Source organism: Alcanivorax nanhaiticus, from assembly GCF_000756665.1.
Taxonomy (GTDB): Bacteria; Pseudomonadota; Gammaproteobacteria; order Pseudomonadales; family Alcanivoracaceae; genus Alcanivorax; species Alcanivorax nanhaiticus.
In genome coordinates, this window is record NZ_ARXV01000008.1 from 1 (window position 1) to 56,320 (window position 56,320).

At 57.5% G+C, this 56,320-nt stretch carries 59 protein-coding genes (1 of these 59 cut by a window edge); 28 read left to right on the forward strand and 31 right to left on the reverse strand.

The window, feature by feature from the left end:
• From Y5S_RS10920 to Y5S_RS10935, 4 genes are all read left to right on the forward strand, one after another.
• Nucleotides 1-285 (forward strand): DUF2459 domain-containing protein (locus Y5S_RS10920; RefSeq protein ID WP_156107727.1); only part of this gene is annotated, 285 nt, incomplete at its 5' end.
• A 45-nt stretch (nt 286-330) separates the two neighbouring features.
• Nucleotides 331-660: an ArsR/SmtB family transcription factor gene (locus Y5S_RS10925; RefSeq protein WP_035232988.1), complete on the forward strand. Its 330-nt coding sequence runs from the start codon at nt 331-333 to the stop codon at nt 658-660.
• A 13-nt stretch (nt 661-673) separates the two neighbouring features.
• Complete coding sequence (locus Y5S_RS10930; protein ID WP_035232989.1) at nt 674-1,204, forward strand: SRPBCC family protein; 531 nt, start codon at nt 674-676, stop codon at nt 1,202-1,204.
• A 46-nt stretch (nt 1,205-1,250) separates the two neighbouring features.
• The gene (locus tag Y5S_RS10935; protein ID WP_035232990.1) at nt 1,251-1,625 is read left to right on the forward strand and encodes a VOC family protein; all 375 of its coding nucleotides are present in this window, start codon (nt 1,251-1,253) and stop codon (nt 1,623-1,625) included.
• 21 nt (nt 1,626-1,646) lie between these two features.
• On the opposite strand, the gene Y5S_RS10940 is transcribed toward Y5S_RS10935, so the two are convergent.
• Together Y5S_RS10940 and upp are read right to left on the reverse strand one after the other, a co-directional pair.
• The gene (locus Y5S_RS10940; protein WP_052041542.1) at nt 1,647-2,954 is read right to left on the reverse strand and encodes a uracil-xanthine permease family protein; all 1,308 of its coding nucleotides are present in this window, start codon (nt 2,952-2,954) and stop codon (nt 1,647-1,649) included.
• 69 nt (nt 2,955-3,023) lie between these two features.
• Nucleotides 3,024-3,650, reverse strand: a complete 627-nt coding sequence (upp, locus tag Y5S_RS10945) for a uracil phosphoribosyltransferase (protein WP_035232991.1) — start codon at nt 3,648-3,650, stop codon at nt 3,024-3,026.
• A gap of 128 nt (nt 3,651-3,778) precedes the next feature.
• Here upp and Y5S_RS10950 point away from each other — a divergent pair, with 128 nt between their 5' ends.
• From Y5S_RS10950 to ppa, 3 genes are all read left to right on the forward strand, one after another.
• Complete coding sequence (locus Y5S_RS10950; RefSeq protein WP_035232992.1) at nt 3,779-3,964, forward strand: hypothetical protein; 186 nt, start codon at nt 3,779-3,781, stop codon at nt 3,962-3,964.
• Nucleotides 3,961-4,326, forward strand: a complete 366-nt coding sequence (locus tag Y5S_RS10955) for a rhodanese-like domain-containing protein (protein WP_035232993.1) — start codon at nt 3,961-3,963, stop codon at nt 4,324-4,326. The genes Y5S_RS10950 and Y5S_RS10955 overlap by 4 nt, the downstream gene beginning before the upstream one ends.
• A gap of 172 nt (nt 4,327-4,498) precedes the next feature.
• Complete coding sequence (gene ppa, locus Y5S_RS10960; RefSeq protein WP_035232994.1) at nt 4,499-5,032, forward strand: inorganic diphosphatase; 534 nt, start codon at nt 4,499-4,501, stop codon at nt 5,030-5,032.
• A gap of 196 nt (nt 5,033-5,228) precedes the next feature.
• Here the strand turns inward: ppa and Y5S_RS10965 are convergent, their stop codons facing one another.
• Entirely contained in the window at nt 5,229-6,257 is a 1,029-nt protein-coding gene (locus Y5S_RS10965) for a helix-turn-helix domain-containing protein (protein ID WP_035232995.1), read from the reverse strand.
• Between the two features lie 112 nt (nt 6,258-6,369).
• On the opposite strand from Y5S_RS10965, the gene Y5S_RS10970 reads away from it, so the two are divergent.
• Nucleotides 6,370-7,233 carry a metal-dependent hydrolase gene (locus tag Y5S_RS10970; RefSeq protein ID WP_052041544.1) on the forward strand — a complete coding sequence of 288 codons (864 nt, stop codon included), beginning with the start codon at nt 6,370-6,372 and terminating at the stop codon, nt 7,231-7,233.
• A gap of 151 nt (nt 7,234-7,384) precedes the next feature.
• Here the strand turns inward: Y5S_RS10970 and Y5S_RS10975 are convergent, their stop codons facing one another.
• The 7 genes from Y5S_RS10975 to Y5S_RS11005 are packed head-to-tail and all read right to left on the reverse strand — an operon-like array spanning nt 7,385 to nt 13,292.
• Entirely contained in the window at nt 7,385-8,392 is a 1,008-nt protein-coding gene (locus tag Y5S_RS10975; protein ID WP_035232996.1) for a DUF2333 family protein, read from the reverse strand.
• Between the two features lie 28 nt (nt 8,393-8,420).
• Nucleotides 8,421-9,761, reverse strand: coding sequence for an ATP-binding protein (locus tag Y5S_RS10980; RefSeq protein WP_035232997.1), 1,341 nt, complete (start codon nt 9,759-9,761; stop codon nt 8,421-8,423).
• Nucleotides 9,758-10,423: a response regulator gene (locus Y5S_RS10985; RefSeq protein ID WP_035233178.1), complete on the reverse strand. Its 666-nt coding sequence runs from the start codon at nt 10,421-10,423 to the stop codon at nt 9,758-9,760. The genes Y5S_RS10980 and Y5S_RS10985 overlap by 4 nt, the downstream gene beginning before the upstream one ends.
• Complete coding sequence (locus Y5S_RS10990) at nt 10,404-11,309, reverse strand: FAD:protein FMN transferase (RefSeq protein WP_052041545.1); 906 nt, start codon at nt 11,307-11,309, stop codon at nt 10,404-10,406. Before Y5S_RS10990 ends, Y5S_RS10985 begins: the two co-directional genes overlap by 20 nt.
• 19 nt (nt 11,310-11,328) lie before the next feature.
• On the reverse strand, nt 11,329-12,597 hold the full coding sequence (locus tag Y5S_RS10995) for a DUF3570 domain-containing protein (RefSeq protein ID WP_035232998.1): 1,269 nt from the start codon (nt 12,595-12,597) through the stop codon (nt 11,329-11,331).
• Between the two features lie 24 nt (nt 12,598-12,621).
• Nucleotides 12,622-12,849, reverse strand: a complete 228-nt coding sequence (locus Y5S_RS11000; protein WP_035232999.1) for a DUF4266 domain-containing protein — start codon at nt 12,847-12,849, stop codon at nt 12,622-12,624.
• Nucleotides 12,846-13,292 carry a TlpA family protein disulfide reductase gene (locus Y5S_RS11005; protein ID WP_035233000.1) on the reverse strand — a complete coding sequence of 149 codons (447 nt, stop codon included), beginning with the start codon at nt 13,290-13,292 and terminating at the stop codon, nt 12,846-12,848. The genes Y5S_RS11000 and Y5S_RS11005 overlap by 4 nt, the downstream gene beginning before the upstream one ends.
• A 149-nt stretch (nt 13,293-13,441) precedes the next feature.
• On the opposite strand from Y5S_RS11005, the gene dsbD reads away from it, so the two are divergent.
• From dsbD to Y5S_RS11065, 12 genes are all read left to right on the forward strand, one after another.
• Nucleotides 13,442-15,307 carry a protein-disulfide reductase DsbD gene (gene dsbD, locus Y5S_RS11010; protein WP_035233001.1) on the forward strand — a complete coding sequence of 622 codons (1,866 nt, stop codon included), beginning with the start codon at nt 13,442-13,444 and terminating at the stop codon, nt 15,305-15,307.
• A gap of 419 nt (nt 15,308-15,726) precedes the next feature.
• Nucleotides 15,727-16,170, forward strand: a complete 444-nt coding sequence (gene aroQ, locus Y5S_RS11015; protein WP_035233003.1) for a type II 3-dehydroquinate dehydratase — start codon at nt 15,727-15,729, stop codon at nt 16,168-16,170.
• Between the two features lie 17 nt (nt 16,171-16,187).
• Nucleotides 16,188-16,649, forward strand: coding sequence for an acetyl-CoA carboxylase biotin carboxyl carrier protein (gene accB / locus Y5S_RS11020; protein WP_035233004.1), 462 nt, complete (start codon nt 16,188-16,190; stop codon nt 16,647-16,649).
• 14 nt (nt 16,650-16,663) lie between these two features.
• The gene (gene accC, locus Y5S_RS11025) at nt 16,664-18,010 is read left to right on the forward strand and encodes an acetyl-CoA carboxylase biotin carboxylase subunit (protein ID WP_035233005.1); all 1,347 of its coding nucleotides are present in this window, start codon (nt 16,664-16,666) and stop codon (nt 18,008-18,010) included.
• 263 nt (nt 18,011-18,273) lie between these two features.
• Nucleotides 18,274-19,155: a 50S ribosomal protein L11 methyltransferase gene (prmA, locus tag Y5S_RS11030; protein WP_035233006.1), complete on the forward strand. Its 882-nt coding sequence runs from the start codon at nt 18,274-18,276 to the stop codon at nt 19,153-19,155.
• A gap of 142 nt (nt 19,156-19,297) precedes the next feature.
• Nucleotides 19,298-20,506, forward strand: a complete 1,209-nt coding sequence (locus Y5S_RS11035; protein ID WP_035233007.1) for a zinc-ribbon and DUF3426 domain-containing protein — start codon at nt 19,298-19,300, stop codon at nt 20,504-20,506.
• 203 nt (nt 20,507-20,709) lie between these two features.
• On the forward strand, nt 20,710-21,750 hold the full coding sequence (dusB, locus tag Y5S_RS11040; protein ID WP_052041546.1) for a tRNA dihydrouridine synthase DusB: 1,041 nt from the start codon (nt 20,710-20,712) through the stop codon (nt 21,748-21,750).
• Between the two features lie 44 nt (nt 21,751-21,794).
• Nucleotides 21,795-22,079, forward strand: coding sequence for a DNA-binding transcriptional regulator Fis (gene fis, locus Y5S_RS11045; RefSeq protein WP_022984641.1), 285 nt, complete (start codon nt 21,795-21,797; stop codon nt 22,077-22,079).
• A gap of 94 nt (nt 22,080-22,173) precedes the next feature.
• On the forward strand, nt 22,174-23,742 hold the full coding sequence (gene purH / locus Y5S_RS11050; RefSeq protein ID WP_035233008.1) for a bifunctional phosphoribosylaminoimidazolecarboxamide formyltransferase/IMP cyclohydrolase: 1,569 nt from the start codon (nt 22,174-22,176) through the stop codon (nt 23,740-23,742).
• A gap of 18 nt (nt 23,743-23,760) precedes the next feature.
• Entirely contained in the window at nt 23,761-25,047 is a 1,287-nt protein-coding gene (purD, locus tag Y5S_RS11055) for a phosphoribosylamine--glycine ligase (protein ID WP_035233009.1), read from the forward strand.
• 78 nt (nt 25,048-25,125) lie between these two features.
• On the forward strand, nt 25,126-26,190 hold the full coding sequence (locus Y5S_RS11060; protein ID WP_035233010.1) for a cyclic nucleotide-binding domain-containing protein: 1,065 nt from the start codon (nt 25,126-25,128) through the stop codon (nt 26,188-26,190).
• Nucleotides 26,153-28,954 carry a hybrid sensor histidine kinase/response regulator gene (locus Y5S_RS11065; RefSeq protein ID WP_035233011.1) on the forward strand — a complete coding sequence of 934 codons (2,802 nt, stop codon included), beginning with the start codon at nt 26,153-26,155 and terminating at the stop codon, nt 28,952-28,954. The genes Y5S_RS11060 and Y5S_RS11065 overlap by 38 nt, the downstream gene beginning before the upstream one ends.
• Before the next feature lie 60 nt (nt 28,955-29,014).
• On the opposite strand, the gene Y5S_RS11070 is transcribed toward Y5S_RS11065, so the two are convergent.
• Nucleotides 29,015-30,493, reverse strand: coding sequence for an AAA family ATPase (locus Y5S_RS11070; RefSeq protein ID WP_035233012.1), 1,479 nt, complete (start codon nt 30,491-30,493; stop codon nt 29,015-29,017).
• Between the two features lie 77 nt (nt 30,494-30,570).
• On the opposite strand from Y5S_RS11070, the gene coq7 reads away from it, so the two are divergent.
• Nucleotides 30,571-31,233: a 2-polyprenyl-3-methyl-6-methoxy-1,4-benzoquinone monooxygenase gene (gene coq7, locus Y5S_RS11075; protein ID WP_035233013.1), complete on the forward strand. Its 663-nt coding sequence runs from the start codon at nt 30,571-30,573 to the stop codon at nt 31,231-31,233.
• A gap of 168 nt (nt 31,234-31,401) precedes the next feature.
• On the opposite strand, the gene speD is transcribed toward coq7, so the two are convergent.
• Together speD and Y5S_RS11085 are read right to left on the reverse strand one after the other, a co-directional pair.
• Nucleotides 31,402-32,208 carry an adenosylmethionine decarboxylase gene (gene speD / locus Y5S_RS11080; RefSeq protein WP_407921418.1) on the reverse strand — a complete coding sequence of 269 codons (807 nt, stop codon included), beginning with the start codon at nt 32,206-32,208 and terminating at the stop codon, nt 31,402-31,404.
• 139 nt (nt 32,209-32,347) lie between these two features.
• Complete coding sequence (locus Y5S_RS11085) at nt 32,348-32,764, reverse strand: OsmC family protein (protein WP_035233014.1); 417 nt, start codon at nt 32,762-32,764, stop codon at nt 32,348-32,350.
• A gap of 276 nt (nt 32,765-33,040) precedes the next feature.
• Between Y5S_RS11085 and crp the strand changes: the two genes are divergently transcribed.
• Nucleotides 33,041-33,670: a cAMP-activated global transcriptional regulator CRP gene (gene crp / locus Y5S_RS11090; RefSeq protein ID WP_035233015.1), complete on the forward strand. Its 630-nt coding sequence runs from the start codon at nt 33,041-33,043 to the stop codon at nt 33,668-33,670.
• 382 nt (nt 33,671-34,052) lie between these two features.
• On the opposite strand, the gene Y5S_RS11095 is transcribed toward crp, so the two are convergent.
• The 5 genes from Y5S_RS11095 to trpE form a co-directional block, all read right to left on the reverse strand.
• A complete protein-coding gene (locus tag Y5S_RS11095; RefSeq protein WP_035233016.1) occupies nt 34,053-34,352 on the reverse strand; it encodes an isochorismate lyase in 300 nt (99 codons plus the stop codon).
• Between the two features lie 109 nt (nt 34,353-34,461).
• Nucleotides 34,462-35,259: an indole-3-glycerol phosphate synthase TrpC gene (gene trpC, locus Y5S_RS11100; RefSeq protein WP_035233017.1), complete on the reverse strand. Its 798-nt coding sequence runs from the start codon at nt 35,257-35,259 to the stop codon at nt 34,462-34,464.
• Nucleotides 35,260-35,537: 278 nt separating this feature from the next.
• A complete protein-coding gene (trpD, locus tag Y5S_RS11105) occupies nt 35,538-36,581 on the reverse strand; it encodes an anthranilate phosphoribosyltransferase (protein WP_035233018.1) in 1,044 nt (347 codons plus the stop codon).
• Nucleotides 36,578-37,171 carry an anthranilate synthase component II gene (locus tag Y5S_RS11110; RefSeq protein ID WP_035233019.1) on the reverse strand — a complete coding sequence of 198 codons (594 nt, stop codon included), beginning with the start codon at nt 37,169-37,171 and terminating at the stop codon, nt 36,578-36,580. The genes trpD and Y5S_RS11110 overlap by 4 nt, the downstream gene beginning before the upstream one ends.
• A complete protein-coding gene (gene trpE / locus Y5S_RS11115; RefSeq protein ID WP_035233020.1) occupies nt 37,171-38,664 on the reverse strand; it encodes an anthranilate synthase component I in 1,494 nt (497 codons plus the stop codon). The genes Y5S_RS11110 and trpE overlap by 1 nt, the downstream gene beginning before the upstream one ends.
• A gap of 363 nt (nt 38,665-39,027) precedes the next feature.
• Here trpE and Y5S_RS11120 point away from each other — a divergent pair, with 363 nt between their 5' ends.
• From Y5S_RS11120 to Y5S_RS11130, 3 genes are all read left to right on the forward strand, one after another.
• The gene (locus tag Y5S_RS11120; RefSeq protein WP_231552670.1) at nt 39,028-39,531 is read left to right on the forward strand and encodes an MOSC domain-containing protein; all 504 of its coding nucleotides are present in this window, start codon (nt 39,028-39,030) and stop codon (nt 39,529-39,531) included.
• A 97-nt stretch (nt 39,532-39,628) separates the two neighbouring features.
• Nucleotides 39,629-40,195 carry a DUF1415 domain-containing protein gene (locus tag Y5S_RS11125; RefSeq protein ID WP_035233021.1) on the forward strand — a complete coding sequence of 189 codons (567 nt, stop codon included), beginning with the start codon at nt 39,629-39,631 and terminating at the stop codon, nt 40,193-40,195.
• The gene (locus Y5S_RS11130; RefSeq protein ID WP_035233022.1) at nt 40,192-40,533 is read left to right on the forward strand and encodes a DUF3301 domain-containing protein; all 342 of its coding nucleotides are present in this window, start codon (nt 40,192-40,194) and stop codon (nt 40,531-40,533) included. The genes Y5S_RS11125 and Y5S_RS11130 overlap by 4 nt, the downstream gene beginning before the upstream one ends.
• A gap of 12 nt (nt 40,534-40,545) precedes the next feature.
• Here Y5S_RS11130 and Y5S_RS11135 read toward each other — a convergent pair whose 3' ends face one another.
• The 10 genes from Y5S_RS11135 to cyoA all read right to left on the reverse strand — a co-directional run bounded on the left by Y5S_RS11135 (nt 40,546) and on the right by cyoA (nt 49,951).
• Nucleotides 40,546-41,175 carry a sterol desaturase family protein gene (locus Y5S_RS11135; protein WP_035233023.1) on the reverse strand — a complete coding sequence of 210 codons (630 nt, stop codon included), beginning with the start codon at nt 41,173-41,175 and terminating at the stop codon, nt 40,546-40,548.
• Between the two features lie 94 nt (nt 41,176-41,269).
• Nucleotides 41,270-42,280: an AraC family transcriptional regulator gene (locus Y5S_RS11140; RefSeq protein WP_035233024.1), complete on the reverse strand. Its 1,011-nt coding sequence runs from the start codon at nt 42,278-42,280 to the stop codon at nt 41,270-41,272.
• Between the two features lie 60 nt (nt 42,281-42,340).
• The gene (locus Y5S_RS11145; RefSeq protein WP_035233025.1) at nt 42,341-42,763 is read right to left on the reverse strand and encodes a VOC family protein; all 423 of its coding nucleotides are present in this window, start codon (nt 42,761-42,763) and stop codon (nt 42,341-42,343) included.
• A 388-nt stretch (nt 42,764-43,151) separates the two neighbouring features.
• The gene (locus tag Y5S_RS11150; protein ID WP_035233026.1) at nt 43,152-43,703 is read right to left on the reverse strand and encodes a response regulator transcription factor; all 552 of its coding nucleotides are present in this window, start codon (nt 43,701-43,703) and stop codon (nt 43,152-43,154) included.
• A 1-nt stretch (nt 43,704) separates the two neighbouring features.
• A complete protein-coding gene (locus tag Y5S_RS11155; protein WP_035233027.1) occupies nt 43,705-45,039 on the reverse strand; it encodes an ATP-binding protein in 1,335 nt (444 codons plus the stop codon).
• Between the two features lie 42 nt (nt 45,040-45,081).
• Entirely contained in the window at nt 45,082-45,783 is a 702-nt protein-coding gene (locus Y5S_RS11160) for an SURF1 family protein (protein WP_231552671.1), read from the reverse strand.
• 125 nt (nt 45,784-45,908) lie between these two features.
• On the reverse strand, nt 45,909-46,265 hold the full coding sequence (gene cyoD / locus Y5S_RS11165; protein ID WP_035233029.1) for a cytochrome o ubiquinol oxidase subunit IV: 357 nt from the start codon (nt 46,263-46,265) through the stop codon (nt 45,909-45,911).
• Nucleotides 46,262-46,903 carry a cytochrome o ubiquinol oxidase subunit III gene (gene cyoC / locus Y5S_RS11170; RefSeq protein WP_035233030.1) on the reverse strand — a complete coding sequence of 214 codons (642 nt, stop codon included), beginning with the start codon at nt 46,901-46,903 and terminating at the stop codon, nt 46,262-46,264. Before cyoC ends, cyoD begins: the two co-directional genes overlap by 4 nt.
• Nucleotides 46,896-48,896 (reverse strand): cytochrome o ubiquinol oxidase subunit I, encoded by a 2,001-nt coding sequence (gene cyoB / locus Y5S_RS11175; protein WP_035233031.1) that lies wholly within the window; start codon nt 48,894-48,896, stop codon nt 46,896-46,898. The genes cyoC and cyoB overlap by 8 nt, the downstream gene beginning before the upstream one ends.
• 38 nt (nt 48,897-48,934) lie before the next feature.
• Nucleotides 48,935-49,951 (reverse strand): ubiquinol oxidase subunit II, encoded by a 1,017-nt coding sequence (cyoA, locus tag Y5S_RS11180; protein WP_035233033.1) that lies wholly within the window; start codon nt 49,949-49,951, stop codon nt 48,935-48,937.
• A 149-nt stretch (nt 49,952-50,100) separates the two neighbouring features.
• Between cyoA and Y5S_RS11185 the strand changes: the two genes are divergently transcribed.
• Complete coding sequence (locus Y5S_RS11185) at nt 50,101-51,405, forward strand: MFS transporter (RefSeq protein ID WP_035233035.1); 1,305 nt, start codon at nt 50,101-50,103, stop codon at nt 51,403-51,405.
• Nucleotides 51,406-51,464: 59 nt separating this feature from the next.
• Here the strand turns inward: Y5S_RS11185 and Y5S_RS11190 are convergent, their stop codons facing one another.
• The gene (locus Y5S_RS11190; RefSeq protein WP_035233037.1) at nt 51,465-52,574 is read right to left on the reverse strand and encodes an NADH:flavin oxidoreductase; all 1,110 of its coding nucleotides are present in this window, start codon (nt 52,572-52,574) and stop codon (nt 51,465-51,467) included.
• Nucleotides 52,575-52,718: 144 nt separating this feature from the next.
• Between Y5S_RS11190 and Y5S_RS11195 the strand changes: the two genes are divergently transcribed.
• Nucleotides 52,719-53,180, forward strand: coding sequence for a winged helix-turn-helix transcriptional regulator (locus Y5S_RS11195; RefSeq protein WP_035233038.1), 462 nt, complete (start codon nt 52,719-52,721; stop codon nt 53,178-53,180).
• A gap of 452 nt (nt 53,181-53,632) precedes the next feature.
• Complete coding sequence (locus tag Y5S_RS11200; protein ID WP_035233039.1) at nt 53,633-54,259, forward strand: HD domain-containing protein; 627 nt, start codon at nt 53,633-53,635, stop codon at nt 54,257-54,259.
• Nucleotides 54,260-54,412: 153 nt separating this feature from the next.
• On the opposite strand, the gene Y5S_RS11205 is transcribed toward Y5S_RS11200, so the two are convergent.
• Entirely contained in the window at nt 54,413-55,078 is a 666-nt protein-coding gene (locus Y5S_RS11205; protein WP_035233040.1) for a hypothetical protein, read from the reverse strand.
• A 121-nt stretch (nt 55,079-55,199) separates the two neighbouring features.
• Nucleotides 55,200-56,320, reverse strand: partial view of a C13 family peptidase gene (locus tag Y5S_RS11210; RefSeq protein WP_081939737.1) — the 3' portion only. 535 nt of this gene lie beyond the right edge of the window; 1,121 of the gene's 1,656 nt are visible here — the last part of the coding sequence; its start codon lies off the right edge, out of view; it ends in the stop codon at nt 55,200-55,202.

The window sequence follows — 56,320 nt, forward strand, 5'->3', positions numbered from 1 at the left end:
AAGGAGTTATTCAGAGACTCCCTAGCCTTACTCCAGGAAAGCATCGCCAACGACTTTGTGCTTTCGGAAGCCGGCCACCCACCAGAATCATCACCCGGCCTTTATGGCGACAGTCGTTTCTTTCCTGCCACCGGCACATTCTGGTTGGGTAATACCTGTAATACCTGGACGGCAAAAAAACTCTCCGCGGCCGGCATCCCGCTGCACCGCCTTACCTTCTCAGCTGGAAGTGTGCTCAGACAGCTGACCGATCAAGCCGCCTGTCAGCCCGCCATCAACAATTAAACCAAATGGTTGAATAACCCGCCGAACAAGACTATATTCAACCTCATGGTTAAATATAACGATCAACATCTCAGTGCTGTTTTTGCCGCTCTCGCCGACCCGACTCGGCGAGCCATGCTGCAGCAGCTTGAACAAGGTCCCTGCAGTGTTGGAGAACTGGCGGCCCCACATGCGATGTCGCTGGCAGGAGCCTCCAAACACGTGAGGGCACTGGAGAAAGCCGGGCTGGTCATGCGTGAGGTGCAAGGCCGCACGCACCATTGCCGACTCAATGCCGACCCTCTGGCCGAAGCCGAGGCCTGGCTGCAACGCTACCGGGTGTTCTGGAACCACAAGCTGGATGCGCTGGAACAGGCACTCAAGGATGGAGACTGACAGGAGATTCATCATGGAAACAGACGTACGATTTGCAGATGCCACCACGCTGACAGTGGAACGCACACTACCCGGCCCAATCGAACGGGTCTGGGCCTACCTGACAGAACCGGACAAGCGCGCCCGCTGGTTGGGCGGCGGCGTGTTGGGACAGTTTGTCGGCGGTGTAGTGGAAATTCATTTCCATAATCAGGATCTGTCTGAAGACATACAACCCGCCCCGGAGCAATATAAGTCCATCGAAAATCAGGCCACTCTGAGCGGCACCATCACGCGCTTCGAGCCCCCCCATGTGCTGGCTCATACCTGGGGCAACAACGAGGGAGAAGTCACCTTCGAGCTCACAGAAAATGATGGTCAGGTTCACCTGCTGCTGACTCATCGCAAGCTCCCCACAGACCAGGATACCCGTACCAGCGTCGCCAGTGGCTGGCATACTCATCTGGGCATTCTCATCGAAGAATTGAACGGTCAGGCACGTAGTGCATTCTGGCCTCGCCATACCGAGCTGGAAGCTCACTATCGCAAGACCCTGGGTGAGTAGAAAAGGCAGTAAGAAAAGGGAGGAAGCATGATTAACCGTCCAGCTCATGTTCCAGGGGCAGGCTAACAACGCCCTGGCATACTACGCCGACGCAATCGCGGGATTTGTCCTGCTCCGCAAGACCCTCTACGGTCCACACGGGCCAGGTGTGGAAGGCACGGTACAAGAAGCGGTATTTTCCATCGGCGCACAGGTGGTGCAGTGCATCGACAGCCCAGTCGCTCATGATTTCGATTTCACCCCTTCGACTTCTTTGTGTCTGACCATGGAGACACAAGAACAAGTGGGAGAAACCTTTGCCGCCCTGGCGGAGGGCGGCAAGGAGCTAATGCCATTGGATAACTACGGATTCAATCCTCTTTTCGGCTGGGTGCAGGACCGCTTCGGCGTCTCCTGGCAGCTGATGCTTGCACAACCCTAGCACGCTCTGCAGCAGGCAGGATCACCGCTGCTCTTTTTTGCCTTGAGCATGGTCCAGCAAATCGTCAACAAAGGCCTGCTCTTGGTGAAGGTCATCCGCTGAGTCCGGCGCGGCCGGCAGCACCTGGTTGAGGATCACCGCCACCAGCCCACACAGGCTGATGCCCTGCAGGGTGAATTCGCCGTTACCCACCACCATGCCACCAATCCCGAAGATTAGCGTTACCGCCACGATCACCAGATTACGCTGGGCGTGAAGATCCACCTGCGCCTTGATCAGGGTATTCATGCCCACGCTGGCAATGGAGCCAAACATGAGAATCAGGATGCCGCCCATCACAGGAGTCGGGATACTCTGTAAAAGCTGACCAAACTTGCCGATGAATGCCAGACCGATAGCGAAGATCGCCGTCCAGGTCATCACGACCGGGTTAAACACTCGGGTCAGCATGACCGCACCGGTCACTTCCGAATAGGTGGTATTCGGCGGCCCACCGAATAAGGCTGCGACCATGCTCGCGACCCCATCCCCCGTCAGGGTACGGTGCAACCCGGGCTTGCGAATATAGTCCTTGCCGGTGACATTGCTGATCGCCAACACATCACCCACATGCTCGATGGCCGGAGCCAGCGCTACCGGCACCATGAACAGGATGGCCGGCCAGTAAAACGTCGGAGCGATAAAGGCCGGCACTTCCAGCCAGCTCGACTGACTCACCGTTGTGAAGTCCACCATGCCCATGGCCAGCGCCGTGAGATACCCCACCAGCACACCACACAGAATCGGCAGCAGCCGGAACAGACCGTGTCCCAGCGTCGCCACCAGCAAGGTCGTCAGCATGGCCACCATGGAGACCAGCAAGGCATTGGCGTAGGGGAACATCTGCATTTCCCCGTTACCATCCAGCCCCATGGCGAAATTCACTGCGGTAGGCGCCAGGCTCAGCCCGATGACCATGATGATAGGCCCGGTCACCACCGGCGGCATCAGACGATGCAGAAAACCGGGACCGCGCCATTTCACCAGCGCCCCCAGCACCACATAAACAATGGCCGTGCAGAACAGAGCGCCCATGGTGGCCGGCACGCCCCACTGCTTGATGCCATGGGAGATCGGTGCAACAAACACGAAAGATGAAGCCAGAAAAACGGGGATAGAACGACGGGTGATCCACTGAAACAATAGCGTGCCCAGCCCAGCCGTAAACAGGGCCACACTGGGATCCAGTCCCGTCAGCAGAGGCATCAGCACCATGGCACCAAACGCCACAAACAGCATCTGCGCGCCAATCAGGATGATTTTCCAGTTCCAGAATCCCGGCTGATTCATGCTAAGCGTTCCTCTTGTCGATTGCTGTAGCGGCCATGAAGGGAGCGAGCTCACCCCCGGGTTACCAAACTAACGCGTACCGAAAATCTTGTCTCCGGCATCGCCCAGGCCCGGCACGATGTAGCCATCCGAGTTCAGCCCCTGGTCCACGGAAGCGGTATAAATATCCACATCGGGATGCAAGGCCTGCACCTTCTCGATTCCCTCCGGAGCCGCCACCAGCACCAGCGCACGAATCTGCTGGCAGCCCGCTTTCTTGAGCATGTCTATACAGGCTACCAGTGACCCCCCGGTAGCCAGCATGGGATCAATCACCAGCGCCAGACGCTCATCGATGTCATGGGCCAGCTTTTCAAAATAGGCCACCGGCTCCAGGGTTTGCTCATCTCGATACACACCTACAACGCTCACTTTGGCGCTGGGAATCAGTTCAAGCACGCCGTCGAGCATGCCGATCCCGGCACGTAAAATCGGCACCACCGTCACTTTCTTTCCCTTGATGCGCTGCGCGGCAGCAGGCCCCATCCAGGTCTCAACCTGGTAATCCTCCAATTCCAGATCACCAGTGGCTTCATAGGTCAGCAGACTACCAATCTCGGCAGTCAGCTGGCGGAAACTGCGGGTACTCAGACTCTGCTGCCGGAGCAGCCCCAGCTTGTGTTTGACCAGAGGATGGCGGACTTCATGGATCGACATGGCAGATCTCCTTGCAGGCGGGGGAAACCGATACTCATTGTGCCCGTTACACAGGAAAAGTCATCGCCTGACTGTTAACCCCTCATGGGAACTGCTACTTTCAGGACAAACAACAACAAGGAAAGAGCGTGACCCATTCCCTTGCCGACATGAGCAGAAAAGAGTTTGTATATGAGTGTGCCAGCCGTGCGCTGGCGGCAAGCTTCTCAAACCCCACGGCCAAGCCGTCTATCGCCAGCATGGTGCGGGATGCCGACAAGCTGTGGGAGGAACTTCAGGAATGGGACAACGCCCGACAGGAGTCACCGCTATGAAAATTCTGATCTCTTCCCTGCTGCTGGTGCTCAGCATGCTGAGCTCTCCCCTCTGGGCTGCAGACAGCATCACGGTAGAACAGCTGAAGCAGGAAATGGCCAGCAACAAGGCCCCGATTATCATCGATGTACGCGATGAGGATGAGTATCTGGCAGGCCACATCCCCGGGGCCATCATGGTCCCGGCCAAGAATGTGGAACATCACCTGGACATGCTGGACCAGTACAAGAAAGACGAAATCGTCCTGTACTGCGTGTCGGGCCGGCGGGCCAGCGCAGCGGCTACCGCCCTGGAGAACGCGGGGTTCAAGAAGGTACGCCTGCTGGAAGGCAATTACCCAGGCTGGCAAGCGGCCCAATAATCACATAACCGCATAATTCTCTGCAGAAAAGGTGCCCTCACGGGCACCCTTCCCCACCCAGAATAAGCTTATTCCTATTCTTTCCCCTGTTACGACCTTCGCCCATTAGCCGCGAGGCCTTGCCGTTGCTATAATCCGCGCCCACCACCAACCCTGTTGAGAAGGACAGACCATGGATTTTGATAAGGTTCCCGCCGGGAAAGACGTCCCTAACGATATCTACGTGGCCATCGAGATCCCGGCCAATGCCAGCCCGATCAAGTACGAGATCGACAAGGACAGCCACGCCATCTTCGTGGACCGCTTCATGGCGACCCCCATGTTCTATCCGGCCAACTACGGCTACATCCCCAACACCCTGTCTGAAGACGGCGACCCGCTGGACGTTCTGGTTGTAACCCCTTACCCGGTGGTTCCCGGTTCTGTGATCCGCTGCCGCCCGGTTGGCATCCTGAATATGACCGACGAAGCCGGTAAAGATGCCAAACTGGTTGCCGTACCGCACAGCAAGCTGACCAAGTCCTACGACAACGTGCAGGACATCAATGACCTGCCCGAGCTGCTGCTGGCCCAGATCAAGCACTTCTTCGAGAACTACAAGGATCTCGAAGCGGGCAAATGGGTGAAGGTAGACGGCTGGGATGGCGTTGAAGCCGCCAAGGCCGAGATCCTGAAGTCTGTTGAAGCCTTCGAAAACGGCAAATAAGACTTCGTCCAACCGGCAAGCCATTGCCGGTTATTAAAAAGGCCGCACCCGGCATCGGGCGCGGCCTTTTTTGTTGGCGAAGTCAGGCGAGTTTCGAGTTTCGAGTTTCGAGTTTCGAGTTTCGAAAAGCAAAATCCAAAGCACCTCACAACGGAAGAGGTTTGCTCTTCGCAACTCGAAACTCGTTTCTGCGGTGCTAATGCTGCTCCCGATACCCCTTCGGCGTTAGCCCACTCCAGCGTTTGAAGGCCTTGGAAAAGTTGGCCACATCGCTGTATCCCAACGAGTAAGCCACCTCACTGATACTGTTTTCCGGGTTGGCGAGTAATCGCTCGGCCTGCCGGTAACGCTCCTCATCCTGCAACTGCCGATAGCTGAGTCCCGCTTGCTGCAAATGCCGTTTCAGCGTCCGGGCTGACACAGCAAGCCGATCCGCCATTGCCTCCAGAGAAGGCAAGGGAGCCTGGTGATCCTGAAGGGCAGACCGGATACGCTCTGCCATGACCCCTTCTTCCTCTGTACGCCACTGGCGAAACTGCATCTCGCACTGCTCACGGGCAATGGCAGCCACCTGAGGATCAGCCAGCCTTGGACGCGCCGCCAGCGCCGACACCGGGAACACCAGCGCATCTTCCGACTGATCGAACAACACCGGCACCCCCACATCCTTTTTCAGTGCCGATAACCAGGCAGGTGCCGCTCCCTGACGGTGAATCAGAGTCCCTTCCGGCAGCGCCTCAAGAAGCTGCTCTACCATGAACGCCAGCCCAACCAACATAGCCTCGATGATAAAGTCGTGGGCAATACCCAGGGGACGAGTACTGCGCAACTGCAGATGAGCCCATCCGTCCCTTCTGACCTGGTGAATCTCCAGAAACGGCGCCCTCAGCCCCAGAAACCGGCAGGCAGCCTCCAACGCATCCTGGGCACTGGCGCTGGACAAGGCGAGCAACCCCACCGGGCCATGCAGGGTAATGCTCATGGCGCGGGCATAACGGAACCCCAAGCCGCGGTCGCCGACCATCTCCACGCCCCGCTCTGCCACCGTCTGGGCAAGGGACATGGAGACTCGCCGATCTACCGCCAGCAGCTCATCACGGCTTACCCCCAAGCCCGCCAGCAATGCCGGAGCATCAAGCTTCAGGGACACCAACAAATCATACAGCAGCACGACATAGATGCCCGGAACACCGGTATTTCCCCAGGGGCGGCCCGAACTCACCATTTGTTGGCCCTCCACAACAAGACCTTTGACTGCAAGACACCGCATAGTAGTTGTCATTGAGCAATGTCATCAATCCTCAATGCAGGATTGACCCTTCATGCCAGGAGACATCATGAAGCTTTCGCTGACAAAAAAACAAAAGGCCCCAGTGGTGCCCATTACCCCACGCCGCATGGGGTTCTCTTTCGATGGCATCAAGCACGATGATTACTGGTTTGATAACGATCCGGTTCTCACCCACTTGTTGAACATCCTGTCACTGACCTTCCCGGATGGCGAACGTTTCTTTGTAGACTCCGTTCGTGCCCTGAGAGATCAGGTGCAAGACAAGGAGCGGCAGAAAGACATTTCCGGCTTTATCGGCCAGGAAGCCATGCACTCACTGGAACACCAGGCATTCAACGACCTGATCGCTGACGGTAAATACGATGACATCGTCGGCAAGGCACTGGCCGTCACCAACAAACTGTTGGCGGGCGCCCGTAAGCACATGAGCAAACGCCAGCAACTGGCTGCGACCGCTGGCCTGGAGCACTTCACAGCCATCCTCGCTGATGCCATCCTGCGTCGCCCGGACCTGATCAATAAAATGGACCCGGCGGTACGCGACTTGTGGGTATGGCATGCCATCGAGGAAACCGAGCACAAGGCGGTAGCCTACGATCTCTATAAAGACGTCAACGGCAATTACCTGGAACGTCAGCGCCTGTTCCTTTCCAGCACCGCTTACCTGATCGGCTTCTCCAGCTACTTCACCTGGCAGATGCTCAAGCGCGACAACGTGCACAAGAAACCTCTGACGCTAGCCAAGGGTCTATGGAAAGGTTTTGGCTACCGAGGTGTGATCAGCAGCATCGTCCCAGCCTGGTTCTCCTACCTGAAACCCGGCTTCCATCCCTGGGACGATGACAACAGCGCACTGATCGAAGAATGGCGTTCGAGTTTGCCGAAACCGAAGGGGAAGAACGCGGCGTGAGTTCAGTGAACAGTTAACAGTGAATAGTGAACAGCGTCGCGAGCCAGGTTTTTTAAAGGTTTAAAACGCAAGAGGCCGCGCCCAGGGTTGGGCGCGGCCTCTTTGTTTTGGAAAACAGCAGGCGCTGGACGCGCAACTGTTCACTGAAGTCCTAGCCTTCCTGCAACAGCTTCCGCAAATCGATAAGCGCTGCGTTGGCCCGCGACACATAGTTCGCCATCACCAGAGAATGGTTGGCGAGCATGCCGAAACCATCACCGTTGAGGATCATCGGGCTCCACACGGTTTCCTGGGTGGCTTCCAGTTCACGTACCATCTGACGGAAGCTGACGGTGGCGTTTTTCTTGCGCAGCACCTCGGCAAAATCCACCTCGGCGGCACGCATCAACTGAGCCAGCGCCCAGGTGGCACCGCGAGCCTCGTAGAAGGCATCATCAATTTTCAGCCAGGGGGTCTTCACGAATTCTTCGTCTTCAGCCGCCTTGGCTGCGGCCAGCGCCCCGTCCCTGTCCACATTCAGCTGGCTACGGCCAACGCTTTGGCTCAACTTCAGACTCAGAGAACCGAGTCGGTTCTGCACTTCATTGAGCCAGTAGTTCAGGTTGTCTGCACGGGCATAAAACTGACCGTCGTTTTCGTTGGCATCCGTTAACCGGTCCAGATAGCGCTCCAGCGCCTTGATACCTCGTCGGTACTCGCTTTCCGTGGCGGGCATGGCCCAGCTTTTTGCATCAAAGTTGAATTGCGGCTCTGCAATCGCCAGATCTTTGTCTTCCTGGCTTTGAGACTGAGAACGGCTCATGTCACGACGCAGCACACGGGTAAAATCCCGAACCTGCACCAGCACGCCATACTCCCAGTTGGGCATGTTATCCAGCCACAAGCGGTGCGGCAGCACATCATTGCTCAGATAACCGCCAGGCTTTGCCAGCAGCGTATCCGCCACGAAGATCAATTCCCGGGTAGTGGTTTCACCAACAACCGCGTCGGGGCGGGCCGTGACACCCCGCAGCTCAGGCTCCTGACTCCAGTACCAGCCAAGCAAGACGTCGACCAGAAGCAACAACGCCAGCAGCCAGACAATCCCTTTCCAGATACGATTATTGCGTGGATCCAGCATGGCGTCCCCGACCCGTTCGCTGAATTTATCGTTTGTCATGATCACTCCCAAGATCGTCTTACCGCTACTATAGCCCACCTTTTTCCGTTGCGGCGGGGAGTAACACGATAGCAGCTGCTGGCGTTGGATCACACTGTTTACGATAGTTCAGACTGCCCCCGTAAAGCGCCAGAATGCCATTGACGATGGACAACCCCAGTCCCGCCCCATCGGCATCCGAATGCCCACGACTAAAGCGTTCGCTGAAACGTTGCCGCTGCTCAGGGCTTAATCCTTCGCCATCATCACTGACTTCAAGGCGAATCTGCTCTCCCTGCGGTTCCGCAGTCACCCGAATGATACCGGGGGGGGCATAACGGCACGCGTTATCGATGAGGTTACGCAGCACAAGTTGCAACGCCTCTTCAGGCATCCCGACCCAAAGGGAGTCCGCAAGGTCAAGCTCCAGCTGCTGCTGAAAGCGATCCGCTATTGGTACCAACCCGGCGAGCGTCTCCCGCGCAACACGCAGAACGTCCGCGCTCACACCCTCTTCCGGCACGCTTTTGGCTGGATCCAGCCGCGCCAACACCAGCAGCTGCTCCAGCATGCGCTCAGCCCGGCCCACCCCCTCAAGCAGCCCCTGCAGGGAAGCCTCCTGTTGCTGGGGATCAGTCAGCGAGCGAGCATTGTCCGCATGCAACCGCAAGACCATCAGTAAGGTACGCAGTTCATGGGCCGCATCGGCAGTAAAGCGCTTTTCCCGCTCGATACCGGCTTCAAGACGCTGCAAAAGCGCATTGATCGCCGCTTTGACGGGTTCCAGTTCGCGCACCGGCTTACTACCACTGAGCGGCGTGAGGTTATCCGGTGAACGCTGACTAACCGACCGCACCAGGTCTGACAACGGCGACAACCCGAGACGAATGGCCAACCACACCAACAGCATCACGAAAGGTACACTGATCAGATAAGGTGCCAACAGGGAACCGGCCACATTCTTGACCATGGAATGGCGGGCATAATCGCTTTCCGCCAGAATCAACCAACGCTGATTCGACAACGGCAGCGAGTAGGCATGCCACCCTTTGCTTTCTTCATAGTGAGGGCGGTCACTCAAGGCAATAAGCGGTGCAGCGGGGCTACCTTCACTGGCAGAAACCAGTTTACCGTTCTGCCAGAGCTGATAGATAAAGTAGCGTAAATAACGGGATTCCTGTGCATCCAGCGCCGACAGAGAGGCATCCGGTGGATAACCATCCTGCCAGAACCCGGCCAGCAGGTGGGCGCTCTGCACCAGCTCCGCATCGTATTGCTCATCCAGTTCATGGTAAATGGTGCGGTAGGTCAGAAACGCAAGCAGCAGCCCGCCACCGATGATGACCAGTAATAACGAGCCGACCAGAAAACGACGAATGGAAAACGTCATTCCATTTCTCCGCTAAGGCTGTAACCCACTCCCCGCACGGTACGAATCAAGCCACTGCCAAGCTTTTTACGCAGGTGATGGATGTGCACCTCCAGCGCATTACTTTCCACATCCTCATTCCAGCCATACAAGCCTTGCTCCAGCTGATCACGGGTCAGCACCCGACCACGGTGACGAACCAGCTGCAGCAGTACGCCCATCTCCCGCCGGGAAAGACTCACCGGTTCGCCATTACGGCTGACCGTAAAACGCTCCGGGTCGATGGCCAGTTCACCGAGCTGTACTACTTCTGTGCCAGGCGTCTCCCGACGACGCAAACGTGCGCGCACTCTGGCAATCAGCTCTGCTGCCGAGAAGGGTTTCACCAGATAATCATCCGCTCCGCCATCCAGTCCTGATATGCGATCTTCCAACGCATCCCTGGCGCTGATGATGATGACAGGAATCTGCTTGTCCTTTTGACGAAGCAATTTTAACGCGGCCATGCCATCCAGCCCCGGCAGACCAAGATCCAGCAGCACCAGTTCAAAACCGCCATCCTGCAATGCAGGCATCACCAGGTCACCACGGTCGATACAATCCACGGTATACCCTTCTGCGCGGAGTGCACGCTGCAAGCCATCCGCCAACAGGTCATCATCTTCAACCAATAGCAGGCGCATCATCCCCCCATTGAATCCAGTAATGCACACCAGCCTCCTGCAACAGATTTTCAGCCGCTTCGCCCTGCAACAGTGCCAGAGTGGATAGCAATCCTGCCTGAGTGCACTGCTGGCCGAACACCGTGACTGCGCGCGGGGCGTTCGCCACAGGCCATCCACTACGCGGGTCCAACACATGGCTGTAGCGAATGCCATCGCGGAGCAGGAAACGGCGGCTGTCACCACTGGTCGCCAATGCACCGGAGGTAAACTGCAACTGTCCCACCATGGGGCGAGCCGTCCCCTCCATGCCTACCTGCCAAGGGGTGCTGGCAGCACGAGCTACCAGATCACCACCAAAATTCACCAGCAGGTCAGCATCAGAAAGCTTGCCGGCCAATTGAAACGCGCTGTCCACAGCGTACTCCTTGCCAATGCCTCCCAGATCCAACTCCATGCCTTTTTGCAGGCGTATCTTGCCAGCCTCACGCTCAACCTTGCCCCACCCTACCAGCGGCAATAACGCTTCCACCTGCCCGGATTCAGGAATCTGGTCCGAGCCATCAAAGCGCCAGGCGCGTCGCAATACTCCGGAAGTGATATCGAAGGCTCCATCACTGAGTTGCCAGCAGTGCTCGGCAAAGTCCAGCAAGCGCACAGTTTCTTCATCGACAGCCACCCACTGTTCGTCACCGGCATTGATGGCGGCGAGCAGGTTGTCATCGCGATAACGGGAGAACTTCTTTTCGATTCGCCAGGCTTCCTGCGCCACACATTCCGCCATTTCGCGAGCCAGCCCTTCGCTCACTCCTCGCACCAGGCATTCGCAAGGGCTGGCCATGGCAGCAAAACGGCCCCGCCAAAGGGGGCCGTCCTGCTCCAAGGTAAGTTCTCTGCCCTGTTTCATCCTGGCTCCATTACAACGGTTACCAGTAGAAGGTATACCCGACCTGTGTGATCAACGCATCCAGTTCTGAGGCGTCACTGTCTCCACTCTGGGTAAAGCTTTCCACCCTCAGACTCAATTGCTGGTTGTTGGCCCACTGCTTGCCCACCTTGAAACCGTAGGTAGTGTCGGTGAGGTTGCCTAGCCGGTAATCTGCAGAGACATCATCCTGGGCGCTCTGCAAAGCGGTCAATTCCGAGGTGGTGATCGACTCCTTGTAGAAGTCCGCTTCACTCTGCTCATACCAGCGCACATGGGGCTGCAGATACCAGCCATTGGCAAACTGGAAACGGTACCTCACATCCAGCGTATGGGAGGTAATCCCCCAGTCGTCAGACATGAAGCGATACCCAACCGCCAACACATCACGATTAAAGTGGTAACGGTTCTCCCAGTAGAGCGCATTCCTGGTTCGTGAGTCCGGACGCAACTCAAAGATCTGCGCATCCCCGGGACCAATATTGGTGGCACCGAAACCTTCTGCTTCAAGAGGATCACCATTGGCATCCACCACTGTCACCACTTTATAGGGATCGGTGTGGTAACCATCCGAAACAGACAGGTTGTAGTTGAACTGCATGATCCAGCGATGGTTGATCACCTGGGTGACACCGAACAGAAAGTCATTGATGGAGCGATCTTCACTGCCGTCAGTCTTGACCTCATCGCTCTGGAAAGTAAGCCCCTCCGGCGCACCGCCCACCGGGTCAATAGTGTCCGATTCATGGGCCAGTCCAAAGGTCAGCGTGGTGTTCTTGTTGTTCAGGTCCCACAGCAAACCTGCATTCAGGCCCAGAGAAGTAAAGTCATACTCATTGGAGAAGTTCAGACCACCGGTCCAGCGCAGGGTACGACTAAAGGGGCGGGTGTACTGCACATTGGCAGCCACACGGGTGTCTTTGAAGGCATCATCCAGCGGCACTTCGTTGGTCACCTCATAGGTGCTGCCTCCCGAGGGGGAGGTAAACGTTTGCGGTTTGTCAGAGGTGATAGCGCCATTATGGGAAGCCCCTGTCAGGGTATCCAGAGTGAGCTTCAGCTCCAGTTCGCTTTCGTCCTGGAACTGCTTCTTGCCGCGTACCACTGGCTCCACAGCGGTAACTCGGTCCTGCTCACTGTAGTAAAGCACTGCAGAATCAAACTGCCAGGCATCTGCGGCATCCTGAGCCAGGGCCGGCTGGCCCAACAGGGAGCAGGTCGCCGCTGCGAGACCCGCACCAATCTTTTTTCCGTCCAGTGTTTTTTTCATGGTTTATACCTCAATTACCGCCCCTCAGTTACAACCACAGCCGCCACCACCAAAGCCCCGCCCACCACTGGACGCTTCCTTGCTGAAATAAATATGGTCGTCCAGTGCGTCATCGAGACCATCCGCGGCTCCAGGCGTCATCACCGGCTTGGCTAACAGGTCACGCTCCCACGGTTGCACCCCCAGATTCTGGCATCCGGTCAGAGCCCCGAGGACCGTCAGGGCGACAACAAACCCCATTCGTCTTTTCATTGCTGCACCTCCAGTAACCGTACGATTTCCTGTTCATAATCCTCTTTGTGCTTTTCGGCGAAGCCGATATGCCGGGACAACTCCCGTCCCTGGGCATCAAGCAATACCGAGCTAGGCATGCCCTGCAGCGCATAACGGGTGGCTAACTGCCCATCCGGATCGAAAACCAACGGAAATGTGGCTGGGTAAGCATCGAGAAACCGCTGGGCATCGGCTTTCTGCGGGTCTACATTGACGCCGACAACGGTGAACCCCTTGTCGCCATATTTGGCTTGCATGTGATTCAACCAGGGAAAGGAACGACGACAAGGCCCGCACCAGCTGGCCCAGAAGTCCACATAAATGACTTTTGCGTCCGCCACCTGCTCTTGGGAAAATGGCAGATCACCGGCCTGGGCCAGCCAGGGAATGGCCAGCAGAACGAGTACCCGTAGAAAGCGCATGTGGTTCTCCTTGTATAGAGAACACAGCTTCCTACGGGTGCCTTAAAGCAACCTTAAGGCGTCGTTAATAAATCGCCCTGAAACTTATCAGCCATATTGGCATCGAAAGGGTGCCGCACATTTTGCGATCGGGGTTTGAGGAGAAGGCAATGCACATCACCTGGCAACGACTGGGGCTCGCACTGACATTATTACTGGCATGGTCTTCCACCCTTGCCCAGGATCTGTTTGGCGAGGAACGCCTGCCCACCGTGGATGAGGCGATTCAACTGGTTGTCGACGCGGACTGGGACAATCAGACGTTACTGCTGGATTTTGAGCTGATTGATGATGTCTATCTGTATCAACACCGTTTTGGTTTCACCCTGAAAGACACCAACGGCAACGTACTGGAAGCGTTCGACAACATCACCCTGCCTGAAGGCAAACCCAAGACAGACGAGATCTTCGGGGATGTCATTGTTTACTTCCATAATGTTCGATTAAACCTGCCGGTAAACAGTGTCCCCCTGGTGGATACCCTACTGGAAGTGCGTTACCAGGGGTGCATAGAAGACACCCTCTGCTACCCACCGACCAAAAAAGTGTTCGACTTCAGCAGCCCGCAACCAACAAAAAAGTCTCCGGCCGCAGCAGCGGCCACTCCAGCTGATGGTGATAGCGGTTTTCTGAACACTCTCACTTCCGAAGACGCCAACGCCTTTAACCAATGGATGGAGAACCAGTCCATAGGTTTAATCATTGGTCTTTTCTTCGTTGGCGGCCTGCTGCTGGCCTTTACTCCCTGTGTCTTCCCGATGGTTCCCATCCTGTCCGGTATCATTGCCGGCGAGGATAACCCCAGTGCCAGCCGTGGTTTTGTTCTGAGCAGTGCCTATGTGCTCGGGGTAGCCATCCCCTACACCCTTGCCGGCCTGCTGGTGGCATTGTTCGGTGCAGGGCTCAATCTGCAATTCCTGTTGCAGCAGCCAGCAGCAATTATCGCCTCAGCGGTGATTTTTGTGGCTCTGGCCCTATCCATGTTCGGGCTTTATGAACTTCAGCTACCGCATTTCCTTCGCGACAAACTGCATCAACCCGGCGCAGCGAAACGCGGCAGCCTGATCGGGGCAGCACTCATGGGAGCGATCTCCGCGCTGGTAGTATCTCCCTGCGTCACCCCCATTCTTGCTGGAGCCCTGATTTATGTGGCGGCCAGTGGTGATGCTTTCACCGGAGCAGCCTCCCTGTTTGCGCTATCCATCGGCATGGGCGTTCCCCTCATCATTGCCGGTACTGGCGGAGGCAGTCTGCTGCCTAAAGCCGGTCACTGGATGGATGAGATCAAGCGTTTCTTTGGTGTGGTGATGCTGGGCGTGGCCATCTGGCTGCTGGATCGCATCATCAGCGACACCATTACTCTCGGCCTTTACGGATTACTGTTGGCCATTTACGGCGTACAACTGGGCGCACTGGAGTCCGCAGGAGAAGGGTTTGCCCGTCTCAAGCGCGGCATCGCTCTGGTACTGGCACTGTATGGCTCAGTAATGATCGTTGGTGCCCTTAGTGGCGGTAGTGATCCACTGCAACCTCTGCAACCGCTCACCCGGGAATCGTCAGCAGGCCAGCCCCAATCCATCAGCCCGCCAGCACAACAAAGCCATGGCCCCTGGCAGACCCTGGTCGGTAAAGCCTCGCTGGAACAGGCATTGGCCTCCTCCCGTCAGGCAGGCAAACCCGTGCTGGTGGATTTCTTTGCTGAATGGTGTGTGGCCTGCAAGGTGCTGGAGGAAACCACCCTCAGCAACCAGGCGGTACTCACCCAGATGCAAGGCTTTGACCTCTACCGGGTAGATATCACCGAGATCAACGCAGACAGCCAGGCCATCATGGCGCAGTACAATATCCTTGGCCTGCCGGCGCTGGTGTTCTTTACTCCCACCAGCACAGAGATCCCAAAATCACGAGTACTCGGCGAAATGGGCCCCGAGCGCTTTATCGAACACCTCAACGCCAGGGTCATGCCGCACCTTTAAGACGGCAACAAGGAAAGAAGCGAGTTTCGAGTGACGCGTTGCGAACAGCCAAACCCAAAACCAGTCCGGAATCGCCCGGTTATGCCTTTTGAGACTCGCTACTCGTCACTCGCCGCGGCTTCCGTCAACCCCCGCGGTATCGCAGGCCGCCCGCATGGCAGGAAACTCCTGCAGCCGCTTTTAATACGCGCAACCAGGGCCGCCCCGTCTCTCGCCTTGCAGCTCGCCCCCCTAAACAAAAAACGTGAAACAGTACCGATTTCCCGACATCTTCCGGTAACTTGTAACGAATGTTGTAAACCCCTTTTCTCCCCCTCTATTTCCACCTAGTATTGCATGGGTGCAAGAAAGCATCGGTGTAACTGTGTTTTTCCTGCACGTTCACAACAAATAACGACACTTTCCCAGGGAGACCCGTTTTGGCGTCCATTCTGGTCTTACATGGCCCCAATCTGAACCTGCTCGGCACCCGCGAGCCGGAAAAGTACGGGCATACCACCCTGGCCGACATCAACCAGCAATTGCAGGAGCAAGCCAGCCAGGCCGGCCATCACCTGCAACACCTGCAAAGCAACGCAGAATATGAACTGATTGAGCGGATTCACGATGCCCGAACAGAAGGCATCGATTTCATTCTGATCAACCCGGCAGCATTCACGCACACCAGCGTTGCCCTGCGTGACGCCCTGCTGGCCGTAGCAATCCCCTTTATTGAGGTGCACCTGTCCAATGTGCATGCCCGGGAAAGCTTTCGTCACCACTCCTATTTTTCCGATATCGCGCGCGGCGTGATCTGCGGCCTTGGTGCCACGGGTTACCAACTGGCATTGACCGCCGCCCTTGAACAACTAGCCCCCGAATAACTGGATGGTTAAAAGACATGGATATTCGCAAGATCAAGAAACTGATTGAGCTGCTGGAAGAATCCGGCATTGAAGAGCTGGAAATCTGCGAAGGCGAAGAGTCTGTGCGCATCAGCCGTGGCAGCAGCAAGGTTGCCGCACCTGCGCAGTATTACGCGGCCCCGCAAGCCGCTCCTGCCGCAGCACCCGCACCTGCTCCAGCCGCTGAAGCTGCGCCCGCACCGGCCGCTGCGGAAACACCCAGTGGGCACATGGTTCGCTCCCCCATGGTGGGCACCTTCTACCGCTCCCCGGCACCGGGCGCCCCCATGTTTGCTGAAGTGGGCAAGAAAGTTCAGGCCGGCGATGTATTGTGCATCGTTGAAGCCATGAAGATGATGAACCAGATCGAAGCGGACAAGTCCGGCACCATCGATGCCATCCTGGTAGAAGACGGCGAACCGGTTGAGTTTGACCAGCCTCTCTTCTCCATCGTTTAAGGGAGGCATCTCTCATGCTGGAAAAGGTTGTCATTGCCAACCGTGGCGAAATTGCCCTGCGCATCCTGCGCGCCTGCAAGGAACTGGGCATTCGCACGGTCGCCGTTTATTCCAAGGCGGATCGGGACCTGATGCACGTTCGCCTGGCTGACGAAGCCGTGTGTATCGGCCCGGCTCCCTCCATAGACTCTTATCTGAATATCCCGGCCATCATCAGTGCTGCAGAAGTCACCGACGCTGACGCTATCCATCCGGGTTACGGCTTTTTGGCAGAAAATGCAGATTTTGCCGAGAGCGTAGAACGCTCTGGCTTCACCTTTATTGGCCCCAAGGCGGAAACCATTCGCCTGATGGGTAACAAGGTCGCCGCCATCGAAGCCATGAAAAAAGCCGGCGTTCCCACGGTTCCCGGCTCCAACGGGCCGGTCGGTGACGATGATGAAGCCGCCCTGCAAATGGCTCGCGATATCGGTTATCCGGTCATCATCAAGGCCGCCGCCGGTGGTGGTGGCCGCGGCATGCGCGTGGTGGAAGAAGAGCGCACGCTGCTCAACGCCATCACCCTGACCCGCTCGGAGGCCAAAAACGCCTTTGGTGATGCCACCGTATACATGGAAAAGTTCCTGCAGAAGCCACGCCATGTGGAAGTGCAGGTACTGGCCGACGGCAACGGCCACGCTATCCACCTGGGCGATCGCGACTGCTCCCTGCAGCGCCGTCACCAGAAAGTCGTGGAAGAGGCACCGGCCCCACAGATCCCCCAGCACCTGAAAGACGAAGTCGCCATGCGCTGCGTCAATGCGTGCAAGGAGATCAACTACCGCGGTGCCGGCACCTTCGAATTCCTGTACGAAAACGAAGGCTTTTACTTCATCGAGATGAACACCCGGGTACAGGTGGAACACCCTGTCACCGAAATGATCACCGGTGTGGATATCGTCAAGGAGCAGCTACGCATCGCCGGTGGCGAAGGTCTGCAAATCCAGCAATCTGATGTAACTTTCCAGGGCCACGCCATCGAGGTACGAGTCAACGCCGAAGACCCGGTTCGCTTTACCCCGTCTCCAGGCAAGGTCACATACTTCCACGCCCCGGGCGGCAACGGCATCCGGGTAGATTCCCATATCTACAGCGGCTACACCGTGCCCCCCTACTATGATTCCCTGATCGGCAAGCTGATCACCTGGGGGGAAAGCCGCGACATCGCCATGGCGCGTATGCGTAATGCCCTGGACGAAATCGTGGTAGAAGGCATCAAGACCAATGTGGACCTGCACCGTGGCAAGATCTTCAAGGATGAAGCCTTTATGAAAGGCGGCGTGGACATCCACCATCTGGAGAAGAAGCTGGGCGGTCATTGAGGCAGTGAACAGTTAACAGCTCGCGGTTTTAGCTTGTCACACGCTTCACCCACGAAGCCGCGCACAGACACTGTGCGCGGCTTCGTGCATTTAGATGAACCAGAAAACTCGTTGCCATCGCCATACGGTGCAGCTTAGCTGCTATCATTCCCCCCAGATCACACCGGCGTGTGCGCGCGGCATCCATGGTTTGAGCTTCCACCCCACCATCCCGCGCAACTGTTCACTATTCACTGTTAACTATTCACTAGAGCGAAGCGAACATGGCCTGGCTGCAACTCCATCTTGCTACCACTGAACAACATGCGGATGCCTTTCAGGCGGCACTGGAAAATCTGGGCGCGTGCGCTGTTAGCCTGACCGATGGCGCAGACCAGCCGGTATTCGAGCCACCACCCGGCACCCGCCCCCTGTGGCAGAACACCGTGGTCACCGCCCTGTTCGATCCAGAACACGATCCCGCTCTCATCAAGGCTGCCCTAGAACTTCAGGGACTCAACGCCGACGCCATGCACCATGAGGTTCTGGAAGATCAGGCCTGGGAACGCGCCTGGATGGACGACTTCGCCCCCATGCAGTTTGGTGAACGCTTATGGATCGTTCCCAGCTGGAGCGAGGCACCGGATACTCAAGGCATCAACCTCAAGCTGGACCCCGGCCTGGCATTCGGTACCGGCACCCATGAAACCACCGCCCTTTGTCTGGAATGGCTGGATAAGAGCGAGTTGACCAGCAAGACCGTTCTCGATTTCGGTTGTGGCTCCGGGGTATTGGCTATTGCTGCGCTTCTACTGGGAGCCCACCACGCCGTCGGCACCGACATTGATCCCCAGGCACTGATCGCCAGTGAAGACAACGCCAGCAACAACGGTGTCGCGGACCGTCTGTCTCTGTACCTGCCTGAAGACATGCCACAGCCCTTCCATTGCGATGTACTGGTAGCCAACATTCTCGCTGGCCCACTGATGGAGCTCTCGAAATTGCTGGCCAGCTATTGCCAACCGGGCACCCAACTGGCGCTTTCCGGCATTCTTGCCGAGCAGGCCGAATCGGTGCGCGAAGCCTACGCTCCCTGGTTCGATCTCACCCCCACCACCCAAAAAGGGGACTGGGTACGCATCGACGGGGTACGACGGAATACATAAATGCGGCCCAGGTCCTTGCGAGCAAAGCCGCTTTTTCTGTAAAAAGAACCCCTTAAAGAGCGTTTTATGGTTTGCCGGGATGCGTGGTGCCTGTTGCGCACCCATGTAGCGGATCTTAACCAATAATAATCAGGCGATTGCCATGGCCACCCAGTACAAAACACGCTGCCCCCACTGCGCAGCCCAGTTCAAGATTACTGACGAACATCTCAAGCAAGCCCGTGGCGCGGTTCGCTGCGGTTCATGCCTGCAGATTTTCCAGGCCACCGATCACCTGGTTGATCCCCCCGCCACCGGCCAGAGCGCTCCGGCTGATCGCTGGGCTGGCGCACTGGACAACAACGCCAACACCCCTGCCCCACCCAGCAAAGAGATCAACCCCCTGTTCGAGGAAACACCGGACAAGGAAAGCGATGGTCTCAGCATGGAAGGCATGGAGCTGAGCGATTCCTTCATGAATCTGGAGGAAGGGAGCAACGAAGACAGTCTTGGCGAAGACTTCTCGGACATGGCCGGCGCAGGACGCTCAACTCACAATGAGGGTGCCGACGAATCCTGGGCCGAAGCTCTGCTGGAGGAACTTGAGGATGACGACGAGCCCGCACCAGCATCGCCCTCCACTCCCGGCCCGGCCACCTTTGCCCCGCGCGATGAACAAGCGGCCAGCAAACCCGCCAAAACCAAGCCACAACCCCAGCCTGCCAAACCAGCAAGACGGCAACAGCAAGATGACTCCCTGTTTGGCGGCCTGGATCTTTTCGGCGATGACCTCAATGATGAGCCGGTCACCATCGCCTCCAAACCGGTTCGCGAACGGGACCTGCCGTTCCAGCGCCAGCGCGACTGGCAGAGCCTGTTTAAGTGGACCGCCCTGGCAGCCCTCGCCATCGTGGTGCTGATTGCCCAGTATGCTTACTTCAACTTCGATCATCTTGCTCGCACACCACAGTGGCGCCCCGCCTACGCTCAGGCTTGCGAAGCCCTGGGCTGCCGACTTCCCAGTCGGACCGATATCAGCAAGTTGCGGGGAGCCAACCTGGTGGTTCGCAGCCATCCGGAGTACAACAATGCGCTGATCGTGGATGCCATACTGTTCAACGAGGCTCGCTACCCGCAACCGTTCCCTGATCTGGAGCTACGCTTCAGTGCACTGGATGGCAAACCGCTCGCCAGCCGCCGATTCCAGCCCCGGGAATATCTGCAGGGAGACCTCAGCAACCTGGAAAGCATGCCGCTCAACACCCCCCTGCATATCTCGCTGGAGATCGTTGACCCTGGCGATAATGCCGTGAACTACAACCTGCGATTGCTGCCCAGCCAGAACACCTCGGATCAGCTGACTCAGCGCTAAGCACGCCCGACGCCCGACGCCCGACGCCGGACGCAAAACAGAATGATGGCCGGGCAGAAGGCGTCAAGGCACCTGGCACTCAACCAGCCTCAGCGTTTTCTTGCTAGCTGACGGACGGGAGCGAAAAGTCCCGGTCTGCCCTTTCATCCCCTCGCCCCGATCTCTATCATTAGCTCCCTTTTTGACCAACCGCGTCCGAGACCATGCAGATCGGCCCTTACACTCTGCCCAATTCATTGATTCTGGCCCCCATGGCCGGCGTCACTGATCGCCCGTTCCGTCGGCTTTGCCGGGATCTGGGGGCGGGTCTTCTGGTCTCGGAAATGGTCACCTCAGACACCCGTTTGTGGAACTCACGCAAGTCACGCCAGCGACTGGATCATACCGGCGAACCTGGCCCGATCTCGGTGCAGATTGCAGGCGGCGAACCACAGATGCTGGCTGAGGCGGCCCGCGCCAATGTGGATCACGGTGCCCAGATCATCGACATCAACATGGGCTGCCCCGCCAAAAAAGTCTGCAAACGCGCAGCGGGCTCAGCCCTGCTGGCAGATGAAGATCTGGTCGCCAGAATTCTTGATGCAGTTGTGGCGGCCGTTGATGTGCCTGTCACATTGAAAATCCGCACGGGCCCGGATCGCGATCAACGCAACGCCATTACCATTGCCCAAATTGCTGAATCAGCGGGCATTCAGGCTCTCGCCATCCATGGCCGTACCCGTGCTGACAAATTCAACGGGGAGGCGGAATACGCCACCATCGCCGCCGTCGTAGAGGCGGTTAATATTCCGATCATGGCTAACGGTGACGTGGATAGCCCGGAAAAAGCTAAACAGGTACTGGAATCCACGGGAGCCGGTGGTATCATGATCGGCCGCGCTGCTCAGGGTAACCCGTGGATCTTTCGGGACACCCTGCATTACCTCGAGCACGGCTCGCTGCCAGCAGCGCCGTTAGTAACGGAAGTCCATGATTGCGTGCAACAGCACCTCGCTGAGCTTCATCAGTTTTATGGTGAGTTCATGGGGGTACGTATCGCCCGCAAGCATCTGGGTTGGTACACACAGAACCTTCCCGGCGGGGAGGACTTCCGGCGTGGATTTAACACACTGGAAAATGCCACCGACCAACGCGTGGCGATCGAGCAGTTTTTCCAACAGATCAACGTCAGTACCGACCGGGTTCGCTTTGGTCGTTACGGCGAAGTGTCTGCCAGGAAGAAAAACGGAGCCTTGGCCGCATGACCCTTTCTTCAGTTAACACAGCCGCTGCACGGACACTTACTGAAATGAACACCGCAGAAGCACGAAAGCAGCCGCACCTCACTATTGCGCGCAGTGAAACCCACGACACCCTGCGTAATTGTGTGCGTCGTTCCTTAAACGACTATTTCAATCAGCTCGACGGTGAGCCCGTCAGCGAACTGTACCAGATGGTACTGGCGGAGATGGAAATTCCGCTGCTTGAGAAGGTGCTGGAATACACCCGTGGCAACCAGACCAAAGCAGCGGAGCTGCTGGGCCTGAACCGCGGCACCCTGCGCAAGAAGCTCAAGCAGTACGGTCTGTTGTAAAACAGACCTGCTATATCAAGGGCAGTGACCACACTGCCCTTTTTTTGTTTCTGGCCCTCGTATTAATTAAGACTACGCAACTTGGTGAAATCCCATGAGCAAAGCCGTTGAACGTGCACTGATCAGTGTTTCCGACAAGACTGGTATCGTTGAATTTGCCCAGGCCCTGGCCGACAAGGGCCTGGAGCTGCTGTCCACCGGCGGTACTTTCAAGAAACTGCAGGAGGCCGGCATTGCGGTGCGTGAAGTCTCCGACTACACCGGTTTCCCGGAAATGATGGATGGCCGGGTGAAAACCCTGCATCCCAAAGTGCACGGCGGCATTCTCGGCCGTCGTGGTCAGGACGATCAGGTCATGGCCGATAACGACATCAGCCGCATCGACCTGGTGGTGGTCAACCTCTACCCGTTCGAAGCCACCGTGGCCAACCCGGACTGTTCCCTGGAAGACGCCATCGAGAACATCGATATCGGCGGCCCGACCATGGTGCGCTCTGCCGCCAAGAACAATGCCCACGTGGGTATCGTTACCAATGCGTCTGACTACCAGCGCGTGCTGGATGACATGGACGCCAACGGCGGCGCCCTGTCCGACACCCTGCGCTTCGACCTGGCCATCAAGGCCTTCGAGCATACCGCGGCCTATGACAGCGCCATTGCCAACTACTTTGGCAAGAAGGTGGGAGAGAACAATCAGGACTTCCCGCGCACCATCAACCTGAACTTCGAAAAGACCCAGAACATGCGCTACGGCGAGAACCCGCACCAGAAAGCGGCCTTCTACACCGAGCGCAACCCGGCCCCCGCCTCTATCGCCACCGCGAAGCAGCTGCAGGGCAAGGAACTGAGTTACAACAACATCGCTGACACCGACGCCGCACTGGAGTGCGTCAAAGGCTTCACCAAGCCTGCCTGTGTCATCGTCAAGCACGCCAATCCCTGCGGTGTAGCGGTGAGCCTGGACGGCATCGGCAAGGCCTACGATCTGGCCTTCGAAACCGACACCGAATCCGCCTTTGGTGGAATCATCGCCTTCAACCGTGAACTGGATGCGGCCACCGCCCAAGCGATCGTGGATCGTCAGTTTGTGGAAGTGATCATCGCGCCCAGCGCCACCGACGAGGCCTTGGCCATCACCGCCGCCAAGAAGAACGTGCGCGTGCTGGTCTGTGGCGAAATCGAAGGCCCCACCGAAGGTGGCCTGGACTACAAACGCGTTAACGGCGGCCTGCTGGTGCAGGATCGCGACATCGGCATGATCACCGAAGGCGACCTGAAAGTCGTCACCAAGCGTGCCCCCACCGAAGCAGAGATGCACGACCTGATCTTCGCCTGGAAAGTGGCCAAATTCGTGAAATCCAATGCCATTGTCTACGCCAAGAACCGCCAGACCGTGGGTGTAGGCGCCGGCCAGATGAGCCGCGTTAACTCCGCGCGTATCGCCGCCATCAAGGCCGAACACGCTGGACTGCAGGTGGAAGGTTCGGTGATGGCGTCTGATGCCTTCTTCCCGTTCCGCGACGGCATCGATAACGCCGCCAAGGTAGGTATCAGCTGCGTGATCCAGCCGGGTGGCTCGATCCGCGACGAAGAAGTCATTGCGGCTGCCGACGAAGCTGGCATGGCCATGGTCTTCACCGGCATGCGTCATTTCCGCCACTAATCAGAAAGGGATAAAGCAATGAAAGTTCTGGTGATTGGCGGCGGTGGCCGCGAGCATGCGCTGGCATGGAAAGTGGCTCAGGCCGAGCAGGTAGAAAAGGTCTTCGTGGCCCCCGGCAATGCCGGCACCGCCCGCGAAGCCAAGCTGGAAAATGTGGCCATTGATGTGCTGGATCAGCCGGCACTGCTGACCTTCGCCAAGGACAACGGCGTTGATCTGACCATCGTTGGCCCGGAAGCACCCTTGGTAGAAGGCCTGGTCGATACCTTTCAGAACAACGGCTTGAAGTGCTTTGGCCCCAGCAAGGCTGCGGCCCAGCTGGAAGGCTCCAAGGCCTTCACCAAGGACTTCCTGGCCCGTCAGAACATCCCGACCGCAGCCTACGGCAACTTTACCGACATGGACGAAGCTCTGGCCTATGTCCGTGAACAGGGTGCCCCCATCGTAATCAAGGCCGATGGCCTGGCTGCGGGCAAAGGCGTGATTGTCGCCATGACCCTGGAAGAGGCCGAAGAAGCCGTGCGCGACATGCTCGACGGCAACAAGTTCGGTGATGCCGGTCACCGCGTGGTGGTAGAAGAATTCCTGGAAGGCGAAGAAGCCAGCTTTATCGTCATGGTGGACGGCAAGAACGTATTGCCCATGGCCACCAGTCAGGATCACAAGCGTGTCGGCGACGGCGACACCGGCCCCAACACCGGCGGCATGGGAGCCTACTCCCCGGCGCCGGTGGTCACCGACAGCGTCTACCAGCGCATCATGGAAGAGGTCATCACCCCCACCGTAGAAGGCATGGCGTCTGAGGGTATGCCCTACACCGGCTTCCTCTACGCGGGCCTGATGATCAGCCCTGAAGGTGCTCCCAAGGTCATTGAGTACAACTGTCGCTTCGGCGACCCGGAAACCCAGCCGATCATGATGCGCCTGCAGTCTGATCTGGCCGCCCTGTGCCTGGCGGCTCTGGACGGCAAGCTGGACCAGACCGAGATCCAGTGGGATCCCCGCCCGACTCTCGGCGTGGTCATGGCCGCTGGCGGCTACCCGGACAGCTACCCCAAAGGTGACGTGATTGAAGGCCTGGATCAGGCCGATTCCGATACCGTGAAAGTCTTCCACGCCGGCACGGCAGAGAAAGACGGACAGGTAGTGACCAGCGGCGGCCGTGTACTCTGTGTCACGGGTGTCGGCGATACGGTCAGTGAAGCACAGGCCAACGCCTACCAAGGTGTGAAGCAGATCACATGGAGCAATGCCCAGTACCGTTCGGATATCGGCTACCGTGCAGTCGCGCGCGAAAAAGCATAAAGTAAAGGCAACTAATAATTAAGGCTGAGCCTGCCGGGACCTGCGGGCTTAGCCACCTTTTCCCGCAAAGGGGTTGCCATGTCTACACCAGCGGCGGAAATGTCCCGCCTCGAGAACTTCATTCCATTCGATTGCCTCAGCGAATCCCACCTGCAGGAAATTCAGGGCCAGATCGAAGTGATTACCCTGGCACCCGGTCGCCTGTTGTTCAAACGCGGGCAAACCAGCGACAAGGCCTATTTCCTGGTAGAAGGCTCGCTGGATCTTACTGACGCCAGTTTCCAGGTACGTCACTTTGCTGCGGACGATGACGAGAATTATCTGGCGCTGGATAATTATCCTGAGCACACCATCAACGCCATCTCGGCAGAAGCCAGCACTCTATACGCCATTGATCGCAACAAACTGGATCTGCTGATGACCTGGACGCAGGCAGCAGAATCCATGCTGGATGAAGATGATGACGAAAGTGAACGCGACTGGATGGATGCCCTGCTTTCCTCAGAGCTTTTCGCCGCTGTGCCTCCAGCCATGATTCACAGCCTGTTCGTAAAGTTTGAAGAGCGAGAAGTACAGCTGGGGGAGACTATCGTCAGTGAAGGTGAGGACGGCGATACCTTCTTCGTGATCAAACAAGGCAAGGCCATGGTCAGCCGCACCAAAGGTGCCAAGCAGGAAACCCTGGCTGCCCTGTCTGCGGGACGCTTTTTTGGTGAGGATGCACTAATCAGCGACAGCCCTCGTAATGCCTCCGTCACCATGACAAGCGATGGTGTCGTTATGGCCCTCGGCAAGAAGGACTTTCAAGCAATTCTTCAGGACTCCGTCATCCGCCATCTCACCGAAGACGAGTTGGATACCATGGTGCTGGAGGCGGATACTGCCTGCATACTGGTGGATGTACGACTGCCCATGGAATTTCGCCATGACCGCACGCCCGGGGCCCGCAATATTCCGCTCAACGAATTGCGCAAGGAAGTGCAAAATCTGGAAAAGGATTTTTTCTATGTGGTGTGCGGAGACGGTCGACGCAGTGAGCTCGGAGCCTATATCCTCTCCGAGGCGGGGCTGAATGCCTATGTGCTTGATCGGGGAAAACCAGCGGATGCAGAGCAATCAAACAACGTGGTGGAACAGGCCTGAACCTCTTGCCCTGGTACTGATGATCGTCCTGCTGTGCCTCAGCGGCATGGCACGGGCGACAGCGGAACCACCACCGCCCTTTATCATTCACAGCTTGCCGAATGATGCCCGCATCACCATTTACTCGGAATACCTGAAAGACAGTGACGCCTCACTGACCATTCAGCAGGTTAGCCGTGCCCCCATTGCCAGCCAGTTCCAACCTGCCACACGCTATGTGGAACGCCTCGGCATCCAGCAGAACCCCTGGTGGGTTCGCCTGGCGATCAAGAACGAATACCGGGAGCAACAGACCTACTCCCTGCAGCTGCGCGGCAACCCCAATGCCACACTCTATGTCCCCGCACCGGGAGGACGAAGCTACCAGCCCGCTGAGCCCGACGCCCGCATTCCCGGCCGCGGCGCCAGTTATCGCGTTCATCTGCCGGTGGGGGAAGAACAACTGTTCTACCTGCAGCTACAGCCCCAAGGCTACCTGACCTACGGGCTCAGTCTGTCCACCCTCAATGAGCATCTGACCGCCCAGCGACATCAGGATAACGTCTACATGCTGCTGACCGGCGCCCTGTTGATCCTGATTTTCTATAACCTGATTGCCGCTGTGATGCGTGGTGGAAAAACCTACTACTATCATGCGGGCTTCCTGCTCTGTATTACCCTGATCAGTCTGTTACTGGCCGATTTCCTCCCCCATGAACTTACCGACGGCAATCAGTTGCAATCTCGCTTGCTATTCCCGCTAATGCTGGTTGCCATGACGGCCGCGGCGGGCATCACCCGCAGCTATTTCCGGCTGCAGAACAATAATGACTGGCTCAACCGCACCACCCGGTTGCTATTGATCGCCCCCCTGATCAGCGCGCCCCTAACCCTGTTCCTGCCTGTCACCATTACCGCTTACTTGTGCTTTGCCGCTGTGAGCAGCGCAGCGGTAATACTCATTGCCATGGGCTACACGACCTGGAACAGGGAACAGAATGGCGGGGGCCTGTTTTTCATCACCACGCTATTCCTCGCTCTCCCTGCCATCATTCTTGGCCTCGCCTACCTCGGCATTCTGCAAACCAGTGCCGAACTGCCGCAGTGGCTAATGGCTTCCACCGTTATCCAGGCACTGACACTGGGCATCGGTCTGCGGATACGGGTCGCCCATCAGGCCCAGCTGCGTATTGAGCAGCAACGCTCTCAGGCCATCGCTGAAACCGTCGACAGTACTCGCAGGGAAACGCTGGCAAGGATTGGCCACGACATCCGCACCCCGCTCAGTGGCATTCTTGGCATGTCTGAAATCCTTGCGGACACCCCGCTGACACCGAACCAGCGCGAATGTGTCGGCGCCATCCAGCATGCTGGCGACAACCTGCTTCGCATCATTAATGATGTCCTGGAAAACTCCCAGCTCTCCAACGACAGCAGTGATGTCAACCAGGCCTCACTGGATGTGCATGACCTGCTGATGGAAGCCATCGATCTGTTCAAGGAACGAGCGGAAGAGAAACAGATCGAACTGATCACCCATGTACACACCAATGTACCGGGCCGGGTACTGGGTGATGCCGGGCGGCTTCGTCAGGTGCTTACCAACCTGACCGGCGCATTGATTCGCCACGGCACTCCCGGCGAACTGATTGTTGATGTCTCCCTGGAACCAACCGGCCAGGCAGACCGGGTCCGTTTCGGTTTCTCCGGCAGCACCCTCAGCGAAGAAGCCCTCAACCGTCTGCAGGCCAGCCAACGACAGAACGAAAGCAGCCACCTCAGCCTGGTCATTGCAGAACAACTGGTAGAGTCACTGCATGGCCGCATGGGAAACCTGCAGGATCAGCGCGGCACCCATTACTGGTTCGTCGTGCCTCTGCCGGCAGATCATTCCAGCCAGCCGAAAACGGTTAAAGTGGACACCGCCTGTCTGGAAGGTCGTAGCCTGCTGGTGGTGGATGATTCCAGCACCGTTACCCGGGTACTGCGTCATCATGCATTGTCCTGGGGGATGCGGGTCACCGCCTGCCATGATCCCCGCGAAGCATTGGCTTCACTACGCACCCAGGCCAATATCAATGAACCTTTCGATATAGTGGTACTGGACCAGCAGATGCCCGGCATGGATGGCATGCAGCTGGCCGCCCGGATACATGAAGACCCCGTCATCATCCACCCCACCGTCTTGGTGATGCTGACAGGTATCCAACAAGCCCCCAGTTCTACCCAGGCCAGAAATGTAGGCATCCATCGGGTACTTTCAAAACCGGTTTCCGCACCGCGTCTACGTCAGGTATTGGCGGAAGAACTGGGGCATGGGGCACAACCCTCTCCGGAGACCGTGAATGCCAAGCCCAGCCCCGATCTGCGCATCCTCGTCGCAGAAGATCACTACCTCAGCCAGAAGGTCATTCGCGGCATGCTGGGCAAACTGGGCCTGAAAGCCGACATTGCCAGTGACGGTCAGGAAGCGCTGACTCTGGCTGAAAAGAGTCGCTATGACCTGATCCTGATGGACTGCGAAATGCCAGAGATGGATGGCTTCGAGGCCACCCGCCGAATCCGCCAGCATGAACAGCGTCATGCTCTGCCAGCTACCCCCATCGTGGCCCTTACCGCGCACATCCTGAAGGAACACAAAGACCGCAGCTTTGCCGCCGGGATGAATGCCCACTTGCCCAAGCCCGTGGAACTGAACACCCTGCGGGAGACCATTCTGCGCTTTACCAACAGTGACAGCGCCGATGCAGACTCCCCGCTGGCCAGCGGAGAAGTGCTCGACTAGAAAACAGGGCCGAGATACGCCCTCCTCATCCCCGCTCCGGCAAAACGGAAATAACCAGGATCAACTGGCGCCGGCGCTGACAGCCCGTCCCTGGCACCAGTGCCGTAATTTCGCCAACGGTTCAGCCATGGTCACCGACAACGGTACCGTGGCCTCCAGCTCAGCTTCGAGCAATGACTGGTCCAGTGCACGCTCAGCAGCCCCCGCACTGTACAATCCTGCCACCACCGCCTGCTCGATTTCCGCACCAGTAAAACCCTCGCTGCAAGCAGACAATGCAGCCAGATCAAAGTCCGCAGCTGGCTGGCCGCGCTTATTGAGATGAATCCTGAAGATATCCTCGCGCACCGCTGCATCCGGCAGATCCACAAAGAAGATTTCGTCAAGACGCCCCTTGCGAATCAGTTCGGGAGGCAGCCGTTCAATGTCATTGGCGGTGGCCACCATAAACACCTTGCTCTGATTTTCCGCCATCCAGGTCAGCAAGGTTCCCAGTACCCGCCGTGAGGTACCACCATCGTTATCCCCTACAGCGATGCCCTTCTCGATCTCATCGATCCACAACACACAGGGCGACATGGTTTCTGCCATCTTCAATGCTTCACGAACGTTACGTTCGGACTCACCAAAGAACTTGTTGTAAATAGCCCCCATATCAAGACGCAGCAGCGGCAATCCCCACAAACCTGCCACAGACTTGGCAGCGAGGCTCTTCCCTCCGCCCTGAACGCCCACCAGCATGACACCCCGCGGGGAGTCGATATCTGAATCGCCATGGAACGCTTTTTCACGCTTACCCAGCCAGGTCTTGAGCCCCTGCAGCCCCCCCACGTTGGCAAAGCTCTCGGTATCGTATTCGTAGCTGAGCACCCCCTCCATTTCCATCAGCGCGAACTTGGCCTTGTTAACCTCAGGCAGATCGGCTTCGGTAATGGCGCCATCATGAAGGATTGCACCACGGGCCAGTTTGCGGGCATCTTCCACACTCAACCCGCGCAGGTTACGGATCAGTCGGTCCAGAGACTCACGATCCGCACGCACTCGCTCACCTTTCTCCTGCTTAAAGCGGCGCGCCTCATCCTGAACAATATGCTCAAGCTGTTTTTCATCCGGCATGGAGAGACTGAAGCGCGTGGAATAACGCCGTAGTTCGGGGGGAATGGTGAACTGATGACTAATCAGCACCAGCGAATGCTGGAGACGCTCATGGTGCAGGGCAATCTCCTTTAACAAACGTACGTTCTTAGGCTCGCCTTCAAGAAAGGGGTGCAAATCACACAGCGCATAGATTCCCGGCTGACTGGTGCCGCGAATCTGCCCCAGCACCGCATCCGGCTCCACGGTGTGCTTCTGGCTCGGTGCATCATCAAACTCAAGCCGACGCATACCATCCACTGAGGTCCAGGCAAACACGGGACGCCCTTCTTTCATCCCCAGACGGCGAATCAAATCCAGCGCACGAAGTTCTTCCCAGGTCTCGATCACGACAATGGGGTAGCGGGAGTCGAGCAGCATTCTCAGGTCGTTCAAATCACTCATTTGTTATCATTCTTCACGGGACACGGTTGTCGCTATGCTACCATGACATTCTGACAAAACATCGACGTGGAACGCGCATGACTGAACGCCGACTTTCTCCTCTCGATCGCCTGCTGGCCCGTGCCGACAATGCCTTGCGCACGCTGACACCGGGTACTATTCAGGCCGAGCGAGCCCCTACCGCCACACCGGAAAGCCCCGGTGGCGAGGCGCAGCCCGGCAGTATCCCTTCTGATCAACGTCGCCATGTGATGGGTCTGATGCGGATCAACCATACCGGTGAGGTGTGTGCGCAGGCGCTGTACCAGGGACAAGCCAGTACGGCCAGCCTGCCGCATATTCGCCATGCCATGGAAGAAGCGGCCAAGGAAGAAGAAGACCACCTGGCCTGGTGTGAAGAACGCATTCGTGAACTGGGTGGCGCCCCCAGTAAACTGAACCCGCTGTTCTATGCCATGAGCTACGCCATGGGGGCCACCGCCGGGTTGATTGGTGATCGCTGGAGCCTGGGTTTTGTCTCGGAAACGGAGAATCAGGTGGTAAAGCATCTGGAATCCCATCTGTTCCAGGTGCCAGAAAGCGACCTGCGCACGCGCGCCATCCTGGAACAAATGCGCACCGATGAACTCAAGCACGCCGTCACCGCCAAGGATGCCGGCGGCGCCGACCTGCCACCGCCGATTCGCCACGCCATGACATTGATGAGTAAGGTGATGACGTTTGCGACTTATCGGGTTTGATTAGTTAACAGTTAATAGTGAACAGTTAACAGCGTCGCGCCAAACGTTATCAGGAGATGATGACAAAGAGGCCGCGCCCATAACCTGGGCGCGGCCTCTTTACTACCAGCTGGCCGCTGCGCTGAACGCGCAGCTATTCACTGTTAACTATTAACTGTTAACTGCTCTTCAGCCAAGGTTCCGGCTGTAGAAGATCTCCAGCATTTCACGCTTGAGGCGCTCTTCGATCTGGTCCAGCTCTTCCTGCTCAAACTCGTCACTGCCGGCACCGAACAGATAGTTGTCGATATCGAAGTCCTTCAGCAACATCTTGGTGTGGAAGATGTTCTCCTGATACACATTCACGTCGATCATCTGATAGGCGTTCTGGGTATCTTCGGTGAGGAAGTTCTGGATCGAGTTGATGTCATGATCAATGTAATGCTTGGTGCCATCCAGATCACGGGTCATGCCGCGTACCCGGTAGTCCACCGTCACGATATCGGAATCAAAGCTGTGGATCAGGTAGTTCAGCGCACGCAGCGGTGAGATCACCCCACAGGTGGATACGTCCACGTCCACCCGAAAGGTGGAAATGCCGTTATCCGGGTGAGATTCTGGATAGGTGTGCACCGTCACGTGACTCTTGTCCAAGTGCGCGACGACGGTATCCGGCAGCGGACCGGGCGCTTCCTCGTCCCAATCAGAGCCATCCGGCGGCGTTTCATGCTCAGCGATCAGCATGGTTACACTGGCACCTTGAGGATCGTAATCCTGGCGGGCCACATTCAGAATGTTGGCGCCAATGATCTTGGTCACATTGGTGAGAATCTCGGTGAGACGCTCAGCGTTATACAGCTCATCAATATATTCGATGTATTCCTTACGGTGTTGCTCGGTCTTTGCGTAAGCAATATCAAAAATATTGAAGCTCAAGGATTTGGTCAGGTTGTTGAAACCGTGAACCGTAATCTTGGGATTGGGATCTTTCACCACAGCCGTACCCCATGGGCGTTTCACCGCCACATTAGAACAAACACAACGCCGCATCACTGCGACCACCTGTTGGTGGCACCATCAGTGGCACCACCTCACACCCCGGCGTTCCGGGAAAGATCAACCTGACCGCTACCGATCAGGCCTCAATGGTATAACTATGGGTGATCTCGACACCAGCACGGCCGAGCATGATGCTGGCCGAGCAATACTTCTCTGCAGACAACTCTACCGCGCGCTTCACCTGATTCTCTTTCAGGTTATTACCGCTAACGATGAAATGCAGATGAATCTTGCTGAATACCGCTGGCACCTCATCGACACGCTCTGCAGTGAGTTCGCAGCGACAGTCGGTCACATCCTGGCGGGACTTCTTGAGAATGTGGACCACATCAAAGGAGGAACAGCCACCCACACCCAGCAGCAGGGTCTCCATCGGCCGGGGGCCACGGTTCTGGCCACCGTGATCCGGCGGGCCATCCATCAGCACGTTATGGCCGCTTTCTGTCTGCCCTTCGTAGCAGGCTTCGCCCTGCCACTGCACCACTGCTTTCATGGCCGTCTCCTGAGTTCTGCTCAAGCGGGGCGGAACCCCGTAAAAGGCGCGCAGAGTACCATAGCATGGGGGCCGCGCCACCCCCTTTTCGTCACCGTACGCCCCCTCTTTTCAGCCTCAGCCCCCCCTTTTGGGAGGGGCTTATCCCACCGTTGCTACCGCCAAGCCCGTGAAAACTGAGAGTGAGAGCCAGTTCCCTTGGCATCACCCATAAAAACAGGCAATATCCTTGATCTTATTAGCTAAGACATTTTTCTGGCTTTAGACTGAGTGCTCATGACTGAAGGCAACAAAATTATTCCAAATCTGGATCACTTCCTGGCCAATTGCCACCGTCGGAAGTATCCAGCAAAAAGCACTATCATTTACGCTGGGGACGAATCAGATGCGCTGTATTACATTCTGAAGGGGTCCGTGACCGTCATGATCGAAGATGATGATGGCCGCGAAATGATCATGGCTTACCTTAATGAAGGCGACTTCTTTGGGGAAATGGGGCTGTTCGAGAACGATCCGTCCCGGTCCGCCTGGGTAAAAGCCAAAAGTGAGTGTGAGGTTGCAGAAGTCAGCTACGCTAAATTCAAGCAGCTGGCCCGTGAAGATGCCGACATCCTGTTTGCGGTTTCCGCCCAGATTGCCGGCCGCCTCCGCGCCACCACCCGCAAGGTGGGCGACCTAGCCTTCCTGGATGTGACTGGTCGTGTGGCCGGCACCCTGCTGGACCTGTGCAAGCAACCCGACGCCATGACCCATCCCGATGGCATGCAAATCAAGGTCACCCGCCAGGAAATCGGCCGCATCGTCGGCTGTTCCCGCGAAATGGTGGGCCGGGTACTCAAGAACCTGGAAGAACAGGGTCTGGTATCCGTGAAAGGCAAGACCATGGTGGTTTACGGCACCCGCTGAAAGGCAGTTAACAGCGTCGCGGATCGGCACCATTCTGATCTGAAAACGAAGAGGCCGCGCCCGGAATCCGGGTGCGGCCTCTTTGTTTGTACAAACGTTTCCTTCAAGCCACCGTAGGAGCCCAGCTTGCCTAGGCGATCCGTGCGAAGCACGGCATCATCCGGGGCGCGACCAGGCATTCCTGGCAGACAGGGATTCGGTAGAGACACCTGTCACGGCCTTCAACCCTACCTCGCCAATGCTCGGATCGCCCAGACAAGCTGGGCTCCTACGGCGGCTTCGTAGAAACGAAGAGGCTGCATCCAAAGTCTGGACGCGGCCTCTATGCTGTAAGCCAATACCCACGCGTCCCGCACAGCTATTAATTATTCATTATTAACTATTAACCTCCTTTAAAAGCCGCCATTTCCCGCTGGATAAAGTGCTCCACCAGGTCCCTGTACAGCTTCTCGACCATATCCGCATCCAGCCCTTCCTGCTCCGCCCATTCTCTTCGGGCCTGCAGCATGCTGCGGAAGCGCTCGGGGGCCCTGACGCCATCTTCGCTGGTCTTGAAGGCCGCCGCTGCATGAACATAACCTGCCCTTTCGCCCAGCAAGGCAATAATGTCGCGGTCCCGACGATCAATTTCAGCACGAATATCCTCCATCCCCAGACATTCCTGCGGTGACTTAGTTGTCATTTTCGCTCCTTGAAACAACAAGGCCGCATCCAGAGTCTGGACGCGGCCTCTTTGCGATCAGCCACCACCCACGCATCCCGCGCAGCTATTAACTGTTCATTATTAACTATTAACTAAAGAACATCGCCTTTAACGCCGCCCCGGGATCCTCTTCCCGCATAAACGCCTCACCGACCAGGAACGAATGGATGCCGTTGCTGCGCATCAGTTTCACGTCGGCGGCAGTGTGGATGCCGCTTTCGGTGATGATCATCCGGTCCCCCGGTACTTTTTCAGACAGGCGGAGGGTGGTATCCAAGCTGGTCTCGAAGGTATGCAGGTCGCGGTTGTTGATGCCGATCAGCTCGGCATTGAGCTTCACCGCCCGGTCCAGCTCTTCCTCGGTATGCACTTCCACCAACACATCACAGCCTGCTTGCTGGGCGGCGTGGTTGAGCTCCTCCAGCTGGGCATCGGACAGGGCCGCCACAATCAGCAGCACCGCATCAGCGCCCATGGCCCGGGATTCGAAGATCTGCCAGGGATCAATCATGAAATCCTTGCGGATCACGGGCAGCTCCACCGCATTGCGGGCGGCACGCAGGTAATCGTCGTGCCCCTGGAAAAAGTCCTGGTCGGTGAGCACCGACAGACAGGCCGCACCGTTCTGTTCGTAACTGCGCGCAATGGCCACCGGATCGAAATCATCACGAATTACGCCCTTGCTGGGGGACGCCTTCTTGATTTCGGCGATCACCGCCGGCTGGTGGTCACGCACCCGGTCAAACAAGGCACGAGCAAAACCACGGGGCTTGCCCTGGTTTGCTGCCATGGATTGCAGATCACCCAGCGTGTAGTTGTTTTTGCCCGCCGCTATCTCTTCCTGCTTGCGGGCAATAATCTTGTCGAGAATGGTCCCTGTGCTCATAACGGCTCTCCTGAGGGCCTGTTCACCCTAATTCCGTGGCCCCTGCTGGAGCCATTTTTTTGTCCAGTCGCGCCACCCGTTGCGCGGTGTAGTTGCTCTACATAAGTAACGGTTGGCGCGACTGGGCGGAAAAATGGCCCAGCCCTTCGGGTTGCGGCCCAAAATGCGCCACTCGTTGTTGCTCGTCGTTCATTTGGAGACACCAAACATCTCTCCTCGCGCCTAGATTGGCGCATTTTGGACCGCAACAGGGGTCACGGAATTAGGGCGAACAGGCCCTAATCGGCAGCCTTGAGGGCGGTGCTGAACTGGGCCAGCTCGCGCATGCGCTCTCCTGCCTCCCCATTGTGTATCAGGTCTTCGGCCATTCGTACCCCTTCTTTGTGAGTGCGGGTAATCCCGCTCACATAGATGGCTGCACCGGCATTCAGGGCAATCATATCTGCGGCCTTGTGAGCCGCATCGGTAGTGCGCTTGCCCAGGGCATCCTTGATCAGAGCCAGAGAGCTGTCTGAATCTGCCACATCAAGCCCTACCAGGGAGGCGGATTCCAGCCCCAGATCTTCCGGGGTCACGTCATACTCGCTGACCGCACCGTCCTTGAACTCTGCCACATGGGTGCGAGTGGCCAGGGAGATCTCATCCAGACCATCTTTGCTATGCACCACCATGACATGCTCACCACCCAGACGCCCCATCACTTCGGCCATGGGACGGCACAGCTTCTCGCTGAATACCCCCAACACCAGGCGCTGCACGCCGGCCGGGTTGGTCATCGGGCCGAGGATATTGAACAGGGTACGCATACCCAATTCCTTGCGCGGACCCACGGCGTACTTCATTGCCTTGTGGTGATTAGGGGCAAACATGAAACCCACACCCACATTGTCCACACAGCTACCAATCTGTTCCGGGGTCAAGTCCAGGGCAATACCCGCCGTTTCAAGCAGGTCCGCTGAGCCGCTCTTGGAGCTCACTGAACGACCTCCATGTTTGGCCACATGAGCACCGGCTGCCGCAGCCACAAAAGCACTGGCGGATGACACGTTGAACAGGTTGGCACCATCGCCGCCGGTGCCCACGATATCCACCAGATACTGACGGTTTGACACCGGCACTGCGGTCACCAGCTCGCGCATTACCTGCACGCCGCCGGTAATTTCATCCAGAGATTCGCTCTTCATGCGCAGGGCCACCAGGAATCCGCCGATCTGGGCATCGGTGGCGCCGCCGGTCATGATCTGGCGCATTACGTCCTGCATCTCATCCACGCTCAGATCAATCTGCTCGACCACCTTGGCCAGGGCTTCCTGAATATTCATGCGCCTTGCTCTCCTTTCAGAAAATTCTCGAGCAAGGCATGGCCGTGCTCACTGAGGATGGACTCGGGATGATACTGCACCCCTTCAATGGGCAAGGTCTTGTGCCGCATGCCCATGATCTCGTCCATGCTGCCATCGTCGTTCTGGGTCCAGGCGGTGATCTCCAGGCAGTCCGGCAGACTGTCCTTTTCCACCACCAAGGAGTGATAGCGGGTGGCGATGTAGGGGGACGGCAGATCCCGGAAGATGCCCACGCCACTGTGATAGATCGGCGAGGTCTTGCCGTGCATCACCTGACGGGCCCGCACCACCTTGCCGCCAAACGCCTGACCGATGCTCTGGTGTCCCAGGCACACACCCAGAATCGGCAGCTTGCCCGCGAAATGCTTGATGGCGGCAATGGAGATACCGGCCTCGTTGGGGGTACAAGGCCCCGGCGAGACCATCAGGCGATCCGGATTCAAGGCCTCGATCTCTTCAAGGGTAATCTGGTCATTGCGATGCACCAGCACCTCGGCACCCAGCTCCTGCAGATACTGCACCAGGTTGTAGGTAAAACTGTCGTAGTTATCGATCATCAAGACACGCATTACCGCTGCCCTCCGTCTGCCAGGTTGAGACCACCCAATGCCAGGTTCACCGCCCGGAATACCGCCCGGGCCTTGTTCATGGTCTCGTCCCACTCGGACTGGGGCACCGAGTCAGCCACAATGCCGGCGCCCGCCTGCACGTACAGCCGCTCGTCCTTCACCACCGCAGTGCGGATGGCAATGGCCGTGTCCATATCGCCGTTAAAGCCGATGTAACCCACTGCACCGCCATAGATGCCGCGCTTGGTGGGTTCCAGTTCATCAATAATTTCCATGGCACGAATCTTCGGCGCGCCACTCAGGGTTCCGGCTGGGAAGGTGGCACTGAGCACCTCCAGCGGCCCCTGGCCGTCCTTCAACTCGCCTTCCACGTTGGAAACGATATGCATCACGTGAGAGTAGCGCTCCACCACCATCTTGTCGGTGAGGTTCACCTTGCCGGGCTTCGCCACCCGGCCCACATCGTTGCGGCCCAGATCGATCAGCATCAAGTGCTCGGCGATCTCCTTGGGGTCCGCCAGCAGATCGGCTTCCAGCGCCTGATCTTCCTGGGCAGTGGCACCGCGCTTCCGGGTCCCCGCGATGGGACGGACCGTCACCCGACCCTGTTCGGCCCGGGCCAAAATTTCCGGCGACGAACCGGCAATATGGAAGTCGTCCAGATCCAGATAGAACATGTAGGGCGACGGATTCAGGTAACGCAGGGCGCGGTACAGATCCATGGCCGGCGCCTTGAACGGACAGCTCATGCGCTGGGCCGGTACCACCTGCATCACATCACCGGCAAGAATGTACTCGCGAACCTTCTCCACCCCGGCCTTGAACTGCTCCTCAGGAAACTCGCTCTGGAAATCGCTCTCGTCCACCGGATCGCCATACACGGTATGTTCTGGCTCCGGCAGCGGCGCGCGCAACTTCTCTTCCAGGGCTTCCAGGCGAGCCTCCGCCTGTTCCGCAGCCCCTTCGGCTGTGGGGTCCACATGCACGATCAGATAGAGAGCACCACGCAGGTTGTCGAACACCACCACTTCTTCTGAACGCATCAGCAGAATATCCGGGACACCCAGCACATCCTTACCCGGTGCAGGGCCAAGGCGAGGCTCGAAATAGCGCACGCTGTCATAGCCGAAGTACCCCACCAGACCGCCGTTAAAACGAGGCAGATCCGGCAGCTCCGGAGAGCGGTACTGCTGGCGGTAGCTCTCGATCCAGCGAATCGGGTCTTCCACATCCAGATGGGTGTCGCCGTCGGCATTGCTCACCGAGACCTTCTGGCCGGTGATGCGAATCACCTCGGAGGCAGGCAGGCCGAGAATGGAATAACGCCCCCAGCGCTCACCGCCTTGCACGGATTCAAACAGATAGCTGTAAGGCCCCTGGGCCAGTTTGCGGTATGCCGTTAGCGGCGTGTCCAGATCCGCCAGCACCGGGCGGACAATGGGGACACGGGTGTAGCCCTGCTGGGCGTAACGATCCAGTTCTTGTGGTGACATGGTTTTTCCTTATCCGACCTTTTCTCGGCAGGCCGATATCGAGAACGCAGATTGTAGAGAAAAATGAAGCAAAAGGGGCGTGTCAGTGCATTACTGCAGACACAGGGAGAGCGTCACCATCGCCAGCTGGCAGGTGCGGACAGGAAAGCAAAGCTGTTGATCGGGGCACAGTCCAAGGGGGACGTCCTTTCTCAAACGAAGTAGATGGCTAAAATTGTAGTCAATGTGGACGCGGGACGCCAGACGCCGGATGCCTGATTCACCCCCCTTTCACTGGGAGCCCACAGCAAGCCAAATTTACCGTACAGATTGAATTCAGCCGCCCCCGCTCTCATGTAAACTAGACAACAGAATTTCAACCGGATGTTTTTGCGTCTGGATCCGGCATCCGGCATCCGGCGCTCCCAAACCATGAATATTGTTGCCCTTTACACCGCTGACGAATCCCGCGGCCCCATGACCGGCCACGAAGCGGTACAACTGCGTGCCGGCTGCGGTATTGTCGGCGACCGACACTGCAAGCGAAACACCAAGCCGGAAGAGCAGCTCACCCTGATCGAGCATGAAGCCGTGGATGCCTTCAACGAAGAGTTTGGTCAGGAGGTCCAACCACACCAGCTGCGCCGAAACATTGTCACCACCGGCGTGGATCTGAACGCTCTGGAGGGCCGGGAATTCATGGTCGGCCCCGTGCGGGTACGCGGCATCGAACTGTGTGAGCCCTGCTCGGTGGTGGGCAAACTGCTGGCCGGTGAGCTCACCCCCACCCGCATAATCCAGTCCTTTATGGGCCGAGGAGGCCTGCGCTGCGAGATCCTGTCCACCGGTGTGGTGCGAGTGGGCGATGACATAGCAATACCGGACTGACACTTCCTGCAGGAGCTCGCAGAGCCCTTCAGAATATGCCTGCAAGCTCCCACAAACCGGGCACAAGCCCTGCGACACTTTTAGAGCGCCTCACTGCATGAACGACGTGGAAAAAACCCGCTACATCAACCAGACCCGCCAATGGCTGGAACAGGTGGTGATCGGCCTGAACCTGTGCCCCTTCGCCCGCAAGCCCTTCCAGAAGGGCCAAGTGCGTTTTGCCGTGACCGACAGCCGCAACGTGGAAACCCTGCTGCAGGATCTCTACGACGAACTGGAGAAGCTGGCCACCACCCCCGCCAGCACCATCGACACCACCCTGCTGATCATCCCGGATCAGCTGGAAGACTTTTACGACTACAACGACGTGCTGGATCTGGCCGATGCCCTGCTCGAACAGCAGGACTGGGTCGGCACTTTTCAGATCGCCAGTTTCCACCCGGCTTACCAATTTGCCGATACCGAAGTGGACGACCCAAGCAACTACACCAACCGCGCGCCCTTCCCGATCCTGCACCTGCTGCGCGAAGACAGCCTGGAACAGGGGCTGGCCAGCTACCCGGACCCGGAAGCCATTCCCGAGCGCAACATGGATACCCTGGACAACCTCAGTGAAGCCCAATGGCTGAGCCTGTTTGGTGGCCTGCCGGGAGCCTCGCGGTGAATCTGGATCTAACCGATATTTTTCTGGTAACCACGGTAGTGATCATTGCCGCCCTGTTCTGGCGCGCCCACGGTATCCGCGAACGGGCGCTGGCCTACACACGTAAATACTGTGAACGGGAAGAATTGGAGTTTCTCGATGAAACCGTCGGAATGGAGCGTCTGACTCTGCAACGGGACAGCCACGGCAAGCTGCGCATCACCCGTATCTACCGGTTCGAATTCACCGTCACCGGCGGCGAACGTTATCAGGGCCACACCATCGTCATGGGCGGCATGGTGCAACGGGTAGACCTTCCCCCACACCGCTACACCCCACCCCAGGAGCGCCTGCACTAGGCAAGCAGGCGTCTAGGCTGCGATCTCCTTGACGTCTCCACGCTGTCGCCGCCCCTCTTCGTTGCTCCTGTTGGAGTCCAGGCGCTGGAACGTCCCCGGCAGCAGTCGGTAGGCCAGTTTATTCAGTGGCCGCTCTACCCAGTCTGGCAACGCCATCCCCAACATGTTCGTCTCTGCAACGCTGTCTTCCCCAATCACCCGGGTGCCCATGATGTAATCAAACCATGGCCGCGTGACACACCAGTTGGCATCCTGGTGGGTATTCATATGGTGATCGTAATGCCATGGCAGACGAGTTCTTGCCCACTCCGGTTCCAGGTGAGCCTTGCTGTGCTTACTCCAGTACTGCCATGCGGAGTAGTAAATGCCTGCCGTAAAAAACGGGGCCACAACTACGGTGGGAGTGAATACGGCGCACAGACCTATCAACGCCACCTTCTCATTAAAGATTTCCTGATCCTGCAACATCGGAACCTTGTAGTGCTCATCTTCAAAGCCATTTAGCCGAACACGCTTGTGATGGCGAATATGACTGAAAAAGGGGCTATTGCGATGCTTGCGGGGATATTCATGGAGCCACACTTTATGGGCATACCACTCAAAGGCATTTGCCGTGAGCAAGGCAACAGGAAAACCGAGCATGAAAGAACCCTCTTAACGATGAAAGAAGCCTCATCATGCCGCACAAATTGACAACTTCTTTGATCGTTGAGCGGGGACAACACTGTCAGCAGGATCAAAAAACCGCGTTGTCTCCATGCATACGCTTCCGGAAAGCGGAGGGAGTTTCCCCGGTCCAGCGCTTGAAAGCTCGGGTAAATGCCGCAGGTTCAGAAAAGCCTGTCAGGTAAATTATCTGGTCAATGGGCTCGCTGGTGCGCGCCAACAGTCGTCGAGCCAAACGTTCACGGTATCCGGCCAGCACCTCCTTGAAGGTGGTACCCAGAGCAGAGAGCTCACTGCGCAAGGCACGCGGGGTACGCCCCAGTCGTTCAGCGAGGTGATTCAACGATGCTTCGCCCTGTTCAAGCAATCCACCCAGTTCGCGTTCCACAGTATGGAGAAAATCCTGACGCGCCAGATCCTCCAGCTTTTGAGCTGCCAGCTTTTCATGGACACGCAGCAATTCAGGCTCCGCCGCCAGTGAGGAACGGGCCAGCAAGGCAGCATCGAAATACAGCGCCCCTTCCTCAGAGGACAACCTTACCGGACATCCATACGCCCGCAGGTATTCCTCTTCCGGCGCACCCTGAGCATGGCGGAAAGTGATCCTGCGGGGGCGAAACTCTCCATCGCTGACCTGTTGCAAAAAACGCAGCACGATAAGCGTGGCACACTCCAGATAATGCCGCTCGGTATGCTCCAGCCCGGACAGCACAGCCTCGTTTCCTTCAATACGGAGCTGCAATTGCAAGGCATCGGTCATCAGGCGGTTATAGCGCAACGCCCTCTGCAGCCCATCGCCAAACGTCGAACTCGAAAGGAACAGGTACTCCAGCACCTGCCCCCGAAAGGGAGGCATCAACTCGCCAACATGAAGACCGATATGGGGATCACCACTCACCTGCTGGGCTGCTCCCCAGAAGCGCTGTTGCGGAGAGTTGATACGCCGTTCGGACTGGTCTGGGGGTTCATCCGGCATGCCAATACTGGCAAAGATGGCCGCACAGTCCAGACCAGCACGGGTCATGGCCTGATAGGTCATCCACAAGAAAATGCCATTGTCGGAAGCAGGTGCCTGGCTCATAGCGATGAGTATACGAACTCACGCAGGAGCAAGCACCTGCTCTGACATTGCCTGCGCCTGTCAGGGCATGGGCTTATCGCAATTCACCATCCACGGCACCCCGAACCGATCCACACACATCCCAAACCGTTTTGCCCAGAAGGTTTCCTCCAGGGGCATGGTGATCTGCCCCCCTTCACTTAACTGGGCAAATACCGCTTCAGCCTTCTCAGCCGTTTCCACACCGATATTGATGATGGTGCCCTGCGGGGCCTCATATTGATCCGGAGGGCAATCTGAACCCATCAGCGTCAGACCATCGCGCTGCAGGCAGATGTGGCAGATGCGATCATGCATCTCTTTTGGCACCTGATCCGCCATCGGCGATTCGCCCATGGTAATCAGAAACGACACCGGGGCTTCCAGCACCCTGGCATACAGGTCGAAGGCCTCCCGGCAATTCCCGGCGAAATTCAGATAAGGGTTAATCGAAAGACTGGACATGATTCTCTCCTTGAGATGAGTGGCTATCCATAGCTAGTCGAATGACATGACAGCAATTCGACGAACGACCATTTTTTTGTAGGTGCCCTGCTGGCCTGGTCGAACCGAGCGACAGCGAGAAAAGCAGTTTCGAGTTGCGAGAAACGAGTTTCGAAAGGCAAAACACCTCGCTCATTCTGGAAGTTTTGAGATCTTCGCAACTCGAAACGCGTTACTCGCTTCTCTGGAATCCGTACCTCGCCGAGGCTCGGGCCGCACTACGTGCGTTACTCCGCTACGCTACGTTCCTACAGCTAAATGCCGCCCCCTGTGGGAGCCTGCCTGCAGGCGAAAAAGCTTTTGCCTTTGAATTTAGCTATTAATTATTCACTGTTAACTATTAATTGCTTTACTTGACTCGCTGTTTTTCCAGCTTGCGCGCCAGGGTGCGGCGATGCATACCAAGGCGGCGGGCGGTTTCGGAAATGTTGAAGCCGGTCTCGGCCAGGGTCTCGTGAATACGCTCCCACTCCAGCGTTTTCAGATCTGATGAACGGGCGGTAAGTGCCACCTCGGTGGTGCCTTCGGCACGCTGGAAAGCCTCTTCGATATCGTCGGTGTTGGAAGGCTTGGCCAGATAATGACAAGCACCGAGTTTCACCGCCTCTACCGCAGTCGCAATGCTCGCATACCCTGTCAGCACCACAATCAGCGCCTGGGGGTTGTGCTTATGCAACGTCTGCACGCAGGCCAACCCTGAGGCTTCGCCCTTGATCTTGAGATCCACCACCGCGTAACCCGGGTTGTGGGTTTTGAGCACCGTTTCCATGGCCTCGTGGCTATCCGCAGTGACCACGGCGTAACCACGCCGCTCGAAGGAACGGCCAAGAGTGCGCGCAAACGCTTCATCGTCTTCCACGATCAATAACAAGCGCTCTTCATTCTCGATGGCGTCAGACATATCAGCCCTCCTCTTCCAGCGTGACCGTGTTCAGGGGCAGTGACAAGGTCACCAGCGCTCCGCCCTGCACCAGGTTGCGGGCGCGCAGATTACCACCAAGGGTACGCAGTACATTCATCACCAGAAACAGTCCCAAACCACTGCCTGGTCTCCCCTTGGTGGATTGATAAGGCCGGCCGATGCTGTCGAGCATCTCCTCCGGAAACCCCGGTCCGCGATCTGTCACGGAAACCAGCAGGGTCTCGTCCTCACGATGCACATCCAGCCTGACCCAGTTCGGTGACGCTTCCAGAGCATTATCCAGCACGTTATGAATGCTCTGCTTGAGCGCATCATCCGAGACGATGCGCAGATCGGTGCCAAAATCATTCATGTAGATGAAGTCTTTCACCGACCGGGTATCACGCCACTCCTCCACCAGCTCATCAAGGAATTCACGTACCGTGGTTTCCTCAGAGGCTTCACCCCGGGTCTCCCCGGCGGAAAGCAAAATACCGCTTACGATGGATTTGCAGCGCAGCACCTGGGTCTGCATTTCGGCAATTTCCTGGGCCATGTCCGGATCATTCTTGAACGGCGCCATGTGCTTCCAGTCACCGAGAATCACCGACAGGGTCGCCAGCGGCGTCCCCAACTCATGGGCCGCCCCCGAGGCCAGCAACCCCATGCGCACGATGTGTTCTTCTTCCACCGCCCGCTGCCGCAGCTCCGCCAGACGCTCATCGCGCTGACGCTTGTTGCGGTTAATCCGGTTGATGAAGATCACCAGCAAGCCGCCGTTCAGCACAAAACAGATCAGCATGCCTTCGATATAGAGACTGAACAGCCCCTTGGAATGGTCCAGAGGCATCGGCAGCGGATGCCCGTACCAGGCCAGCCAGCCGAAACACAGCGTGGTCACCACCAGGATCACCCAGGTGGACCAGGCTTCCAGCAACACCGCACCGAGAATCACCTGCAGCAGGAACAGAAAAACGAAGGGGTTACTGGCACCACCACTCATGAACAACAGAATGGTCAAGGTGCCCACGTCCACCAGCAGCGAGAAAAACAGTTCGGTATTCCCGATGGGGCGACGGGCGCGCAGGCGCAACACGCTCAAGGCATTGAACAGCAGCAGGCCGAACAACACGATCAGCATGTTCGACACCGGCAGCGGCACGTTCAGCCCGAAATGCACCACCAGAATGGTGGCGAACTGGCCAAACATGGCGAGCCAGCGCAGCTGGATCAGCAATTGAAGGTTCTTGCGCCCAGTGGCGTCATCGCTGCCCGAGCTCAAGGCATTGCGCAGGGCAGACAGGGGATGACGGCTGGCAGAATCGGTTGTGCTCATGGTATCCATGCCGCCAAGTGTAACGGCTTCAGCGTGAAAGCGTCAGCGATGACGAATCACCAGCACCGCCGCCAGCACCATGCCAAACGCCAGTGCGAACCAGGTAATCGCATACACCAGATGATTGTTGCGGAACTGGATCACCGTCAGGCCACCCACCGGCAAGTCGGCCCCTGAGGCTTGCGCATCCACAAAGAACGGAGCCACCGGTGCAATCCCCTTCTGGGTGGCCATGGCCACCACATCGCGGGAGTACCAGCGATTCTCGTCAGGCACATTGTCACGCAACACCCCGCCACCGGGATGGCTCATACGCAACAGTCCAGAGACCGACACCACCCCTTCCGGCGTGAAGGCACCAGCCTGGGCCGCTTGCCGTTCCGACTGCGGCACAAACCCCTGGTTGATATACACCCAGCTGTCATCAGGCTGCTGTAACGGTGCCATCACCCAATAGCCCTGCCCGGCTTCCGTGGCGGCCGCCACCAGCGATACCGCATCCGGCCGGTATTCCCCCTGCACTTCAACATGCAGGTATTCATGGGAGGCCTCATTCACCGTCGTCCAGTCAGCGCGCGCTGGCGCAGAGACCGCCTCGGCATGCACCCGCGCATCGACTCGGGCAATCAGGTCTTCCTTCCAGGCCAGCCGCTTCACCTGCCAGATACCCAGCGCCATAAAACCGGCAAAGGCCAAGGCGGTCAGCAGCAGAAAAAGGAAAGTCAGAAAACGTCGACGAGCCATGGTCATGCCTCTTCAAACGTGGGGGGGAGAGGGGAAGGAGGAAGGGTTAAGAACCTGTGGGAGCTTGCCTGCAAGCGATTACCTGACTTGCCAGGCAAGCTGCCACAGCAGGAACATCCGGAACCCTATTCCATCATGCCCGGCATCATGTTCACGTTCAGGTTGTACATCACCCACAACGAACCGGCGAGAGTGATGAACACCAGGATCAACGTGAAGATCAGCGCCAGCATGTTCCAGCCGCCTTCCGAATGGAAGTTCATGTGCAGGAAGTACACCATGTGCACCACAATCTGCACCAGCGCGAACGCCAGGATCACCATCACGGTAGTGGCAGAGCTTTCGAACACATTGCCCATCACCAGCCAGAACGGGATCACCGTGAGGATCACCGCCAGCACAAAACCGGTGGCGTATTCCTTCAGGGAAACATGGGGGATGTCATCATCGTGATGATCATGCTCGTGTGTATGCTCGCTCATGGCAGCACTCCCATCAGGTAAACGTAAGTGAACACACCCACCCAGACCACGTCCAGGAAGTGCCAGAACATGGACAGGCAGAAGACGCGACGCTTGTTCTCGGGAATCAGACCGTGCTTCTTCAACTGGAACAACAGGGTCACCAGCCACACGATGCCGAAGAACACGTGCAGACCGTGGGTGCCCACCAGCGCGAAGAAAGCGGTCCAGAAGCCACTGGTCTGCGGGCCCGCGCCCACGTGAATCAGGTGATGGAACTCATACAGTTCCAGCCCGAGAAAACCCGCGCCCAGCAGGCCGGTAACGGCCAGCCAGAACATGGTGCCCTTCACCCGGTTGGCCTGCATCTGCAGCATGGCGAAACCATAAGTGATGGACGACACCAGCAGCAGTGAGGTGTTGATGGCAATCAGGTTCAGGTCAAACAGTTCCATGCCGGTGGGCCCACCCGCATAGCTGCGGCCAAGCACACCATAGGTGGCAAACAGACAAGCGAAGATCAGACAGTCGCTCATCAGGTAGAGCCAGAAACCCAGCAGGGTACCGTTCTGGGGGTGGTGTTCCCCCTTGACGAGAAATTCCAGCGGGGCCTTCTGGTCGCTGTCATTCACAGCAGCAGTCATGGTGTTATCAGACATTGGCAAGCACCCGTGTACGTTCTGCTTCAATCCGCTCTACTTCTTCCGCCGGAATGTAGTAGTCACGGTCGTAGTTGAAGGTGTGGTAAATCGCCGTGCCGATCAGGGCCACGAACGACACGCCTGCCAGCAGCCACATGTGCCAGATCAGGGCAAAGCCGACCACCACACTGATACCGGAGAGCACGATGCCCGCCCAGGTGCCCTTGGGCATGTGAATCGGGATAAAGCCGGATTCAGGGCGCTGGAAACCGTGTTGCTTCATCTGCCACCAGGCATCCAGATCGTGCACTCGGGGGGTGAAGGCAAAGTTGTAGGGCGGCGGCGGCGAAGAGGTAGACCACTCCAGTGTGCGGCCATCCCACGGATCACCAGTTTCATCCTTGAGCGCTTCGCGGCGCTTGAAGCTCACCACCAGCTGGATCAGGAAGGCGGCAATGCCCACCGCAATCAGTACCGCACCGAAGGCGGCAATCTGGAACCAGATCTGCAGGGACTGATCTTCGAAGTGGCTGACACGACGGGTCACGCCCATCAGGCCGAGCACGTACAACGGCATGAAGGCGAAGTAGAAACCGATCAGCCAGAACCAGAAGGAAATCTTGCCCCAGAACTCGTCCAGCTTGAATCCGGTCGCCTTCGGGAACCAGTAGGTAATACCGGCAAACAGGCCAAACAGCACACCACCAATGATCACGTTATGGAAATGCGCGATCAGGAACAGGCTGTTATGCAGCACGAAGTCCACCGGCGGTACCGCCAGCAACACCCCGGTCATACCACCGATCACGAAGGTCACCATGAAGCCCACGGTCCACAGCATCGGCACATCGAACTTGATGCGGCCACGGAACATGGTGAACAGCCAGTTGAAAATCTTCGCCCCGGTGGGGATCGAGATAATCATGGTGGTGATCCCGAAGAACGAGTTCACGCTGGCCCCCGAGCCCATGGTAAAGAAGTGGTGCAGCCATACCAGGTAGGACAGCACGGTAATCACCACGGTGGCGTAGACCATGGAGGTGTAACCGAACAGCGGCTTGCGGCTGTAGGTAGCCACGATCTCGGAGAAGATACCGAACACCGGCAGGATCAGGATGTACACCTCCGGGTGACCCCAGATCCAGATCAGGTTCACGTACATCATGGCGTTGCCGCCCAGATCGTTGGTGAAGAAGGCGGTGTCCAGGTAGCGGTCCATGGACAGCATGGCCAGTACCGCGGTCAGCACCGGGAAGGCGGCCACGATCAGGACGTTGGTGCACAGGGAAGTCCAGGTAAACACCGGCATCTTCATCAGGCTCATGCCCGGCGCACGCATCTTGACGATGGTCACCAGCAGGTTCACGCCCGACAGCAAGGTCCCCACACCGGCAATCTGCAGCGACCAGATGTAGTAATCCACCCCGACCCCGGGACTCTGCAATATCCCCGATAGCGGCGGATAGGCCAGCCAGCCGGTCTTGGCAAATTCACCAATAAACAGGGACATCATCATCAGCACGGCGCCAGCGGTGGTCATCCAGAAGCTGAAGTTGTTCAGGAACGGAAACGCCACATCGCGAGTGCCAATCTGCAGCGGAATCAGGTAGTTCATGATCCCGGTCACCAGCGGCATGGCCACGAAGAAGATCATGATCACACCGTGGGCGGTGAAGATCTGGTCGTAGTGATCCGGCGGCAGGTAGCCGGCGGAATCCCCGAAGGCCAGCGCCTGCTGCAAACGCATCATGATGGCATCGGCAAAGCCGCGCAGCAGCATTACCAGGCCAAGAATGATGTACATGATGCCGATCTTTTTGTGGTCGATGGTGGTGAACCACTCGTTCCACAGGTAGCCCCACAGCTTGTAGCGGGTAATGGCGGCCAGCATGGCCACACCGCCCACCGCTACCACCGCAAAGGTGGCGAGGATGATCGGATCATGGAACGGGATCGCATCCCAGGTCAGGCGACCAAAGATCAGCTTGGTCAGGTCCAGGCTCTCAAACATGGGCGGCACCTACTGCGTATGTGGTCTGGAGTTCGGTGTTAGTCATGGTGGCCTCCATGCTCGCCGTGGCTGGCATGGCTACCTTCATGGTGGTCCTGGCCTTCGTGGCCAGCCTCTGCCTCACCGTGATGGCCGCCGTGCTGGCCCATGCCACTGTGGTACATCATGTCTTCCATGCACACGGTGCCCGGCGCCACACAACGGTTGAGAATGCCGTGGTACAGGGTCGGATCCACGTCGGCGTACAGCATCACCGGCACCTTGGCACTCGGCACTTCCAGTTCCAGGTAGGTGTCACGGTCCAGGCTCAGATCGCTGGCCTTCACCTTCGCCACCCAGGCGTCAAAGTCCGCTTCGCTGAGGCCGTGGAAATCAAACTTCATATGGGAATAGCCGGCACCGCTGTAGTTGGCGGAGAAGCCCTTGTACACGCCCGGCTCGTTAATCACGCCATGCAGCTTGGTTTCCATTCCCGCCATGGCATAGATCTGCCCGGCCAGCGCGGGGATGAAGAACGAGTTCATCATGGTGGAGGCAGTGATCTTGAAGCGGATCGGATGATCCACCGGCGCCGCCAGCTCATTCACGGTGGCGATACCCTGTTCCGGATAGATAAACAGCCATTTCCAGTCCAGCGCCACCACTTCCACGGTGAGCGGCTCCAGATCGGCGGGCACAGGGGTCTGCGCATCAATGCGGTCCAGCGGACGGTAGGGGTCCAGCTTGTGGGTACCCACCCAGGTCATGGCGCCCAGGGCGATGATGATCAGCAGCGGCACCGACCAGATCACCAGCTCCAGCACGGTGGAATGGGTCCATTCAGGCGCGTAGGTGGCGTCCTCATTGGTCTCGCGGTAGCGCCAGGCGAACCACAGGGTCAACACGATCACCGGCACAATCACCAGCAACATGAGGATGGTGGCCCAGACAAGCAGGTCACGCTGTTGCATGGCAATGTCTCCAGACGGGGACATTACCACTGTGTCACAGCCGGTTAGCAGTGCGGCTGCCAGCAGGGTCAACACCACCCCACGCAAAAATTTGGCTATTTGCATTGGCGTACTTCTGTTGGCTTAAGGGATATGGTCGGCACTCTAGCCAAGCAATGGGGTAGTCGGTATTGGACATTTTGTCCCATCGGCTTAAAGTCCTAAGTAGATCTGGATCAATGCAGACAACAATAACGCAGAGTAAGGGCTCCTTCATGTCACACACTCTACAGGCTCACGCGGCGCATTCCGGGCCGGCATCCGTGGCCCCGAACGAGATCGCCGTTGGCGTCGTCATCGGCCGTACCTCAGAGTATTTCGACTTTTTCGTCTACGGCATCGCCTCAGTACTGATTTTCCCGCAGCTGTTCTTCCCCTTCACCGGCCAGCTGCAAGGCATGCTCTACTCCTTCTCGCTATTCGCTCTGGCCTTCGTGGCACGCCCCTTTGGCACCGCCCTGTTCATGTGGATTCAGCGCCAGTGGGGCCGCGGCGTAAAACTCACCGCCGCCCTGTTCCTGCTGGGCACCGCCACCGCCGGCATCGCCTTCCTGCCCGGTTATGAAAAAATTGGTGGCTACGCCATCGCCCTGCTCGCCCTGCTGCGCATTATGCAAGGCGTGGCTTTCGGCGGCTCATGGGATGGCCTGCCCTCCCTGCTGGCCCTGAACGCTCCGAAGGAACGGCGCAGCTGGTACGCCATGATCGGCCAGCTGGGTGCGCCGCTGGGCTTCGTGATTGCCAGCGCCCTGTTCCTGTATCTCTATAACAGCCTCAGCGCCCCCGACTTCCTCGGCTGGGGCTGGCGCTACCCGTTCTTCGTGGCCTTCGCCATCAATGTGGTGGCTCTGTTTGCCCGCCTGCGCCTGGTGCTGGGTGAGGAATACACCGAAGCCATGCAGGAGAAATCCCTGGAGCCCATCCGCACCACCGAAATGGTCCGCGAGCAGGGCTACAACATCTTCATCGGCTCTTTCGCGGCTCTGGCCAGCTATGCCCTGTTCCATGTGGTGACCATCTTCCCGCTGTCCTGGATCGCCTTTCAGGGTTCCCAGACCACGGCCCAGGTACTCACCGTGCAAATCGTCGGCGGCTTCGTGGGCATTCTGGCCACCATCGGCTCCGGCTGGATCGCCGCGCGCATCGGCAAACGCACCACCGTGGGCGCCCTGGCGGCCATGATCGGCGTGTTCAGCCTGCTCACCCCGCTGCTGCTGGGCGGTAGCCCGGTGATGCAGGACACCTTTATCCTGCTCGGCTTTGCCCTGCTCGGTGTCTCTTACGGGCAGGCCTCCGGCACCGTGACCGCCAACTTCGCCCCGCGCTTCCGCTACACCGGCGCCGCCCTCACCTCCGATTTCGCCTGGCTGTTCGGCGCCGCCTTCGCGCCCCTGGTGGCCCTGGGCCTGTCCGCCAAATTCGGCCTGCTGTCGGTCACCGTGTACCTGCTCTCCGGCGTCATCTGCACCCTGATCGCCCTGGCCATCAACCAGTCGCTGGAAGATCAGACAGAGGAATAAACCGTTTCGCAGCCATAAAAAAGGCGCTCCAGAGAGCGCCTTTTTTGGTGGAGCGAAGGTTAGCTGAGGCTACCCAGCGCCGCCTTGGTAAACGGCGTAATCTCGTCTTCCTTGCCCTCACGCATCTTCACCAGCCAGTTCGGGTCCTGCAGCAGGGCACGGCCCACCGCGATCATGTCGAATTCATCGTTCTCCATGCGGCGCTCCAGCTCGTCCAACCCCGCCGGGTTGGCGGTACCGCCCATGCCCTGGGGGCTGTTCAGGAAGTCATCGTCCAGGCCCACGCTGCCCACAGAAATGGTCGGCTTGCCGGTAATCTTCTTGGTCCAGCCGGCCAGGTTCAGATCAGAACCCTCGAACTCGGGCAGCCAGAAACGACGGGTAGAGGCATGGAACACATCCACACCGGCCTCCACAAACGGCATCAGGAAGCGCTCCAGCTCTTCCGGGTTCTGCGCCAGCCTGGCATCATAGTCTTGCTGCTTCCACTGCGAGAAGCGCAGCACGATGGCAAAGTCCTCACCCACTGCTTCGCGAACCGCCTTGACGATCTCCACGCCGATGCGAGCCCGGTTCTCGATGGAACCGCCGAATTCGTCATCACGCTGGTTGGTGCCTTCCCAGAAGAACTGGTCCAGCAGGTAACCGTGGGCGCCGTGGATCTCCACGCCATCAAACCCCACCTCTTTGGCAGCCTTGGCGGACTCCGCAAAGGCCTGGATCACGTCCTGGATGTCCTCTTTGGTCATGGCATGACCATTTTCCTTGCCAGGCTTGAACAGGCCCGACGGGGAATAACCGGGCACATCCTTATCCGGGCCGATGCCTGCCTTGCGCACCGCGCCCACATGCCACAGCTGCGGAATGATCTGGCCACCGGCCTCGTGCACGGCATCCACCACCTTCTTCCAGCCCGCCATGGCCTCATCGCCATAGATAGCCGGCACCCGCTCGTAGCCGTTGGCGGCCTTGTGGCCCACAAAGGTGCCTTCGGTGATGATCAACCCCACCTCGCCTTCGGCGCGGCGGCGGTAGTAACCCACCACTTCATCATTGGGCACATAGCCCGGAGAGAAGGTGCGGGTCATGGGGGCCATGGCCACCCGGTTCCGCAGCTTCAGTGATTTGTGCTCAAAAGGACGCAACAGGCTATCCAGTGAACTGCTCATAGGGGGCTCTCCCGAATCTCGTCTTAAAAAAATCAACAGAATCAGCGCTTCTGTCAGCCGGGAAACGCCCGGCCACATAATTTGGTTTCACGATGAAACCTTATTTGGTTTCGTTTTGCAACCATTCTGACGTACACTACCCCCATGACACGTAAACGCTTTGACGAAATGGGATGCTGCGTTGCCTCTGCCCTCAATGAGGTCGGCGACTGGTGGTCCCTGCTGATCGTGAAACAGGCCATGCTGGGCACCCGACGCTATGTGGACTTCCAGAACAGCCTGGGGATCGCCAAGAACATCCTCTGCAACCGCCTCTCCCGCCTGGTAGAGAACGGCGTGATGGTGCGCGTGGATGTGGGCGAGCACGGCAAGCGCTACGAATACCGCCTCACCGACAAGGGCCGCGACCTGTTCACCGTGGTTACCGCCCTGCGCCAGTGGAGTGAACGCTGGAACGGAGCACAGGACAGCATGCAGCTGGTGGATCGGCAGACGGGTGAGCCGTTGGCGCCGGTTATTGTGCAGAATCAGCAGGGGTTGCCGCTGACTGTGCGGGATGTACGGTTTGTGGATGAGGAGGGGAAGCCGTTTGAGGAAGCGGGCTAGTTCGCCCTCCTGTGCGCTCACTTGTAGAAGCTATGCTTGCATGGCGAATCTGAGGTGATGGTGGCACTCACTTGGATGGCATATCACGAACTGGCTAATTCATCGCTCCGATAAAGGTGTTTGTCCTCGCCGGACGGGCCCAAAGCGGGAACTGGCTCCCCCTCAGGACTCCCCGTCACCCCGACTCCGTTCGGCCTGCCCCGCAGGCACACTCCGGTACTCATAATCTGGAGGACGCAAAAAAGACTCGCTCCGCTCAGACAGGTTTTTTGCTCTACGCCTTCAGATTATTCCGTTCCTCGACTCACTCTAACGGGGAAGCACCATACTGAAAGGACTTGAGTGCATTGAGATCCATTCGATTACCCATCTGGGCAGGCTGGCTAAATAACCCGCCAACCTCACTCTCCTGATAAAGTAGATCTCCTCGCCAGACGTTTTGAGAAAACTGGATGACCACCATATCTGTACTGAAAGAGCGCTGGGATACCAACATCGCCCCGCTGCTGCCCGAGCCAGATGCCATCTGGCAACAACTGGCCGCCCTCTACAGCGAACCCCATCGCCACTACCACACCCTCGACCATGTGGCCGCCTGCCTGAAGTGGCTGGACTACTACCGTCACCTGGCCGACGATCCGCTGACCATGGAACTGGCCCTCTGGGCGCACGACGTGATCTACGATCCCCGCGCCAGTGACAACGAAGCCCGCAGCGCTGACTGGTTCGCCGAGCATTTCGAAGACAGCACACTCACAAAGCATCAGAAAGATCGCGTCCACGCCCTTATCCTCGCCACCATTCACCCGCACCCACCCACTGATGCGGACATGGCCCTGCTGCAGGATATTGATCTGAGTATTCTGGGGGCGGATGCCGAACTGTATGACCGTTATGAAGGGTGGATTCGGCAGGAATATGCCTTTGTGCCGGAGGAGGCGTTTCGAAAAGGGCGCGGTGCGGTGTTACAGAGTTTTCTCGATCAGGGGGTAATTTATCACACGCCAGAGTTAAGGGAGAAACTGGAAGCACCCGCCCGTAACAACCTCAATCGTGCACTGGACAATCTGCGAGTTTAAACCCTATCCGTAGCAGCGTCGCTCCTGTGCTCGTCAGAGTGCCCGGTGCGATTTCCGAAAGTCAGGATCCGGTATTGAATATTGGAAATTGGATTCAAATGCTCGAAGCAAGACCTGATATCTAATCGCGCTCTGCTTCTATGTTGTGAATTTTTATATAGCCAACTTCATTGTGTATCCACCCCTGTTGAATGGCTCAGCCACAAATGCCTTAACCTCTTCATCGCTCATGACCTGGTCGGCAGTCCATATAAATTGCTGGGGTAGCGACTTATTACTAATAGTGATCTTGTTTGCGAATTGCGCCATAGGCCGCGCAATTCCCAACTTATGATGCAGAAACCCAGTAACTTCATACACCCCCTTGTAGATGGTATAAATGTACACCGAAGGCTTATTCACAGGCACTTTCTGCGGATCCTTAGGCAAGATCGTTCCCTCACCGAAAACGCTAGACAGCTCCGTCTCAAATTCTTCGGTACTATGCATTATGGCTGGCATTTTTGGCTCAGGCAGAAGGCCATTCTCCATACGCAACTCCAAACTCATATGTATTGGCACATTGCCACCATGCGTTTTCTCTTGCTCAGGCGTTTGTATGATGATCATTATCGGAGTGTTAAGACCTTGATCCTCATACGGATAATATCCCTTTTGCTTTTTATATTCCTTGACCGCCAAATCAATCTGAAGCAGATGATCTAATCGAATTTTATCAAAGTCCTCCTGCATCGGTTTGTAGGTTCCTCCTTCCCAGCTAGCACAGGAAACAAGCACCGAAGCAAACATCAGAGTAAGCAATAACTTTATATAGTTCATATATATCCCTGGAAAGTCTTAACGATCATGACCACCGGTGCCACCGGCGGCCAGGCCTCCCATTTACCAAAGCAGACGCGAGTGAAAAATTGGAGACATGACCGACATTATCGCGACATCTTCAAAATCCAGAGAAGTTGTCACCGATATGAAATTGTGGCTCAGAGCGCTGTTCATTCTCGAACCCTTCTTGTACTTCCCACCCTTCAATCAGCGACGAAATCGTTTCCGAAAATGCGGAAATATCATTCAGCGCCAATGCGCCATCCAGGTACACCGCACGCGTAAACCAGGTCATCTCCGAGCTATCGCCACAGCCGAATGATGTTCTGTCCCAACGCGCAGAAGCCAGAATGACATTGCTGTCCGTTGCAAGGCTGTCAATCCACTGTCCTGAGTAGCAGGCAGACAACACCATTACCATTCGAGGAATATCCGCAGCATCCAGCATGGCCCGAAAATCCGCAGGCATGAGGTCTGGCAACAGCATTCCCGGAGCCTTTAACGCAAAGTCACCGCCTTTCCCGCCGTGACTCGCCATATGGACAAACAGCAGATCTTCGTCAGGATCCATCACTTCACCAAGGCGCCGCAATGCCTTGGCAATAGAAGTCGTTGTCGCCAGGGGATAGCGCTCGTAATGCCGACTATTGAGCAGAATAATGCCTCGGTCACCCACGCCATACTTTTGTTGTAATACCCTCTTGGCAACATCAATATCGCGGGGAAAAACGTCATCGCTAGCGTCTCCCCCAACAATCAAATAGTAAACATCCTGGTGGCCCGGCCGTTGTGCAGGAATCGCATCAATCGCCCGGCGGAGACGATCGCTATCGTTATCCAGAATCTTCTGCACCACTTGCTGGCGCACTTCTTTTGGCGATGGCTCGCCCTCTTCCACAAAATCACCGCGATACCATGTTCCCTTTCGGATGGTCTTCTTGCCGGTTTCCTCATCTACCTTGGTATAGGTGACAACACCTTTCGGTCTGCCGTACTCAAAGGCACCTTCGACACGACTACCATTGGCCTTGCTCAGAACGCCCTGGCCATGGAAGCTTCCGTACTCAAATTCACCGCTATAGTGAATTCCTGCCAGAGATTGATACTCACCTTCACCATGGAAAGACCAGCCACTGAAGCCACCGCGATAGGTATTCCCCTCACGCTTGTAGCTGCCCTCAACTATCTCACCCTGCTCAAATAGCCCTTCGTAAACACCACCTTCTTCATCGTGATAGG

Excerpts from the sequence above, each read along its gene's own strand:
- Y5S_RS11185 (WP_035233035.1), top strand. The coding sequence starts at position 50,101 with ATGTCACACACTCTACAGGCTCACGCGGCGCATTCCGGGCCGGCATCC.
- Y5S_RS11150 (WP_035233026.1), bottom strand. The coding sequence starts at position 43,703 with ATGTCTGACGCCATCGAGAATGAAGAGCGCTTGTTATTGATCGTGGAA.
- Y5S_RS11035 (WP_035233007.1), top strand. The coding sequence starts at position 19,298 with ATGGCCACCCAGTACAAAACACGCTGCCCCCACTGCGCAGCCCAGTTC.
- Y5S_RS11205 (WP_035233040.1), bottom strand. The coding sequence starts at position 55,078 with ATGAACTATATAAAGTTATTGCTTACTCTGATGTTTGCTTCGGTGCTT.
- trpC (WP_035233017.1), bottom strand. The coding sequence starts at position 35,259 with ATGAGCACAGGGACCATTCTCGACAAGATTATTGCCCGCAAGCAGGAA.
- Y5S_RS11060 (WP_035233010.1), top strand. The coding sequence starts at position 25,126 with ATGTCTACACCAGCGGCGGAAATGTCCCGCCTCGAGAACTTCATTCCA.
- Y5S_RS11145 (WP_035233025.1), bottom strand. The coding sequence starts at position 42,763 with ATGTCCAGTCTTTCGATTAACCCTTATCTGAATTTCGCCGGGAATTGC.
- Y5S_RS11140 (WP_035233024.1), bottom strand. The coding sequence starts at position 42,280 with ATGAGCCAGGCACCTGCTTCCGACAATGGCATTTTCTTGTGGATGACC.
- crp (WP_035233015.1), top strand. The coding sequence starts at position 33,041 with ATGACTGAAGGCAACAAAATTATTCCAAATCTGGATCACTTCCTGGCC.
- Y5S_RS11095 (WP_035233016.1), bottom strand. The coding sequence starts at position 34,352 with ATGACAACTAAGTCACCGCAGGAATGTCTGGGGATGGAGGATATTCGT.
- Y5S_RS10940 (WP_052041542.1), bottom strand. The coding sequence starts at position 2,954 with ATGAATCAGCCGGGATTCTGGAACTGGAAAATCATCCTGATTGGCGCG.
- purD (WP_035233009.1), top strand. The coding sequence starts at position 23,761 with ATGAAAGTTCTGGTGATTGGCGGCGGTGGCCGCGAGCATGCGCTGGCA.
- purH (WP_035233008.1), top strand. The coding sequence starts at position 22,174 with ATGAGCAAAGCCGTTGAACGTGCACTGATCAGTGTTTCCGACAAGACT.
- accB (WP_035233004.1), top strand. The coding sequence starts at position 16,188 with ATGGATATTCGCAAGATCAAGAAACTGATTGAGCTGCTGGAAGAATCC.
- Y5S_RS10995 (WP_035232998.1), bottom strand. The coding sequence starts at position 12,597 with ATGAAAAAAACACTGGACGGAAAAAAGATTGGTGCGGGTCTCGCAGCG.
- Y5S_RS10925 (WP_035232988.1), top strand. The coding sequence starts at position 331 with ATGGTTAAATATAACGATCAACATCTCAGTGCTGTTTTTGCCGCTCTC.
- accC (WP_035233005.1), top strand. The coding sequence starts at position 16,664 with ATGCTGGAAAAGGTTGTCATTGCCAACCGTGGCGAAATTGCCCTGCGC.
- Y5S_RS11085 (WP_035233014.1), bottom strand. The coding sequence starts at position 32,764 with ATGAAAGCAGTGGTGCAGTGGCAGGGCGAAGCCTGCTACGAAGGGCAG.
- Y5S_RS11155 (WP_035233027.1), bottom strand. The coding sequence starts at position 45,039 with ATGAGCACAACCGATTCTGCCAGCCGTCATCCCCTGTCTGCCCTGCGC.
- cyoA (WP_035233033.1), bottom strand. The coding sequence starts at position 49,951 with ATGCAAATAGCCAAATTTTTGCGTGGGGTGGTGTTGACCCTGCTGGCA.
- ppa (WP_035232994.1), top strand. The coding sequence starts at position 4,499 with ATGGATTTTGATAAGGTTCCCGCCGGGAAAGACGTCCCTAACGATATC.
- trpD (WP_035233018.1), bottom strand. The coding sequence starts at position 36,581 with ATGAATATTCAGGAAGCCCTGGCCAAGGTGGTCGAGCAGATTGATCTG.
- Y5S_RS11195 (WP_035233038.1), top strand. The coding sequence starts at position 52,719 with ATGACACGTAAACGCTTTGACGAAATGGGATGCTGCGTTGCCTCTGCC.
- Y5S_RS11110 (WP_035233019.1), bottom strand. The coding sequence starts at position 37,171 with ATGCGTGTCTTGATGATCGATAACTACGACAGTTTTACCTACAACCTG.
- Y5S_RS11070 (WP_035233012.1), bottom strand. The coding sequence starts at position 30,493 with ATGAGTGATTTGAACGACCTGAGAATGCTGCTCGACTCCCGCTACCCC.
- coq7 (WP_035233013.1), top strand. The coding sequence starts at position 30,571 with ATGACTGAACGCCGACTTTCTCCTCTCGATCGCCTGCTGGCCCGTGCC.
- fis (WP_022984641.1), top strand. The coding sequence starts at position 21,795 with ATGAACACCGCAGAAGCACGAAAGCAGCCGCACCTCACTATTGCGCGC.
- Y5S_RS10975 (WP_035232996.1), bottom strand. The coding sequence starts at position 8,392 with ATGACAAACGATAAATTCAGCGAACGGGTCGGGGACGCCATGCTGGAT.
- upp (WP_035232991.1), bottom strand. The coding sequence starts at position 3,650 with ATGTCGATCCATGAAGTCCGCCATCCTCTGGTCAAACACAAGCTGGGG.
- Y5S_RS10965 (WP_035232995.1), bottom strand. The coding sequence starts at position 6,257 with ATGGTGAGTTCGGGCCGCCCCTGGGGAAATACCGGTGTTCCGGGCATC.
- Y5S_RS11200 (WP_035233039.1), top strand. The coding sequence starts at position 53,633 with ATGACCACCATATCTGTACTGAAAGAGCGCTGGGATACCAACATCGCC.
- Y5S_RS10990 (WP_052041545.1), bottom strand. The coding sequence starts at position 11,309 with ATGAAACAGGGCAGAGAACTTACCTTGGAGCAGGACGGCCCCCTTTGG.
- Y5S_RS11190 (WP_035233037.1), bottom strand. The coding sequence starts at position 52,574 with ATGAGCAGTTCACTGGATAGCCTGTTGCGTCCTTTTGAGCACAAATCA.
- Y5S_RS11065 (WP_035233011.1), top strand. The coding sequence starts at position 26,153 with ATGCAGAGCAATCAAACAACGTGGTGGAACAGGCCTGAACCTCTTGCC.
- dsbD (WP_035233001.1), top strand. The coding sequence starts at position 13,442 with ATGCACATCACCTGGCAACGACTGGGGCTCGCACTGACATTATTACTG.
- Y5S_RS10930 (WP_035232989.1), top strand. The coding sequence starts at position 674 with ATGGAAACAGACGTACGATTTGCAGATGCCACCACGCTGACAGTGGAA.
- Y5S_RS10955 (WP_035232993.1), top strand. The coding sequence starts at position 3,961 with ATGAAAATTCTGATCTCTTCCCTGCTGCTGGTGCTCAGCATGCTGAGC.
- Y5S_RS11125 (WP_035233021.1), top strand. The coding sequence starts at position 39,629 with ATGAACGACGTGGAAAAAACCCGCTACATCAACCAGACCCGCCAATGG.
- Y5S_RS11005 (WP_035233000.1), bottom strand. The coding sequence starts at position 13,292 with ATGCGCTTTCTACGGGTACTCGTTCTGCTGGCCATTCCCTGGCTGGCC.
- Y5S_RS11135 (WP_035233023.1), bottom strand. The coding sequence starts at position 41,175 with ATGCTCGGTTTTCCTGTTGCCTTGCTCACGGCAAATGCCTTTGAGTGG.
- Y5S_RS10970 (WP_052041544.1), top strand. The coding sequence starts at position 6,370 with ATGAAGCTTTCGCTGACAAAAAAACAAAAGGCCCCAGTGGTGCCCATT.
- trpE (WP_035233020.1), bottom strand. The coding sequence starts at position 38,664 with ATGTCACCACAAGAACTGGATCGTTACGCCCAGCAGGGCTACACCCGT.
- Y5S_RS11000 (WP_035232999.1), bottom strand. The coding sequence starts at position 12,849 with ATGAAAAGACGAATGGGGTTTGTTGTCGCCCTGACGGTCCTCGGGGCT.
- cyoB (WP_035233031.1), bottom strand. The coding sequence starts at position 48,896 with ATGTTTGAGAGCCTGGACCTGACCAAGCTGATCTTTGGTCGCCTGACC.
- Y5S_RS10935 (WP_035232990.1), top strand. The coding sequence starts at position 1,251 with ATGTTCCAGGGGCAGGCTAACAACGCCCTGGCATACTACGCCGACGCA.
- cyoC (WP_035233030.1), bottom strand. The coding sequence starts at position 46,903 with ATGTCTGATAACACCATGACTGCTGCTGTGAATGACAGCGACCAGAAG.
- cyoD (WP_035233029.1), bottom strand. The coding sequence starts at position 46,265 with ATGAGCGAGCATACACACGAGCATGATCATCACGATGATGACATCCCC.
- Y5S_RS11160 (WP_231552671.1), bottom strand. The coding sequence starts at position 45,783 with ATGGCTCGTCGACGTTTTCTGACTTTCCTTTTTCTGCTGCTGACCGCC.
- Y5S_RS10985 (WP_035233178.1), bottom strand. The coding sequence starts at position 10,423 with ATGCGCCTGCTATTGGTTGAAGATGATGACCTGTTGGCGGATGGCTTG.
- Y5S_RS10980 (WP_035232997.1), bottom strand. The coding sequence starts at position 9,761 with ATGACGTTTTCCATTCGTCGTTTTCTGGTCGGCTCGTTATTACTGGTC.
- Y5S_RS11120 (WP_231552670.1), top strand. The coding sequence starts at position 39,028 with ATGTTTTTGCGTCTGGATCCGGCATCCGGCATCCGGCGCTCCCAAACC.
- prmA (WP_035233006.1), top strand. The coding sequence starts at position 18,274 with ATGGCCTGGCTGCAACTCCATCTTGCTACCACTGAACAACATGCGGAT.
- dusB (WP_052041546.1), top strand. The coding sequence starts at position 20,710 with ATGCAGATCGGCCCTTACACTCTGCCCAATTCATTGATTCTGGCCCCC.